38 protein-coding genes (2 of these 38 cut by a window edge) are annotated in these 57671 nt (G+C 67.5%); 24 read left to right on the plus strand and 14 right to left on the minus strand.

Annotation, left to right across the window (positions count from 1 at the left end):
* Positions 1–243: the start of a LuxR C-terminal-related transcriptional regulator gene (locus tag BKY59_RS06235; RefSeq protein ID WP_076069564.1), read on the minus strand. It extends 381 nt beyond the left edge of the window; only the first 243 of its 624 coding nucleotides appear in the window; its start codon is at positions 241–243; its stop codon lies off the left edge, out of view.
* Between the two features lie 721 nt (positions 244–964).
* Between BKY59_RS06235 and BKY59_RS06240 the strand changes: the two genes are divergently transcribed.
* Together BKY59_RS06240 and dld are read left to right on the plus strand one after the other, a co-directional pair.
* Positions 965–1696 (plus strand): FadR/GntR family transcriptional regulator, encoded by a 732-nt coding sequence (locus tag BKY59_RS06240; protein ID WP_076069567.1) that lies wholly within the window; start codon positions 965–967, stop codon positions 1694–1696.
* Positions 1697–1768: 72 nt separating this feature from the next.
* Positions 1769–3466 (plus strand): D-lactate dehydrogenase, encoded by a 1698-nt coding sequence (gene dld, locus BKY59_RS06245; RefSeq protein WP_076069569.1) that lies wholly within the window; start codon positions 1769–1771, stop codon positions 3464–3466.
* A gap of 22 nt (positions 3467–3488) precedes the next feature.
* Here dld and BKY59_RS06250 read toward each other — a convergent pair whose 3' ends face one another.
* On the minus strand, positions 3489–5066 hold the full coding sequence (locus BKY59_RS06250; RefSeq protein ID WP_076069840.1) for a DUF5060 domain-containing protein: 1578 nt from the start codon (positions 5064–5066) through the stop codon (positions 3489–3491).
* Positions 5067–5191: 125 nt separating this feature from the next.
* Between BKY59_RS06250 and BKY59_RS06255 the strand changes: the two genes are divergently transcribed.
* The gene (locus BKY59_RS06255) at positions 5192–6505 is read left to right on the plus strand and encodes an MFS transporter (protein WP_076069572.1); all 1314 of its coding nucleotides are present in this window, start codon (positions 5192–5194) and stop codon (positions 6503–6505) included.
* Positions 6506–6901: 396 nt separating this feature from the next.
* Here BKY59_RS06255 and BKY59_RS06260 read toward each other — a convergent pair whose 3' ends face one another.
* Genes BKY59_RS06260 through BKY59_RS06275 form a run of 4 tightly spaced genes read right to left on the minus strand, consistent with a single transcriptional unit; the run spans position 6902 to position 13337 of the window.
* Complete coding sequence (locus BKY59_RS06260) at positions 6902–10027, minus strand: TonB-dependent receptor domain-containing protein (protein ID WP_083671912.1); 3126 nt, start codon at positions 10025–10027, stop codon at positions 6902–6904.
* 42 nt (positions 10028–10069) lie between these two features.
* Positions 10070–11599 carry an FGGY-family carbohydrate kinase gene (locus tag BKY59_RS06265; RefSeq protein ID WP_076069578.1) on the minus strand — a complete coding sequence of 510 codons (1530 nt, stop codon included), beginning with the start codon at positions 11597–11599 and terminating at the stop codon, positions 10070–10072.
* Positions 11596–12552: a transketolase family protein gene (locus tag BKY59_RS06270; protein ID WP_076069581.1), complete on the minus strand. Its 957-nt coding sequence runs from the start codon at positions 12550–12552 to the stop codon at positions 11596–11598. Before BKY59_RS06270 ends, BKY59_RS06265 begins: the two co-directional genes overlap by 4 nt.
* The gene (locus BKY59_RS06275) at positions 12549–13337 is read right to left on the minus strand and encodes a transketolase (protein ID WP_076069844.1); all 789 of its coding nucleotides are present in this window, start codon (positions 13335–13337) and stop codon (positions 12549–12551) included. The genes BKY59_RS06270 and BKY59_RS06275 overlap by 4 nt, the downstream gene beginning before the upstream one ends.
* A 359-nt stretch (positions 13338–13696) precedes the next feature.
* On the opposite strand from BKY59_RS06275, the gene BKY59_RS06280 reads away from it, so the two are divergent.
* From BKY59_RS06280 to BKY59_RS06305, 6 genes are read left to right on the plus strand one after another with little or no spacing between them, the layout of a single operon-like run.
* Entirely contained in the window at positions 13697–14485 is a 789-nt protein-coding gene (locus BKY59_RS06280) for a DeoR/GlpR family DNA-binding transcription regulator (RefSeq protein WP_076069584.1), read from the plus strand.
* Between the two features lie 59 nt (positions 14486–14544).
* The gene (locus BKY59_RS06285; protein WP_076069588.1) at positions 14545–15525 is read left to right on the plus strand and encodes a sugar phosphate isomerase/epimerase family protein; all 981 of its coding nucleotides are present in this window, start codon (positions 14545–14547) and stop codon (positions 15523–15525) included.
* A 14-nt stretch (positions 15526–15539) separates the two neighbouring features.
* Positions 15540–16958, plus strand: coding sequence for a glycoside hydrolase family 140 protein (locus BKY59_RS06290; protein WP_129586219.1), 1419 nt, complete (start codon positions 15540–15542; stop codon positions 16956–16958).
* Positions 16955–20089 (plus strand): alpha-L-rhamnosidase, encoded by a 3135-nt coding sequence (locus BKY59_RS06295; RefSeq protein ID WP_076069590.1) that lies wholly within the window; start codon positions 16955–16957, stop codon positions 20087–20089. The genes BKY59_RS06290 and BKY59_RS06295 overlap by 4 nt, the downstream gene beginning before the upstream one ends.
* A gap of 14 nt (positions 20090–20103) precedes the next feature.
* Complete coding sequence (locus tag BKY59_RS06300; protein WP_076069592.1) at positions 20104–20781, plus strand: aspartate/glutamate racemase family protein; 678 nt, start codon at positions 20104–20106, stop codon at positions 20779–20781.
* Positions 20778–22040, plus strand: a complete 1263-nt coding sequence (locus BKY59_RS06305; protein ID WP_076069593.1) for an MFS transporter — start codon at positions 20778–20780, stop codon at positions 22038–22040. Before BKY59_RS06300 ends, BKY59_RS06305 begins: the two co-directional genes overlap by 4 nt.
* Before the next feature lie 148 nt (positions 22041–22188).
* Here the strand turns inward: BKY59_RS06305 and BKY59_RS06310 are convergent, their stop codons facing one another.
* The 3 genes from BKY59_RS06310 to BKY59_RS06320 are packed head-to-tail and all read right to left on the minus strand — an operon-like array spanning position 22189 to position 26566.
* Positions 22189–23481, minus strand: coding sequence for a four-carbon acid sugar kinase family protein (locus BKY59_RS06310; protein WP_076069595.1), 1293 nt, complete (start codon positions 23479–23481; stop codon positions 22189–22191).
* Positions 23478–24743, minus strand: coding sequence for a ribulose-bisphosphate carboxylase large subunit family protein (locus BKY59_RS06315; protein WP_076069597.1), 1266 nt, complete (start codon positions 24741–24743; stop codon positions 23478–23480). Before BKY59_RS06315 ends, BKY59_RS06310 begins: the two co-directional genes overlap by 4 nt.
* On the minus strand, positions 24743–26566 hold the full coding sequence (locus BKY59_RS06320; RefSeq protein ID WP_076069599.1) for a beta-L-arabinofuranosidase domain-containing protein: 1824 nt from the start codon (positions 26564–26566) through the stop codon (positions 24743–24745). Before BKY59_RS06320 ends, BKY59_RS06315 begins: the two co-directional genes overlap by 1 nt.
* Before the next feature lie 225 nt (positions 26567–26791).
* Here BKY59_RS06320 and BKY59_RS06325 point away from each other — a divergent pair, with 225 nt between their 5' ends.
* The gene (locus tag BKY59_RS06325) at positions 26792–29506 is read left to right on the plus strand and encodes a TonB-dependent receptor (protein WP_083671914.1); all 2715 of its coding nucleotides are present in this window, start codon (positions 26792–26794) and stop codon (positions 29504–29506) included.
* A gap of 816 nt (positions 29507–30322) precedes the next feature.
* On the opposite strand, the gene BKY59_RS06330 is transcribed toward BKY59_RS06325, so the two are convergent.
* Both BKY59_RS06330 and BKY59_RS06335 read right to left on the minus strand, forming a co-directional pair.
* Positions 30323–31489, minus strand: coding sequence for a CaiB/BaiF CoA transferase family protein (locus tag BKY59_RS06330; protein ID WP_076069600.1), 1167 nt, complete (start codon positions 31487–31489; stop codon positions 30323–30325).
* Entirely contained in the window at positions 31486–32610 is a 1125-nt protein-coding gene (locus BKY59_RS06335) for an ABC transporter substrate-binding protein (RefSeq protein ID WP_076069854.1), read from the minus strand. The genes BKY59_RS06330 and BKY59_RS06335 overlap by 4 nt, the downstream gene beginning before the upstream one ends.
* Positions 32611–32727: 117 nt before the next feature.
* On the opposite strand from BKY59_RS06335, the gene BKY59_RS06340 reads away from it, so the two are divergent.
* Genes BKY59_RS06340 through BKY59_RS06395 form a run of 12 tightly spaced genes read left to right on the plus strand, consistent with a single transcriptional unit; the run spans position 32728 to position 46666 of the window.
* On the plus strand, positions 32728–33897 hold the full coding sequence (locus BKY59_RS06340) for a CaiB/BaiF CoA transferase family protein (protein ID WP_076069602.1): 1170 nt from the start codon (positions 32728–32730) through the stop codon (positions 33895–33897).
* Positions 33894–34349 carry a MaoC family dehydratase gene (locus BKY59_RS06345; RefSeq protein ID WP_076069604.1) on the plus strand — a complete coding sequence of 152 codons (456 nt, stop codon included), beginning with the start codon at positions 33894–33896 and terminating at the stop codon, positions 34347–34349. Before BKY59_RS06340 ends, BKY59_RS06345 begins: the two co-directional genes overlap by 4 nt.
* 1 nt (position 34350) lies before the next feature.
* On the plus strand, positions 34351–35367 hold the full coding sequence (locus tag BKY59_RS06350; RefSeq protein ID WP_076069607.1) for a sugar ABC transporter substrate-binding protein: 1017 nt from the start codon (positions 34351–34353) through the stop codon (positions 35365–35367).
* On the plus strand, positions 35361–36857 hold the full coding sequence (locus BKY59_RS06355; protein ID WP_076069610.1) for a sugar ABC transporter ATP-binding protein: 1497 nt from the start codon (positions 35361–35363) through the stop codon (positions 36855–36857). The genes BKY59_RS06350 and BKY59_RS06355 overlap by 7 nt, the downstream gene beginning before the upstream one ends.
* Positions 36854–38005, plus strand: a complete 1152-nt coding sequence (locus BKY59_RS06360) for an ABC transporter permease (RefSeq protein WP_076069613.1) — start codon at positions 36854–36856, stop codon at positions 38003–38005. Before BKY59_RS06355 ends, BKY59_RS06360 begins: the two co-directional genes overlap by 4 nt.
* Positions 38002–38811: an IclR family transcriptional regulator gene (locus BKY59_RS06365; RefSeq protein WP_076069616.1), complete on the plus strand. Its 810-nt coding sequence runs from the start codon at positions 38002–38004 to the stop codon at positions 38809–38811. The genes BKY59_RS06360 and BKY59_RS06365 overlap by 4 nt, the downstream gene beginning before the upstream one ends.
* Positions 38808–39995 (plus strand): extracellular solute-binding protein, encoded by a 1188-nt coding sequence (locus tag BKY59_RS06370; RefSeq protein ID WP_076069620.1) that lies wholly within the window; start codon positions 38808–38810, stop codon positions 39993–39995. The genes BKY59_RS06365 and BKY59_RS06370 overlap by 4 nt, the downstream gene beginning before the upstream one ends.
* Positions 39989–41053, plus strand: coding sequence for a Gfo/Idh/MocA family protein (locus BKY59_RS06375; RefSeq protein ID WP_076069623.1), 1065 nt, complete (start codon positions 39989–39991; stop codon positions 41051–41053). The genes BKY59_RS06370 and BKY59_RS06375 overlap by 7 nt, the downstream gene beginning before the upstream one ends.
* 1 nt (position 41054) lies before the next feature.
* Positions 41055–41780 (plus strand): SDR family oxidoreductase, encoded by a 726-nt coding sequence (locus BKY59_RS06380; RefSeq protein ID WP_076069626.1) that lies wholly within the window; start codon positions 41055–41057, stop codon positions 41778–41780.
* Complete coding sequence (locus BKY59_RS06385; RefSeq protein WP_240499982.1) at positions 41777–43825, plus strand: beta-galactosidase; 2049 nt, start codon at positions 41777–41779, stop codon at positions 43823–43825. Before BKY59_RS06380 ends, BKY59_RS06385 begins: the two co-directional genes overlap by 4 nt.
* 31 nt (positions 43826–43856) lie before the next feature.
* Complete coding sequence (locus BKY59_RS06390; RefSeq protein WP_240499983.1) at positions 43857–45482, plus strand: alpha-L-fucosidase; 1626 nt, start codon at positions 43857–43859, stop codon at positions 45480–45482.
* Positions 45482–46666: an SGNH/GDSL hydrolase family protein gene (locus BKY59_RS06395; RefSeq protein ID WP_076069632.1), complete on the plus strand. Its 1185-nt coding sequence runs from the start codon at positions 45482–45484 to the stop codon at positions 46664–46666. The genes BKY59_RS06390 and BKY59_RS06395 overlap by 1 nt, the downstream gene beginning before the upstream one ends.
* A gap of 19 nt (positions 46667–46685) precedes the next feature.
* Here BKY59_RS06395 and BKY59_RS06400 read toward each other — a convergent pair whose 3' ends face one another.
* Positions 46686–50120: a glycosyl hydrolase gene (locus tag BKY59_RS06400; protein ID WP_165374801.1), complete on the minus strand. Its 3435-nt coding sequence runs from the start codon at positions 50118–50120 to the stop codon at positions 46686–46688.
* Between the two features lie 84 nt (positions 50121–50204).
* On the opposite strand from BKY59_RS06400, the gene BKY59_RS06405 reads away from it, so the two are divergent.
* A complete protein-coding gene (locus BKY59_RS06405) occupies positions 50205–52310 on the plus strand; it encodes a beta-galactosidase (RefSeq protein WP_240499984.1) in 2106 nt (701 codons plus the stop codon).
* On the opposite strand, the gene BKY59_RS06410 is transcribed toward BKY59_RS06405, so the two are convergent.
* Both BKY59_RS06410 and BKY59_RS06415 read right to left on the minus strand, forming a co-directional pair.
* Positions 52286–55129, minus strand: a complete 2844-nt coding sequence (locus tag BKY59_RS06410) for a family 78 glycoside hydrolase catalytic domain (protein WP_076069638.1) — start codon at positions 55127–55129, stop codon at positions 52286–52288. The genes BKY59_RS06405 and BKY59_RS06410 overlap by 25 nt on opposite strands.
* A gap of 116 nt (positions 55130–55245) precedes the next feature.
* A complete protein-coding gene (locus BKY59_RS06415) occupies positions 55246–56316 on the minus strand; it encodes a glycoside hydrolase family protein (protein ID WP_083671916.1) in 1071 nt (356 codons plus the stop codon).
* Positions 56317–57138: 822 nt separating this feature from the next.
* Here BKY59_RS06415 and BKY59_RS06420 point away from each other — a divergent pair.
* A protein-coding gene (locus BKY59_RS06420) for a DUF3999 family protein (RefSeq protein ID WP_076069642.1) crosses the window boundary here: on the plus strand, positions 57139–57671 show its 5' portion. The gene runs 88 nt beyond the window's last position; 533 of the gene's 621 nt are visible here — the first part of the coding sequence; its start codon is at positions 57139–57141; its stop codon lies beyond the right edge, outside the window.

A 57671-nucleotide genomic window follows, 5' to 3' on the forward strand; every position in this document is an offset into this window, starting at 1 on the left:
CCGCACGCCGCGCCGGATCTCCTCGGTCAGCCAGGGCTCGGTCGCGGGACCTGCCAGGAATCGGCAGTTACGGCCGACGACATCCTCCACCGGATACCCTGTCAGATCGCAGAATGCGTCGTTGCAGGCGACGATCGGATTGTCCGGCAAGCGCGGATCGCTGATGACGGACGGAATCGGACTATCGACGACAAGACGGTAATGGCGATCCCGCACGCTGAGGACTTCGATCTCTGGTGCCATATCAGCTGCGATCCCGGGGCATGTCGGCTTGCATGACGGCGGTGCGCTCATCTGGCACCGGAATATTGGGTGGGCGGTGGACCATTGTTCGTCCGCAGGGATATACATCGAATTGCGTCATGTCAGCAGATCCGATCGAACATTGGATTGGAAACGGTCCTGACCGCCCGGGCGAGTGACTGGGTGCGGTCCTCCGGACAAGTACCACAACACGCACAAGCCTGGGCGCACCAAGGCATCGACTCTCCACAAACCAACCCGCACCCTGCGTGCAGTTGGAAAACGTCTTGGACATGCCAAGAGTAGGGCGCAACCAGCCGCCTTGCCATTGACGTCGGGTCCGCTCCCGAACTGCGGGCGTGGTCGGAAGTCCGCGTGTCGGGTTGAGCCATGACGGGCGATCCACGCCGCTGCCCGGAGTGGCTGGAGGCAAAGTCGCAACTCGGCATGTCTTCCGCTAGGCCTGGATGGATGGATCGGACTTTCGCATGCCTAACGTCGCAATTGTAACGACGGGGTGCTTGTTCTATCAATCGCAGTCGCTAAGTGACGCCCGATTGTCTGACACGGTTCCGCGGTGTGGACTTAGCAACTCTGCGAAAGCGCCTGAAATCCTGTCTGTTTCCAAAGCCTTGATCGCGTTGACGTCGGCCTGTGACCCCGCCTTACCGGCGGCTGCGCGCGGTAGCCCGCGGTCGGCACGCACCCGGAGCACTACCACGTGACCCCGTCAAAGAGCTTCGACACGTTCAGTGAAACGGCACTGTCCAGCCACGATCAGGTGGCACGGACGCTCGGCGTCGAGATCATCGACGGGACCTATCCGCCCGGCTCCAAGATCCCCAACGAAGCCGACATTCTGGCTCGCTTCGCCATTTCGCGCACCGTCCTGCGCGAAGTGCTGAAGACGCTGACCGCCAAAGGACTGATCGTGTCCAAGACGCGGGTCGGTACGAAGGTGCTCGATCCCACCCGCTGGAACCTGTTCGATGCCGATGTGCTGTCGTGGAAGATCTCACAGGGACTGGACGAAGCGTTCCACCGCGACCTGACCGAGATCCGGCTGGCGATCGAACCGCGCGCGGCCGCCCTGTCGGCGCTGCGCCGGACGCCAGAGGCAGTTGCCGAACTGCGCGACGCCGTGGCGGCGATGCGGGTGGCAACAAGCACCCGCCGTCAGTTCGCCGAAGCCGACCTGGCCTTTCATCAGGCGATCGGTGCGGCATCGGGCAACGTGCTGATGCGATCCATCTCCGCGGTCATCGAAACCGCGCTGGTCGCGTCCTTCACGATGAGTTCGCCGATCGACGATCCGGTGCTGCACGATCATAACGTGCGCAGCCACGAACGGATCGTCGATGCGATCGAGGCCGGCGACGAGGATGGCGCGGCGGAAGCGATGCGCGCTGTCATCAAGACCCTCGCCTATTGGCGCGACCTGCGGGATCTCTGAAACCGCCGACCGACAAACGGCAAGCCCGTTATTTTCTCTGGTTTTGTATTTTAATAGTATTATTGCGGCGTAGTGGACGTTGCCGATGAATCATCCAAACTGATCGATGCGCTGCGCGGGATTGCGGGGCGTGGCCATGTGCTGACGACGGCCCGTCGGACGCGGCGTTATTCGCAAGGATACCGGTTCGGCGGTGGGCCGGTCCTGGCCGTCGTCCGCCCGGCCGGCCTCGTCGAAATGTGGCGCGTCGTTCAGGCCTGCGTCACGGCGGACGTGATCGTGATCGTCCAGGCCGCCAACACCGGGCTGACCGGTGGATCGACCCCCGACGGACGCTATGATCGGCCCGTGGTGATCGTCAGCACGACACGGCTGGACCGGTTGCACCTGATCGACGGTGGCCGGCAGGTCATCTGCCTGCCGGGGGCGACGCTTCACCAGCTGGAACGGCGGTTGGCCAGGACGGATCGCGAACCGCATTCGGTGATCGGCTCTTCCTGTTTCGGCGCGTCCGTGGTGGGCGGGGTGTGCAACAATTCCGGCGGCGCGCTGGTGAAGCGCGGGCCGGCATACACCGAATATGCGCTCTACGCCCGGATCGACGTGGGCGGGACGATCGAACTGGTCGATCAGCTCGGGGTCCGGCTGGGCGAGGATGCCGAAACAATCCTCGGCCGGCTGGACCGCGGCGATTTCGGCGATGGCGACGTCGTGCATGATCCGGTCCGCACCGCTTCGGACAAGGGCTATGCCGCGCATGTCCGCGATGTCACCGCCGATACGCCTGCCCGCTTCAACGCGGATGCCCGGCGCCTGTCCGGCGCGTCGGGCAGCGCGGGCCGCGTCATCGTGTTCGCCGTCCGGCTGGACACCTTCGCGCGCGAGCTGGCGACGTCGACATTCTATATCGGCACCAACGATCCGGACGAACTGGCCACGCTGCGCCACCGGCTGCTTGCCCCCGAATGTCCGCTGCCGATCGCGGCGGAATATATCCACCGCGACGCGTTCGACATCGCCGCGCGGTACGGCAAGGACAGTTTCCTGGCGATCAAGCGGCTCGGCACCGACCGCCTGCCGATGCTGTACGCGGTGAAGGCACGGTTCGACACTCTGGCCGCGCGGCTCGGCCTGAAAAGCAGCACGAGCGACCGGCTGATGCAGGCGTTCGGTCGCCTTTTGCCAGATCATCTGCCGCCACGGATGCGTGCGTTTCGCGACAACTACGAACATCATCTGTTGCTGAAGGTGGGGGCCGACGCGCAGGCATCGACCCGCGTGCTGCTGGAGGACGTCTTCCCGTCGGCGGCCGGCGCGATGTTCGAATGTACTGAGACGGAGGCCGCCGACGCGTTCCTGCACAGGTTCGTGACCGCGGGTGCCGCGGTCCGCTACCGCACGATCCATCCCGACGCGGTCGCCGACATCGTCGCGCTGGACATCGCGCTCCCCCGCAACGCCCGCACCTGGTTCGAAACACTGCCGGCGGATCTCGATGCAGCCATCCTGCACAAGCTCTATTACGGGCATTTCCTATGCCACGTCCTGCATCAGGACTATGTCGTGGCGAAGGGCCATGATCCGATCGCGATCGAACACCGGATGTGGGAATTGCTGGACCTGCGCGGCGCGGAATATCCCGCCGAACATAATGTCGGACACCTGTACCCCGCCAAGCCGCCGCTGGCGGACTTCTACCGATCGCTCGATCCCACCAACCGCCTGAACCCCGGGATCGGCGCGACCAGCCGCCGCCGGGACTGGGCCTGATCCGGCCCCGACCCGACATGGCTCAGACGCGCATCAGCCGCACGAGCATATAGGGCCGGCCCGGCAACGCGATGGTCGGTCGGGCCGGATCGTGAACGTCATAGTCGTTGCGTCGCGCCATCGTGAACACGCCCGGCACCGGCGTCACCGTCATCGCCCAGGTGTCGATGATATCCGCCCGATACCGGCACAGCGCCTCCGCCCCGCGACCAGGCAGGACGACCGGCCATTCTGTCGGCCGGGCCGAACCGAAGTACCGCAGATATTGTTCGAACGGCTTTCCGCCGAGATGGTAGTTCCACCATGCCTGGATCGGATCGATCCCTGGACGCGGTGCCTCGCCCAGGATGCGCGCCAGGAAGGCGAGCCGCGGCGGGCTAGTCCCGGACAGCGTACCGCCCTGTCCCAGCCAGGAAAAATCGGCGTTGCGCTCGGCCTGCGTCGTTTCGCTATGGCCGACATAGGCGCCGCCGACGGCCCCCCACCAGAAGCGTTCGACCATCTCCTCGCCCGTCAGGTTGCCCCAGCGCTTGGTCGAATTGCCTTCGTAACAGACCTCGTCGAAAATAACGGGCTTCAAGGCAAATGCACGATGGAGTTCGACCCGTCCGTCGTCCAGGACAGCCGCACCATTCTGCACGCTGGCATGCGTGATCCACGGTTTGCGGTGATCATAATAGACGTTCAGCTGGTGGATCGACCGCAACCGGTCGTGGGGATCGACGGCCTGCAGCACCCCGAACAGATGATCCCAGTCGGCCACCGACTTTGACTTCACCGCATCATATTCGTTGGCCATCGCCCACCAGACGTTGCGGAATGCCCCGAACCGCGCCGCCATATAACGTAGATAGCGTTCGTCGTCGGCGCGGCCCATGTCGGAATAGCCGCGCTTCTCGTCATAGGGCTGGAAGAGGATGATATCCGCCTCGATCCCTAGTTCGCCCAGGCGCCGGATACGATCTTCGAACCGCCGGAAGAACGCAGGGTCGAACCGGGTGGGATCCCAGTCGCGCAGGCCGGGCCCGGTGCGGACGAAGGGATCGGTCGCGACCGAGGGAACATTCGGAAACACGCACATGCGGATCTTGTTGAACGGCGCCGTCCGCAGCGTTTCCAGCGTCTGCGCGCATTTCGCGTCGGATTGCAGCGCCCAGGAATAGCTGGTCGTGCCGATCTGCCGGAACGGCGTGCCATCGGCATAGGCGAAATGATATCCATCGCGCGTCACGCGGACCGGGCCGTGATTGTCCGGGCCGGCCGGCACGCACCGCACCGCACCGGCGCGCCCGTCCAGCGCGTCGACATTGCTTGCGGTGCGCCACGTCCAGCGGCCAAGATCGCCCGGACTGAACCGGATCCGATACACGCCGTCGCCGTCGTAGAAGCCCGGCACCCGCACCTGGCGATCGCCGCAGATGAAGATCGCCGCGACCTGTACGTCGTCGAACGGATTGCCCTGGGCGGGTCCGTCCAGCCTGATTTCGTGGATCGCCCAGCGTTCGACCTGCGGCTCGCGCCCGACGGCCGCGGGCGCTGCCGCCGTTACGGCACCGGCGACGATCGCACCATGCAGAAGCGTGCGGCGTGTCACGGTCATGATCTGATCCTCGCTTTCGGCGCCCGGCCGAACCATTCTCTAGACCATCAATTAATACTATCATATACGCAAGCCATCTGACGACCCGCTTGCGATAGGGTGGGCGTCCAAAGGGAGGCGAGAGAGTGACGAGCAGTGCGGATCCGTCGAAACATGCGGCCGGAACCGGCGCCACCGACTGGAAGAACACCATTCTGGCCGGGCTCGCCAACTATATCGACGCGGGGTCGATCGTCGCGGGTGCGGCGGCGCTGGCATTGTGGATGGAAGCCTACAAGATCAGTCCGGGTCTGGTCGGACTGATCGCCGCACTGGGCCCGAATGCGATCTCCGCTGGGGTCGGCGCGCTGATCGGCGGCCGGTTGTGCGATCTGTTCGGTCGCAAGCGCATCTACCAATACGACATGCTGTTCTACGCGTTCGGCATGTTGTGGCTGGTCTTCGCGGTCAACGTCTGGATGATCGTCGTCGGCTTCTTCCTGGTCGGGCTGGCGGTCGGGGCGGACATTCCCGCATCCTGGTCGCTCATCGCCGAAATGGCGCCGGACCGCGAACGCGGCAAGCACAGCGGCGTGGCGCAATTGCTCTGGTATCTTGGGCCCGTCGTCGTCCTGCTGATGTTTCTGGTGCTCGCGCCGCTCGGCTTGCTCGGCGCGCGAATTGTCTTCGCCCATCTGGCGGTGCTGGCCGTCGCGCTGACTTTTCTCAGGTCCAACATGCACGAATCGGAACGCTGGCTGGAAGCGCAGGCCCAGCCCGACCTTGCGCATGCCGATCCGGCGCACCCCGCGGCCGCGCCGCAGAAGGGACGCTGGCGCGACCTGTTCACCCGCCAGCACATCGGATCGATGGCGTTCCTGGTCGGGATGTACATGTTCTGGAACCTGTGGGCCGGCACCAACGGCTTCTTCTTCCCCTACATATTGCGCACCGTCGGCGATCAGAGCCAGGCGACTGCCGTCGCGGTGCAGACATTGAGCTTCTTCGTCGGCATGCTGTCGATCGGCTTCATCTTCATGCGCATTTCGGATCGCGTGAATCAGCGTCTCTTGTTCCTGGTCTCCGCCGTCATGCAGGTGGTCGGCATGGCGCTGCTGGCGATCTTCCCGCTGACGCTGAACATCGCGATCGTCCATGTCCTGCTGATGGCAGTCGGCCAGGGGTTCGGCGCGCAATGCTTCTTCCAGCTCTGGAGTTCGGAGATGTTCCCGACCTTGCTGCGCAGCACCGCGCAGGGCCTGATGTTCGCGATCGTTCGCATCACGCTGGGCTTCTGGAGCTTCTTCGTCCCCATCCTGACCGCCACCGGTTTCAGCACGCTCGCGTGGATCCTCACCGGCTTCCTGTTCCTCAGCGGCCTGATCGGCTTCATCTGGGCCCCCCGGAACGAGGGCAAGTCGCTGGACGAACTGGAACGCGCGCAACAGGCGGCTGCCTAGACCTCGGCGATCCGCCCGGGTCGCCGAGCCGTAACTCACAGTCGGTTTCGATCAGGACTGACCATCGCGGCCCTGGCGCCGGGATCCAAAGCGGCACACGCAACGTGTGGGACTCTGGGTCCCGGCGCCAGGGCCGCGATAACGCTTGGCTGGGTCTGATCGATCCCGCGGCCGGGGCAGCATAGTTACAGGTTGAACCGCCCGTCGAGCGACGTCGAGCGCAGCGAAGACAGGCAACAGCGCCTCTCGGCTGCGCTCGGGCAGGCTTGCCTCGACTGCGCGCGCATGGGCGTAGTTAGACCTGACGTCGTCAACCGCCAAATCTCAAACGGACAAAAAAAGGGGCGGTGCCGCAGCACCGCCCAAGTTCCCCCGGGGTAAGGGGAAGTCGAAAAATCAGAGCTTCAGGCGGACGCCCGTATAATAGCGGCGGCCGATCGGATCATAGGTTCCGGACGCGGTCTCGGTACCCGTGACGCTGCCGGTCAGGCCCGTGATGACGCGTGGCGGCTGCGTATCGAACAGGTTGTTCGCGCCGGCATAAAGTTCGAACCGCTTGTCGATGTTCCACCGCATCTGGAGGTCGGTGTAGAACTTGGACTTCACCCGGAAATACTTCTTGTCGGGCAAGGACCCATCGGCCAGCAGGAAGCGCGCACGATACTGGTCATCCAGATAGGATGCGCCCAGATACTGACCGTTCAACGTAATGCCGAAGCTGTCATTGTCATACCCGACCACGACCTGTGCGCGATCCCGCGGATTGTTGATCTCTCCCGCCGTGGAGTCGAATGCCGCGCCGGACAGTGGCACCCCGCCCTGCCGGAACAGGTGCGTGTAGCTTGCCGAGAACGTCGCCGAACCGTTGCCCAGACCCAGATCGGCCAGGCTCTGGCGATAGGATAAGGTGGTATCGATCCCCTCCGTCGACAGGCCGCCACTGTTGATCAGCGCGGAGTCGACCTGCTGCACCGAGCCTGCACTATAGGGTCCCGACGCGACCGTCCGGCGCGAGATCAGCGAACAGAAGGTCGGATCGTTGTTCAGATAGCATTGCTGCAGAATGAAATCGCGACTGGTCCGCGCGATCGCGTCCTTCAGCTTGATGTTGTAGTAATCCACGGTGAGCGTGACGTTGCGCAAGGCGTGGATCGACGTCGGATTGATGACGGCGCCCAGCGTCCAGGTCCGCGCCGACTCTTCCTGGATGTTCGGGTTGCTGACGTTCAGGCCGCCGACGCCCTGAAGATCAGACTGGTTCAACGTGAACACGCCGTTCTGCTGAATATTGGCCAGCACGCCCGCGTTGGCGCGGCACACCGCGCCCGTCGTCCCGCCACTGGTCAGCGTGACGCCCGCGCACGGATCGTTGACCGAGCCGATGCTGACCGAAGGTGCTGCGAACAGTTCGCCGATGTTAGGCGCGCGAACGGCCTGTGCATAGACGCCGCGGAACCGGATGTCCGGCACCGGCGACCATTCGACACCCACATTGTAGGCGTAGAAGGTCCCGACCGTCGAATAGTCGGAGACGCGGGCCGCGCCGCGAATGTCGAGCTGGTTGATGAACGGCGTATCGTGGATCAGTGGAACGACGATCTCGCCATACGCTTCCTTCACGTTGAACTGGCCGGACGTGTTCGTCTGCTGGATGTAGGAGTTGCGTGCCGCGTTGGAGAGCGGATCGAAGATCTCGCTGCTCTTCTCCGTGCGATATTCGGCACCCACCGCGATTGCCACGTCACCCGCTGGCAGCGCGAACAGCGTGCCGGAGAGGTTGGCGGCCGCCACCTGCAGCGTCTGTTCGGCGTCGCGCGTCGATATGGCGCGCAGATAATCCAGCGCCGCGGTCGAAACCCTGCCCGCGCCATAGACGTCATAGGGCACGCAGCCCTGCGCGCGCGCCTCGACGCTGGCGCAGATCGCCTCGGTCGTGTTGCCGTTGCGGTTGGCGTCGTACACGTCGGGCACCGCATCCAGCGCCAGCACGGCGCGGTCCTGGTTGATGAGACCGCTCAGGCTGCTCGATGCCTTGGTCTTGCCCCAGTTGTACGATGCTTCCCAGTTCCAGTTCGAACCGATCTTGCCTTCGGCGCCCACCACCATGCGGAGCGTGGTGCGGTCGAACGTGCCGAACCGCTGCCCGAATTCGGCCAGCCGGCGCGAAACCGCGATGTCGCGGAAACCGTCACCATTGGTATCGGTCGCCACATTGTACAGGCCGGTCGGCACCAACGGGTTGATGACCCGCGTCGACTGCAGCGGGTTGCCGGGGTTGGTGACGACCTGTTCGATGTTGTAGCGGCCGTTGCCCTGGCGGAAGAGGCCGAGCGCACCGGTCGGAACCAGCGGCGACGGTTCCAGCAGCGCGCGCGACGTGACGTTGGCATAGGTGCCCTCGCCGAACAGGCTGATGCCGCTGCTGACTTCGTAATTCACGCGGCCCGCGAAGATGCGCCGTTCCAGCGGCACCGAAATGCCCTGAAACGGGGTGCGGTCGAAACCGTCGGTCGCGCCGACGAAGGGGCGCACGGTTCCGCTTGAATCAACGATGAAGTTGCCTGTGCCGGCATTGAACGTGCTGGCCGGAACGACAGTCGATCGATTGGGCTGCGCCAAGAACAAATTCTGCGCGGCGGTCAGGTTCGCATCGGTCCGGGCGTTGCTCCGCTGGAGGGCGCCGATGCTCGTCTGGTCGGTCCGGCTGCGCGCCCGCGCGAAGGAGGGAACATTACCCTGCTTGCTCCAGCCGCCGTACAACAGGATGTTGCCGCGCCGATCGTCGAAATTCTTGCCAACTGTCATGTTGACCGAATATTGGTCGTCGTCGCCTTCTTCCGAAATGCCCGTCTGGGCATTCAGTTCGAGGCCGTCGAAATTCTTCTTGTAGATGAAGTTGACGACGCCCGCGATCGCGTCCGACCCATAGACTGCCGATGCGCCACCGGTCAGCACTTCGACCCGTTCGATGAACGGCGTCGGGATCATGGTGAGATCGACCTGCGCGCTGCCCGGAACACCGGCCACGACGCGACGCCCGTCGATCAGCACGAGCGTCCGGTTCGCGCCCAGGTTGCGCAGGTTGACGGTTGCGATGCCCGCGCTGGTGGCGCCGAAGTTGGACGTGGTGCGCGACTGGCCAGGAACGCCGAATGCCGGGTTCTGCTGCAGCACCTCCTGAATGTCGACGCGGCCGGTGTTCGCGATATCTTCCGCGGTCACGGCCTGCAACGGGGAGGACGCGGTAATCGTGGAGCTACGGATGCGGCTGCCCGTGATAACGATGTCCTGCCCCGGCTCCGCCTGCGTAGAATTCAGTTCGCCGGTTCCGGCCTGCGCGGCGTCCGGCGCCCCGACGACCGACTGCGACGCCGGGCTGTCGACCGGTGTCGCCGGCGGCGCAGTTCCGGCCTGCGCGTAAGCGGTCCCGGACGTCAACAACGTCAATATGCTGACGCTTGTCAGGAATAGTCCGCGCGTCGCGGTCCTGTCGTTGCCCCTGCCCGTTCCAGACATATTCATGGCACTCTCCCTTTTTTTATGACCGTTTTTTAACGTGTTATGTCATTTTTGATGCAGTATCGGCTCCGGCTCGGTTTCGATATCCGCGCCGTCTGCCACCGCCGAGCGGATCGCCGCTGCAACCGCGGCACGCCACCGGACGCGGACCGCGGTCCGGCGGTCCGCGGCGATCGCCGGTTCGAAGCGGTCGGTGTCGGCGGGGCAGCCGGGGACCATCTCCAGCCCCAGCGCATCCGCGGCCAGCCGCGCGACGCCCAGTGCGCTCGCCTCCGTAATCCGCGGCCGAACGATCGTCCGGTCGAGCAGGTCGGCGAGCAACTGCGCCAGCAGCGGGTTCCGCGCCGCACCGCCGTCGATCGACAGTTCGGCGACAGGCGTGCCCAGGTCGGCTTCGATGGCATCGAGCACGTCACCGATCTGGAGCGCGATCGCCTCCAGCGTAGCGCGCGCGACATGCGCGGGCGTAGTCGACAGCGACAGGCCGGAAATCGTGCCGCGCGCACCGGTGCACCAGTGCGGCGCGCCGAGCCCGGCCAGCGCGGGGACGAATACGACACCGCCGCTGTCCGCCACGCTGGACGCCAGCCGGGTCAGTGCCTCCTCGTCCGCCACGCCCAGCAGGGCGGTTGCAAACGCCGCGGCATGGCCGGAAACCGAAATATTGCCTTCCAGCGCGTGCTGGACGGTCCCGCCGCGGCTCCAGGCGATCGTGCCCGACAGGCCATGTGCGGACCGGACCCGGCCTTCGGTTGCCGTCATCAGCGAGCTGCCGGTGCCGATCGTCGCCTTGACCCGACCCGGCCGGTCGACGCCGTGGCCGAACAGCGCCGCATGGCTGTCGCCCAGCATCGCGTGGACGGGCGTCCCGTCGGGTAGCGCGGTGAGGCCCGGCGCAACCGTACCGAACCAGCTGTCGGAGGGCAGGATGCGCGGCAGGATGTTCAGGGGCACGTCGAACAGCCGGGCCAGTTCGGGATCCCAGTCGAGCGTATCGAGATTGAAAAGCTGCGTGCGCGATGCGTTGCTGTGGTCGGTGGCGTGCACCGCGCCGCCGGTCAGGTTCCACAGCAGCCAGCTGTCGATCGTGCCGCACCGCAGTTCGCCGCGCGCCGCACGCGCCCGCCCGTCGGTAACGCTGTCGAGCAGCCAGGCGATCTTGGCGGCGGGGAACAGCGGATCGAGGTCGAGCCCGCTGCGCGCGGCGATCTGCGCCGCGTGACCGGCGGCATGAAGCGCCGCGCACCGGTCCGCTGATCGGCGGCATTGCCAGATCACGGCCGGTGCCACCGCACGGCTTGTGTCCGCATCCCACATCACGACCGTCTCGCGCTGGTTGGCGATGGCCAGCGCCGCGATCTCCACATCCGGCACGGCTTCGACCAGTGCGGCGATCAGCGCGACCACCGCATCGCGGATCTCGCCGGCCGATTGCTCGGCCCAGCCCGGCGCAGGATAGTCCACGCGCATCGCCTGCGAACGCGCGGCCAGCACCGATCCGTCGGCCCCGACCAGCAGCGCCTTGGTGTTGGTCGTTCCCTGGTCGATCGCCAGGATGACCGGCCGCGGCATCATGCCCGCCGTCGCGCGATCAGGTCGCGTGCGGCGGCGGCGATGCCATCGGCGGTGAGGCCGAAATGCTCCATCAGCCACGCGGCCGATCCGGTCGGCAGGAAGCCGGGAAAGCCCAGCATCCGCATTCGCACCGGTGCATGTTCCGCACAATATTCCGCGACCGCACCACCCAGCCCGCCATGTGCCAGCGCCTCTTCGGCCGTCACGATACCGCCCGTCGCCGCCGCATCCGCGATCGCTTGGCAGTCGATCGGCGACACCGTCGCCATGTTCACGACGCGGGCGTCGATCCCCTCGGCGGCCAGCATTTCGGCCGCCGCCAGCGCGCGGTGGACCAGCGTACCGTTCGCGATGATCGCGATGTCGTCGCCTGTGCGCAGCACTTCCGCGCGGCCGATACGGAACGGCGTGTCGCCACGGTCGAGTTCCGGCACCGGCATCCGGCTGATCTTCACATAGACCGGGCCGTTATGCGCCGCCGCCGCGCGGATCGCCTCCGCCGTCTCCCACGGGTCCGCAGGCACGATGACCGTCAACTTGTCGATCGCCCGCAACCATGCGACATCTTCGATGCTATGATGCGTCGCGCCCAGTTCGCCATAGGCGACGCCGCTCGATATGCCGCACAGCTTCACATTTGCCTGGCTGTACCCGCAGTCGACCTTGATCTGTTCCATCGCGCGCGCCGTCAGGAAACAGCCGGCACCGCTGACGAACGGGATCTTGCCACCGTTCGCCAGACCCGCGCCGACACCGACCATATTCTGTTCGGCGATGCCGACGTTGATCAGCCGGCTCGGGAAGCGATCCCGGAACTTGCCCAGCTTGGACGACCCGACCGAATCATTGACGACCGCCACGATGCGATCGTCCGATGCCGCCAGTTGCTCGACGGTCCGGACATAGGCATCGCGGCAATCGTGAAGGTTCACGGCGGGCGCGGGCGCGCTCATCGGGCCATATCCATGTCGAATTCGCCATTCGCCAGCGCGAACTGATCCGCGTTGGGCAGTCCGTGATGCCAGGCGGCCTGATGTTCCATGAAGCTGATGCCCTTGCCCTTGACCGTCTCGGCGATGATGCAGCGCGGCTTGCTGCGTGGCAGTGCGGCGTCGTCGAACGCCGCCAGCAGCGAGGCGTGGTCGTGCCCATCGACACCGACGACCTCCCATCCGAACGCGCGCCACTTGTCGGCCAGCGGTTCGAGCGCGTTCGTATCCTCCGTCCGCGCACCCTGCTGCAGACCGTTGCGATCGACGATGACGGTCAGGTTGCCGAGTCCGCGGTGGCCGGCGAACATCGCGGCTTCCCACATGCTGCCTTCCTGCAACTCCCCGTCACCGGTCAGCGCGAACACACGGAACCCGGCATCGTCAATCTGCCCGGCGACCGCGATCCCGGTTGCGACGGGCAGGCCGTGACCGAGCGGCCCCGTATTGGTTTCCACGCCCGGTAGGTACGTCCGGTTCGGGTGCCCGTTCAGTCGCGATTGCGGCTTCAGATAGGTGTCGAGTTCGGCTTCCGCGAAGAAGCCCGCCCCGGACAGCGCGGTGTAGAGCGCGCCGGTGCAATGCCCCTTGCTCATCACGAAACGGTCGCGCCCGGCCGCGGTCGGGTCTACCGGATCGATCCGAAGAATATCGAAATACAGCGTCGCCACGATGTCCGTCGCCGAAAGGTCGCCGCCAGGATGGCCCTGCCCCGCATCGACGATCATCTTCAACAGTCGGCGGCGCATCCAGCCTGCCCGTTCCCGGACATGCTTGACCCTGGTGTCGTTCGGATATGCGGACGCGGCGGCATCGCGCCGGGGCCCATCAACCTGCTCCATCATCATCCCCTCTTTGTAGTCGTGGTATCGGTCCGGACCCCTGCTGACAACAGATAACTTTCGATTCCCTTCGTTTTTCCACGTGAACAATCCCGTTTGACAGGAAAGCGAAGGCAGTTGATAGGAAAGCGCAGGACCAGAAGAAGTGAATTCCATGGGATCGGGAGGGCGGCGATAATGAAAAGCCTGGATCAGCGCTTGCCAGCAAATCGCGTCTGCGCGGATAGAACCGCATGCAAGATCCCCCGACGCCCCGGAAATCCCGGATGAACGCCCCCCTCCCCGGCTCGCGCAAGCTGGGCGAAACCCGCCGCAACACCATCCTGGAATGGTTGCAGGAAGAAGGGAACGCGCGCGTGCGCGATCTGGCGCAGGCCCTTGGCGTGTCCGAAGTGACGGTGCGGCAGGATCTGGAGAAGCTGGAAGCCGACGGCCACGTCGTCCGCGAACATGGCGGTGCCTATCTGAAGTCGATGCGCCAGCAGGTGCGCGCGATGGCATTGCAACACCTCGACAATATGGACGCGAAGCGGAAGATCGGCCGCGCAGCGGCGGCACTGATCGGCGACGGCGAGACGATCATCCTCGATTCCGGATCGACCACCACCGAAATCGCGGCCAACATCCTGGGTCATCGCGACATGACGGTCATCACCAACGCGCTCAACATCGCGTTGATGCTGGGTGCCGAGCCGGGGTTCGACGTCCACATGACCGGCGGTCATTTCAAGCCACCCACGCTGTCGCTGAGCGGCGAGCGGTCTGCCGACTATTTCAACGGCCTGTTCGTGCAGAAGCTGTTCCTGGCCACGGCGGCGATCGATGTGGAAGTGGGCCTGACCTACCCGACCCTGTCGGATCTCGCGGTGAAACGCGCGATGATCGGTGCCGCCGAACGCGTCATCCTGGCCGCGGACTCAAGCAAGATCGGTGCGCGATCCTTCTCCGCGCTCGGCGGGCTGGACGTGATCCACGTCCTGGTTACCGACGAAGGCATCCGGGACGAGGATCGCGCGGCGATCGCCGCCGCGGGCGTGGAGGTGATCGTCGCCTGACACCGCAACATCAGTACCGGAATCGTACGTAGAACCGATCGGGACGAGGATAGAATATCATGAGCACGCAGAGATACGGCGCCGGCATCTGGCACTTCGCGACCTATGTCGATCGGTACGCGACTGACGGCTACGGCCCGCCGCGCACGTTGATCGAGATGATCGACCTGGCGGGGCAGGTCCGCGACCTGTCGGTCGTCGACATCAACTACCCGTTCGCCGATCCGGATCTGCCGCTGGACGCGGTCGAGGCGGCGCTGGTGCGCAACAAGCTGTCGGTGATCGGCATCACCCCGGAAATCTACACGCGGCAGTTCGCCAAGGGGGCGTTCACCAACCCCGATCCTGGCGTCCGCCGCCTGGCCAACGCGATGGTCAACGATGCGGCAGACGTCGTGCGGCGGTTCGGCGCGGACTATGTGAAGCTGTGGCCCGGCCAGGACGGCTGGGACTATCCGTTCCAGGTCGACCACGGCAAATTGTGGCGGATGAGCATGGACGGCGTCGGCGAGCTGGCGAGCCAGAACCCGGACCTGAAATTCGTCATCGAATATAAGCCGCGCGAGCCGCGCGCGCACATGAGCTACGACAGTGTCGCCCGCACGCTGCTGGGCATCGAAAAGATCGGGCTGCCCAATATCGGCATCCTGCTGGACTTCGGCCATTCGCTGTACGGCGGGGAGTCGCCGGCCGACGCGGCACAATTGGCGATCGACCACGGCCGCCTGTTCGGCATGGACGTGAACGACAATTTCCGCGGCTGGGACGACGATCTGATCGCCGGGTCCGTCCATCCGATCGAGCTGTTCGAATTCTTCTACACGCTGCGCAAGAACAAGTGGGAAGGCGTGTGGCAGCTGGACCAGTTCCCGTTCCGCGAGGATAGCGTCGCGGCCGCCGACTGCGCGATCGATTTTCTGAAGGTGATCGAGCGCGCGCTCGACAAGTTGGATTTCGACGCGATGCAGGCCGCACAGGACCGGCAGGATGCGGTGAGCGCGCTGAAGCTGGCGCGCGAAGCCCTGTTCACCTCCTACTGAAACGGGGCCGGCACATGATGATCGTCCGTGCGGCACTCGGGCTGCTGGGAATGCTGTCGGCGTCGGCGGTTGCGGTCGATGCGGCCGCGGCACAGGCGACGCCGCTGCGCGTATCGGCGGACGGGCATTATCTCGAGGCCGGCGGCAAGCCGTTCTTCTGGATGGGCGATACCGCCTGGCTGCTGCTCGGTCGCTTGGATCGGGCGGAGACCGAACGTTACCTGACGCAGCGCAAGCAGCAGGGTTTCAACGTCGTCCAGGTGATGATCCTGCATACCGCCGCCATGACGAACCGCTATGCCGCGCCGGCGTTGCACGACGGGGATCCCGGTCGCCCGCGCGTCACCCCCGGCCGCAATCCGGCGCGGCCCGGCGAATATGACTATTGGGATCATCTCGACTGGGTCGTGGCGCGCGCCGCGGCGCTGGGCATCCAGGTTGCGCTGGTGCCCGCCTGGGGGTCGCTGGCCGACAGCGGGGCGTTGACCGAACGCAATGCCGCCGGCTACGCCCGTTTCCTCGCCGAACGCTACCGGACGCACCCCAATATCGTCTGGCTGAACGGTGGGGACACGAAGGCAGACGAACATACCGCCATGTGGCAGCTGCTCGGATCGACGCTAAAGCGCCACGATCCCGGCCATCTCGTCACCTTTCACCCGTTCGGGCGGACGGACTCGGCGTGGCATTTTCACGATGTGAAATGGCTGGATTTCAACATGTTCCAGTCAGGCCACCGGAGTTACGCGCAGGAACCGGCTGGTGCCCGCAGCGAGGATAATTGGCGTTTCGTCACCGAGGACCGGCAACGCCGGCCGATCAAGCCGACCATCGACGGCGAACCGTCCTACGAGAATATTCCATACGGCCTGCACGATGTGACCGGGCCACGCTGGGGCGCCGCCGATGCGCGCCGCTATGCATGGTGGGCGGTGATGGCGGGCGCGTTCGGCCACAGCTACGGCGAAAACAGCGTGATGCAGATGCTGGTGCCGGGCCGCGACAAGCCCAGTTTCGGGGCGAACCAGCGGTGGGACGTCGCGATGGCGGCCCCCGGCGCGGGGCAGATGCGCCATCTGCGCACGCTGATCGAGTCGCGCCCGATGGCGTCGCGCGTGCCCGACATGGCGCTGATCGTCGACAACGGCACACGATATGAACGCGTCCTCGCGACCCGCGGGCCGGGCTATGTCTTCGCCTACACCTATACCGGGCGGTCGTTCACGATGCGGCTGGGTGCGCTACCGGCCAGACGCCTGACCGCCGCCTGGTATTCGCCCCGCGACGGCGGCACCCGGCGGATCGGCACGTTCGCCAATCGCGGCACGCGCCGCTTCGATCCACCGGGCGACGCCTCCCCGGGAAATGACTGGGTCCTCGTCCTCGACGATGCCGACCTCGCCCGACCCCGCAAATCTCAGGAGGCCATATGAGCCTGCACGTCACCGACCTGCGCGCCGAATATACGACCGACCTGATCGGCACCGAAGTCGCGCATCCGTACCTGTCCTGGCGGATCGAGGCGGAAGAGCGCGGCGTGATGCAGACCCGCTACCGGGTCCGCGTCGCGCAAAGCGTTGCGGCGTTGCACGCCGGCGACGCCCTGGTCTGGGACAGCGGACCGACGACGTCGGATGCGTGCTTCGATATCCGCTACGGCGGCCCCCCGCTCCGCCCGATGCAGCGGCTGTGGTGGTCCGTGGAGATCACCGACGATCGGGGCCGCACCGCACACTCGGCTCCGGCATGGTTCGAGGCGGGACTGTCCAGCCCGCAGGACTGGCACGGCGACTGGATAGAGGCGGAGGATGCAGTGGCCGCCGCCGATCGCGCCGCGGGACTGGCCTGGATCTGGACCGACACGCCGCTGGACAACCGGCCACATGCCTTCCGGATCGATTTCGACGCGCCCGAGGATCTCGTCCGCGCCGAAATCCTGATCGCGGGCAAGGACCATCTTCGCGGCGTCTGGATCAACGGGGTCGCCGCCGCGCTGCCGCGCCCGTTCGGCTGGGATACGATGCTGCCCTTCTGGGGTACGCTGGATGCCTATGACGGCGACATCCGCCCCGGCCGCAACAGCGTCTGCGCGCTGGTCGAAGCGGACGTGACTGGTTTCTTCCCCGTCGACGGCGGCGCATTCGCCAGCTTGATCCGGCTGCACCGCAGGGACGGTAGCGTCGTGCGGCTGGTCAGCGGCCCGGACTGGCGCGTCCTGCCCGATCCGCCCGAGGGATGGACCGACGCCGGTTACCGAGGGCAGGACTGGTCCACGCCGGTCCGCAGCGGCGCGGAGGTGCATAACGATCCGCGCCCGCCCGAACCCGCGCTGCTGCTACGCACTACCTTCACCCCGCGCGCGCCGGTCGTGGCGGCGCGGCTCTATGCGACCGCGCTGGGGGCCTATGTCGCGAGCATCAACGGCGCGCGCGTGTCCGATGCCGTGCTGGCGCCGGAGATCAGCGTTGCGCAGGACCACATCTTCTACCAGACGCAGGACGTCACCGCGCTGATCCGACCGGGCGAGAATGCGCTGGGCGCGATCGTCGCCGACGGCTTCTATGCCAGCGCGTTCGGCTGGCGGATCGAACGCTACGGCTTCGGCCCGGCCCCGCGCCGCTTCCGCGCGCAACTGCGGCTCGATTATGCCGATGGCGGCAGCGACTGGATCGCGACCGGTCCCGACTGGCGCATCGCACCGTCGGCCATTCTGACGTCGGAAATCTACGACGGCGAAACCCGTGATGCCAGGCGCGATCGGCCGGGCTGGGACGGGCCGGATCACGACGCGGCGGACTGGTCGGCCGTCCGGATCGGCACCACGCCGCCCGCCCGGCTGATCGCGCAGACGTCTCCCGCGATCGAACCGACGGCCAAGCGCCAGGCAGTGCGCATCACCGAACCGTTGCCCGGTCGTTACGTGTGCGATTTCGGGCAGAATTTCTCCGGGTGGGTCCGCATCCGGGCCACCGGCCCCGCCGGGACGACGATCACCGCCCGCTTTGCCGAACTGCTGAACCCAGACGGCACCGCCGACCTTGCCAATCTGCGGCTGGCGCATGCGACCGACACCTTCATCCTGGCGGGCACCGGCGCGCCGGAGATCTTCGAACCCTGCTTCACCTATCACGGCTTCCGCCATGTCGAGATCGCCGGCTTCCCGGGCGTGCCGACAGCGGAAGACATTGAGGGCGTGGTCGTGAACAGCGCGTGCCGCGAAACCGGCACCATGCGGTTCGCCGATGCGCCGCTGCTCCAGAGTATCTGGGAAAACGGTCTGTGGAGCCAGCGGTCGAACTTTTTCGCGGTGCCCACCGATTGCCCGCAGCGCGACGAGCGCATGGGATGGATGGGCGACATCCAGGTGTTCGCGGATGCCGCCGCGTTCAATATGGAAGTCGGCCCGTTCCTCCGCAGGTTCCTGGTCGAGGCGCGCGCCGCGCAACGCGCGGACGGGGCCTATCCGATCGTCGTGCCTCAGCCATTGTCCTTTCCCGACGTCGTCACCGCCGGGTGGAGCGAGGCGGGTATCATCCTGCCGTGGCAGTTGTGGCAACGCTACGGCGACACCGCGGTGATCGACGAGAATTGGGCCGCGATGCAGGCGTGGATGGCCTTTGTCGCGGCCGGCAATCCAGACCATGTGTGGCGGAACGATCGCGGGCTGGACCTGGGCGACTGGCTGTCGGTCGACGCGGTCAAGCCGGATGACGAGACGACACCGCGGGGGCTTTGTGCCACCGCCTACTGGGCCTGGTCGGCCGAGCTGATGGCGGACATGGCCGAGGCCACCGGACGTACCGACGATGCCCGACGGTATCGTGTTCTGCGCGAGGCGATCGGTACGGCGTTCGTCGCCGAGTATGACGCGGGCGACGGCACGGTTGGCAACGGCAGCCAGACCAGCCAGGTACTGGCGCTGTTCATGGATCTGGTGCCGGTTGACCACCGCGCGGCGGCCGCCGAAGTGCTGGCGGACGATATACGCCGGCGTGGGCTGACCCTGTCGACCGGGTTCCTGGGGACGCCCTACCTGCTCGACGTGCTGGCGGATGCGGGGCAGTGGGACGTGGTGTCCGGGCTGCTGCTCCAGACGGCCTATCCCAGCTGGGGCTACATGCCCGCCACCGGGGCCACCACCATGTGGGAACGCTGGAACGGCGACGTCGGCGATCTGTCGATGAACAGCTACAACCATTATGCGTTCGGCGCGGTCATCGGCTTCTTCTACCGCCGGCTGGCGGGCATCGCCCCTGCCGCACCGGGTTTTCGCCGGATCGCCGTGCGGCCGGTCTGGCTGCCGCAGGTCGGGCGGGTCGCGGCCCGGTACGACTCCTGTATCGGGACAATCGCGACCGAGACCGAGGGCGACGCGGACGGCCTGACCGGGCTGTCGCTGGTCGTCCCCGCCAATGCCGTGGCCGATATCGAACTGCCCGATCGCGGCGCGTGGCGGGAGGGCGGACGGCCGGTCGATGGCCACCCGGATGTCCGCGGCCTGCACCGCGACGGCACGGTCGTCCGCCTCACGGTCGGCTCGGGCCACTATCACTTCACGCTCTGATCGAGGATCCACCCATGCAGACGCTCGCCCTGGTCCACACGTCGCCGACGCTCAGCCCGATGTTCAACGAACTGACCGCACGGCTCACGCCCGGGGTGCGCATCCTGCATTTCGTCGACGAAAGCCTCATCAAGAACACGATCGCGGCGGGCCGGCTGGGAAAACCCACGATGCGCCGGCTGATCGATCTGGTCGGGTCCACGTTCGACGCCGGGGCCGACGTGGCGCTCGTCACCTGTTCATCGATCGGCGCGGCGGTCGATATTGCGGCGCGGCTGCACGATCGCCCGGTCCTGCGCGTGGATCGGCCGATGGCGGAACGCGCGGTCGCGACGGGGATGCGGATTGGCGTGCTGGCGACGCTGTCGACCACGCTGACCCCCACCGCCGACCTGGTCCGCGCGGTCGCGGCGGAACAGGGCAAGGCGATCGAGATCGTCGAACATCTCTGCGAAGGCGCGTTCGAGGCGGTAATGGCGGGCGACGGCGCGACGCATGACCGCATCGTCGCCCACGGCCTGACCGAAGCGATGAAGGGCGTGGACGCGATCGTGCTGGCGCAGGCGTCGATGGCGCGCGTGCTGGCGACGCTGCCCGCCGGTGCCCTGCCCGCCCCCGTTTTCTCCAGCCCCGAACTGGGTGTCGCGCGGGCGCGCGACGTGCTGGCGGGCCTGGCGGGCGTCGCGTCGTGAAGAAACGCCATGCCGTCGTCGGACTGCTGGCCACGCTTTCGGTCATCACCTTTCTCGATCGCATGGCGATCGCGGTCGCCGGCCCGGCGATCCAGCGCGACCTGAACATCACGCCCGACCAGTGGGGTTGGGTCCTTGGCGCCTATGTCATCGCCTATGCGGTGTTCGAGATTCCATCTGGGGCGATGGGGGACAGTCACGGGTATCGCAAGGAACTGACCCGGATCACGATCTGGTGGTCGATCTTCACCGCTGCGACCGCGCTGTGCCGTAATTTCTGGCAGCTGACCGGGGCGCGGTTCCTGTTCGGGCTTGGCGCGGCCGGGGCCTATCCGAACATTTCGGGCGTGCTGTATCGCTGGCTGCCGGCGCGGGAACGGGCCCGCGGCCAGGGCGTCATCTGGGCGGCCAGTCGGTTCGGCGGTGCGCTGGCCCCGTTGCTGCTGGTGCCGTTACAGGCGCAGTTCGGCTGGCGTTCGGTGTTCGTCGTGCTGGGCGCGATCGGTTTCGTCTGGGCGCTCGTCTGGCGAAGCTGGTATCGCGATCGACCGGCCGACCAGCCCGGCATCACGCCGCAGGAAGTCGTGGAGATCGGCAGCGACGAAGCGGGCGGCCATCTCGGCACGCCGTGGCGGCGGCTGCTTGCATTGCCCCAGCTCTGGTTGATCGCGCTGGCCTATGGCTGCTACGCATTCGGCAGCTGGTTCTTCTTCAACTGGTTCCCGACGTGGATGGTCAAGGGCGCGGGTTTCTCCGTCGCCGAAATGGGTCTGTACGGATCGCTGCCGTTCCTGCTGGGCGTGGTCGGCAACCTTGCCGGCGGCGTGTTGTCCGATCGTCTGGCGCAGCGCATCGGCATCCGCCGGGCCTACAGCCTGATCGCCAGCCTCTGCCTGACCGCCACCGCCGGGCTGATCCTGGCGATGAGCCTGGCCACCGGCAAAGTCGCGATCGTGCTGTTGGCCAGTGCCGCCTTTGCGGTGATGGACCTGATGCTGCCGGCGGCCTGGGCTATGTGCATGGCGATCGGCGGACGCTATGGCGGCACCGCAAGCGGGGTCATGAACACCGCGGGCAATCTCGGCGGGTTCATCTGCACCGTCGCGATCGGTTATGCGGTCAGCGCCACCGGCGATTACCGCCTGCCGATCCAGGGGGTCGCCGCGATGGTCCTGATCGCCGCCGGACTGTTCGCGATCATCGATTGCACCAAGGGGCTGGACCACAAGGCAACGCCGGACCTCGTTCCGGCCGGCTGACCGAGCAGGCAGAAGGCGCTGGCAATCCCAAACCGGCGTCGTGCCGCCGGTCCCGTTTGGTCCGAGCTTGTCGAGAACCCTGCACAAAGTTCTTGGCAGGCTTGAACCAAAAAAACCTGATCGTGCTCCTACCTCTTGCGATCCCGCCTTAACCCGCAGCCGTACCGCGCCGGACCGTCTCGAAGAAATCGTCGCCGCCGATCTGCCCGCCTTTGAGGACCAGTTCGAGACCCTCTATCGCCGGATCGGCGGCATGGGCGCGGACCAGCGGCGCGCCGCGTTCGATCGGCGCGGCCAGCGTCAGCGCGTCGATGCCCAGTTCGGCGACCCCGTGGCTCGACGTATCGCCGCCCGCGAACAGGACACGGCGCAACCCCAGCCGGCGGATCGCCTGCCCCGCGACGCGGCCGAGCGCGGCGCCCAGCCGTTCTCCGGCGGCGGCGGCATCGCCGGTTAAAGGCCCTTCGGCGGAATGGACGATGCTGCGCCCGGCCGCGTCGATCGCCGCCACGCTCTCCATGACCAGCCGGTCCTCTTCCGCCGTCTCACCGCGCAGCAACGCGGCGACGTCGGCGCGGACGGGGTGATAACCGTCGGCGATGCCGCGCGTGATCTGTCGTGCGGTCGCCGGCGAGCAACTGCCGCTGACGACCAGCAACCGGTCGACCGCCCCCGCGTCTGCGCGTGGGCCGCCCGTGTCGCCGGTGACCAGCCCGGTTTCCCGCCACGCCAGCACCAGCGCCCGCGTGACGCCGGAACTGCCCACGGCGAAACGCACCGCGCGGGCCAGCAGCACGCGTCCCGTCTCCGCCAGATCGTCCAACGCCATGCCGTCGAACAGCACCGCATCGGCCGCCCCGCTGACGGCATCGTAGGTGGCGAGCGCTTCCCCGGCCTGGATCCGATCGATCGGCACCAGGGCGATCCGCGCGGTCGTCTGTGCGGCCAGATGGCGGATCAGGTCCGCCTCGTGCATCGGCGTGACCGGGTGATGCGCCATCGTGGGATGCCGGTCGATCCGGAACACCGCCGCCCCCGCCGCCGCGAACAGATTGCCGAACGCGACATAGCGCCGCAGATGCGGTGCGCCGACCACGATCGCGGCCGGCCCGCCGAACAGGCGCACACCGATGTCGATGGCGCGTCCGATCGAACCGGTCGCGGGGCTGCTGTCGAACGTCGAACAGGTCTTGTAATGGACGATCGCCGCGCCGCCAAGGACGTCGTATATGGCCGGCAGCTCTGCTTCCATCCAGTCGGGCGAGCGGCTGCGGCCGTCACCGGCGATCCCGAAGGCGCGAACGTCGGGAAAGCGGGCGCGCAACGCCGCGTCGGGCGGACGGAGGAACAGCACGGCCGGCACCCCGCCTTCGGCAAGCTGTTCCAGCACGTCGGTCGATCCGGTGAAATCGTCCCCGTAGAAGGCGTAGAGCGGCGTCACCCGGCGAACGCCCCCAACGCAGCCTCCAGTTCCGGCGCGTCGCGCGCCGCCTGATCGACCGGAACGCCGGCCACCGCCGCGTCCCACGCCTGGCGCAGCGCGCGCACACCGGCGGCGGGCCCGCCCGGATGCGCCATGATGCCGCCGCCGGCCGCGAACATCAGGTCGGTCGTGCTCAGCGCGGCATAGGTGGGTGCCGCCTGCCGGGCAGACTGTCCGGACGAAAAGACGGGCATGACCTCGCAACCCGGGTGCGGTGCCGGGAACATCGGCGTCAGGCATTCGCGGGCCGACGCGATCACGCTATCGTTGCTCTCGCAGAACTTGTTGTCGATTCCGTTGACGTGCGTATGGTCGATGCCGGCCAGTCGCCACAGTTTCTGGTAGGCGACGAAGCTCATGCCGATCGCGGGGGACCTGCCGAACATGCCCCAACCGTTGCGGTGGCCGTGGATCGGCAGTTGCGCATGCGCGCGTAGCACCTTCATCGCCGGCAGACCGATCGAGTTCATGCTGGCCATCACGCACGTTCCCCCTTCCGCCAGCACATGATCGTGGCGCGCCAGCATTTCATCGATTTCGCCGGTCAGGTTCGCGGCGAACATCACGCGTTTGCCGGTGCGGTCGGCATGGTCGCGAATGACGCGCAGCACCGCCGTGATCCGTTCGTTGAACGGACAATGCGGCCCGTCCGCCTGCAGTTCGTCGTCCTTGATGAAGTCGACGCCCGCCTCCACCAGCACGCGGACCTGTTCGGCGGTGGCATCCGGCGACAGACCGACGCTGGGCTTGATGATCGATCCGATGATCGGTCGGTCGTACACGCCGGCCAGCCGCCGCGTCCCCGCGACGCCGAACTGCGGCCCCTGATACCGATCGAGGAACGCCGGCGGCAACGTGATGTCGAGCAACTTCAGACCGGAAAAGGCCTTCAGCTCGGACAGGTTCCCCGCGATCGCGGCGAGCAGGTTGGGCAGCGACGGCCCGAAATTGACCAGCGGCCAGGACAGGACGACACGTCCGGCCCGCCGGGTCCCGCCCCCCTTGGGCAGGCCCGATCCCGGCAGCGACGGCGCATCGACTGCGCCCAGGTCCGTCACGGATTCGACGCGCGCGGCATGCGCCACGCGCAGCGCATCCGTTTCACCCGGCACCCGGACGAACGTACCGGTCGACTGTTCGCCCGCCATCGTTGCCGCCGCCTGATCGAGCGGGAACGCGGTTTCGATCCAGTAGGTCGCGACGACGCGTTGCCCGGTCATCACGCGACCTTGAAATAGGTGTTGTAGCGTTCGGTCTGGACGTTGAAATACGGCACGAACACCAGGTTACGCCCCCCCACCTCCGTGCGATAGGCCTGCCCGTCACCCGGCATCGGCTCCAGCGCGCCGGGCAGCGCGATCGCGCGGTCCTCGATCCCGTCCCACGGGTTCAGGCCGACATACATGACCGGACCGCGCAGCACGGCGGCCAGGTTCGGGTTGCGGTCGTCGATCGACTGGGTGCGCAGCGTCTGGGGCAGGATGAGGTCGACGGTGTCGCCGGCCTTCCACGTCCGGTTCAGCACGGCCAGCTCGCCGGCCTTCGCGGGCTGCGCCCGGCCATTGACCGCGACGGTGGCGCCGTTCGCCCAGGCCGGTATCCGCAGCTTCATCGCGAAACGGCCGTTGCCCGGCTGCTGCACGGTCAGCCGGACGCTGTCCGCCGCCGGATATTCGGTTTCCTGCGTCACCAGCACCGCGCCGCCCGGACGATCCCAGGTCACTTCCGACGGGGCGTACATGTTCACCATCAGCGCATCGTCGTCGTGGAAATACAGGTTCAGCACATAGTCCGCGACGCCCTGCACCAGCGTACCGGAACAACATGGCCATTTCTGCTGATAATAGAGCTTGTCGGCATCGGGGCCGTAGTTGGAGTAATAGGGGTAGCCGCCGTTGCTGTCGGGCAGGCGCGTCGCCAGGATCGTGTTGTAGATCGTCCGTTCCAGGCCGTCGCCATAGACCGGTTTGCCGGTGAAGCGGATCAGGTAGCGCGCCAGCTTCATGTCGGCGAAGCTGCCGCACGGCGTTTCGAAATGCGCGGTCGAGGTCTTCAGGCTGTCGGCAAGCTTGCCCTTGTGCAGCTCGACGAACTGCTCCTCCGGCCCCCAGCCGCCGCTTGCGAAACGCTGCGGCTCCATGAACGTCCAGGCATTTTCCAGCGCACGGCGATATTTGGGATCGCCGACGTGCAGATAGGCCTGGCCGCCCGAACTCAGCGCGATCGTGTGGCTGTAGGCATGCTTCAGCGGCAGCACGTCTTGGCCCGCGGCCAGCGGATCGAACCATTCGCGGTCGAGCATATAATGGACTGCCATGCGGCGATACTTGTCGTTGCCGGTCACGTCCGCGACATGGAACAGGTTTTCCGGCAGCACATAGGTTTCGTCATAAGGCGGTTCGGTCTTGCCGATCCGGTCGCGCGAGACGGGAGAGATATAGGGCATGCACTTGTCGATGACGATCGGCAGCAGCGTCTTCGCCTGTTCCACACCGCTCAGCCGGTACGCGTCCAGCAGGCCGACGACATATTTGTCCATGACATAGGCAGCCCACTGTGCCTGCGCCTTCGGACCGGCATAGGGGTTCTTCGCCTTGACGATCGCCTTGCCGAACCCGTCGACCAGCGTCGCGACCTTGGCATGCGCGGCCTTGTCGCCGGTGGCGGCACCGATCCGTGCCAGACCCGACACATATTGCCCGAACGCCAGGCCGGGCACGAAACCGTCGGCATCGTACCACCCGCCCATGTCCGGCCCGGGCGCGGGCAGGCCGGCGTTCTGGCGGAAGACCTTCAGCAGCCGATCATTGTCCAGCGCCAGATAATGCGCATGGACATGGTCATAATGCTGCTTGATGACCCCACCGGTCAGCTTGACGGCGCCATAGGGGAATTCGTGCACGGCCTCCTTCCCGCCGCGCAGCGAAGCGACGTCTGCCGCCCAGCCTGCCGATCCGGTACTCAGCGCGCCGGCCGCAGCGGCGCAGGCGCTGCACTGGATGAGCGCACGTCGCGAAAGTCCCGTGTCCGTCGAGCGGTTCATAAACGATCCTCGTCCTGGCCGTTCGCATTCATGGCGCGGCCTCGCCCATCACTCTATACGCATATCATAATACAAATCAATCGATGCGCGGCGGCGGCAAATTTATGCTTCGGGATGGCGCGGATCATGCGCCGACACCCCACGAAGCCTCTTGCGAAGCCCCGCCGATCGCGTCATCATGTTCGCATATAAAATAATACTAAATGAACAAACGGGAGAGGGTTGATGAAGCTTCGGAGATTCCTGGGTGGCGTGTGCGCTTCGGCGCTGCTGACCGGCATGGCGCAGGCGCAGGCCACGAATGCCGCACCGGCAGGCGCGCAGGCGGCGCCATCGGCCGCGGGCCAGCCGTCCGCCCCGCCGATGGCGGACGAAGCGGTCGGCGGTCAGGAAATCGTCGTCACCGGCATCAGGGCGAGTCTGAGCTCCGCCGCGTCGATCAAGCGGAACGCCGATACCATCGTCGATTCGATCGTCGCGGACGATATCGGCAAGCTGCCCGACATCAACGTGACCGAAGCGTTGCAGCGGATCACCGGCATCCAGGTATCGCGCGACGTCGGCGAAGGCGGGTCGATCGCGATTCGCGGGCTTCCGCAGATCGAAACGACCATCAACGGGCGCGATGCCTTTACCGGCACCAGCCGCACGTTCAACTTGCAGGACGTGCCCGCCGAACTGCTTTCGCGACTCGATGTGTACAAGTCGCCGACGGCGAATCTGGTCGAGGGCGGCATTGGCGGCACGGTGGATATCCGCACCCGCCGGCCATTCGACTTCCCGGACGCGGTCATCAGCGGCAGCGCACGCGCACGCTATAACGACCTCAGAAAAAAGGCTGACCCGCTCGTCTCGCTGTTGCTGAGCGACCGGTACGACACGCCGATCGGCGAGATCGGCGTGCTGGTCAGCGGCGCATACCAGCAGCGCACCTACCGCCAGGATTTCAACATCACGGGCGCGCCGCTGCCGCGCACGGACCTTATCGCCGGGCAGAGCGTGAACGCGCCCAACGGCAGCTACAAGGTGCAGGTGCTCGGCAAGCGCCGTCGCGTCGGCCTCAGCGGCACGATCCAGTGGCAGCCGACCCCCGAACTCATGCTCTACGGCGAAGGGCAGTATTCGCGTTTCAAGACGCGGCAGGACCAGAACGGCCTGTTGATCCAGTCCAACCGTGTCGCCGCGCAACCGACGCAACGCACGCCGATAGCGGGCACTTTCACGACCTTCGATGGTACTGGCGATCTCGCCACCGGCTCCTATGCGAACCAGCCGTTCACGCTGCTCGGCGTCTCGCGTGATCTGCTCGACGAAAACCGCACCCTGGCATTCGGCGGCGAATGGAACCGCGACCGGCTCAAGATCAGCTTCGATGTCAGCCACGACAAATCCAAGAGCGATCTCGACTATCGCGAGTTGGACCTGCTCGGCGTCGCGCCACGCTTCAATCAGGATCTGACAACGACGATTCCGTCCTTCTCGCTCGATGGCGTCAACCTCACCAGCCCGAGCAGCTTCACGGTCGGGCCGCTGACGCAGAACGTCAACCGTTCCGACGGCAAGCAGAAGGCGGGTCGGCTCGACGTCACCTATGATTTCGACGGCGGCTTCCTCTCGCAGATCTCGGTGGGCACGCGCTATGCCGATCGCAGCGCGGTTTTTCTGCCGATCCGCTTCTTCCAGACCCCGGCAGCGACCGGGATCGGGCCGGTGTCGCAGTTCATCACGCCCAACCCGATCGACAACTTTTTCAGCAAGGGCGGCGGCAACTCCAGCTTTCCGCAGAACTTCCTGATCGCCTCGCCCGATGCGCTGCGCGGCAATTTCGATACGATCCGCACCGCACTCGGCATCGCGGCGGTGCCCGCGGTGACGCCGCTCGGCATCTTCGACATCAGCGAGAAGACGCTGGCGGGCTATGCGATGGCGAAATATCGTTTCGACGTCGGCATCCCGATCGACGGCAATATCGGCGTGCGCGTGATCCGGTTCCGCGGCAACCTGACCGGCAACACCCCCACGTTCGAGACGGTGACGGTGAACGGCATCGTCACCCGCCGCCAGACCGGCTTCGCCCCGATCAGCAGCGAACCCGCCAGCACCAATGTCCTGCCCAGCTTCAACCTGCGCGCACGTTTCACCGACAGGCTGCAACTCCGGCTCGCCGCGTCGAAGGTGCTGTCCCGGCCCGGCTTCAGCTCCCTGACGCCGTCGCTGACACTGGTGCCGGCACAGGGCGCCGGATCGGGCGGCAACCCGTTCCTCCAGCCGTTCACCGCCAAGCAGCTTGATGCGTCGCTCGAATATTATTACTCGCCGACCGCATCGATCTACGCCGCCGGTTTCTACAAGCGGGTCAACGCGTTCCTGACCACCACGATCGAAAGCAATGTCGACGTTGGCGGCATCCTCTACAATATCAGCCGGCCCGACAATGGCGGCAAGGGCACGATCAAGGGCTTCGAGGTCGGCACACAGGCATTCTTCGACTTCCTGCCCGAGGGGCTGGACGGGTTTGGCGTGCAGGCCAACTATACGCTGGTCGACTCGAAGGCGCCGTCGCCGATCCCGACCCTGACCGTCGGGCTGCCGTCGCTGTCCAAGCACAGCTACAACCTGTCGGCGCTGTACGAGAAATACGGGCTGTCGGCGCGCGTCGCTTACAACTGGCGTTCCAGCTTCTACGAATCGCTGTTCGCCGGCGCTTCGTCGAGCGCTGCGGGGTCGACCCCAATCCCGGCCGGACCCGTGATTCGCAAGGCCTATGGCTGGCTCGACGCGTCGATCAACTACGATGTCACGCCGCAGGTCACGATCTCGCTGGAAGGGAGCAACCTGCTGCGGACCCGGCGCGAAAGCTACTATACTGTCGCGACCCGGTTCAATGACCAGACCGTCGACGATCGCCAGTTCCTGGCCGGCGTCCGCTTCAAATTCTGAACGGGCACCCGTCGCAGTTTCGGCGCCCGGCCTGCCGCCGGGCCCGAAGCTGCGCGCGGGACCGAATCCTACCACAAAGGCTCAGGACGCTGCTCTTGCTGTCGCGCCCTCGAGACCTGCCGACCCGACCCGGGATCGCGCGTGTTACCATGGTGCGCGGACTTGCTCTGGTCGCGGTGGTGACGTCCCCCGTTGTGCCTGACGGTCCGGCACTCGGCCAGCCGCTAACGCTGGACGACCTTCCTCGCCCGTCGGTGCCGGTCGTCAATGCACACCGGATGGACCTGATCGTCGAGCCTGCTACGCACGCTGTTGAAATCCCGCCGGCCGGGGAAACCCGTCGCGCCAACTCTCCACGTTGGACCCGCGTCGATCCCGACGGCCTGTGCCGCTACCGAAATCGGAACCGCGCCTTGCCCGCCGCAGGCCGCGCAGCGTGATGTTCCCGGGCGACCCGATCACCGAAGCGTTGAAACCGGCGGTCCCGTCGCCTTTCGAAAAGGACGTTCTGGACCGCGGTGTGTCGGGCCAGACTACGGGTCAGATGCTGGCCCGTAGTCTGGGTGGACGTGATCGATCTCCATCCAGCGGTCGGGCACATCACGGGCTGACTATGCGGCAGCGAAGAGGCCGGGGTATCTCGATTACCACGCGGAACTGAAGAGTGTGGACCAGGGGATCCGGGATGGCCTCTCGAACGAAGCCGTCCATCCCAACCGCCGCGAATACCCACTGATCACCCCGCTGGCGACCGCAGCGATCAACCGCGTTCTGGCCGGACGGCGGCGACCGACCTACCGAATAACCTGTGTTGCCTCAGTGCGCCGCACGCTCGGGGAGCCCGAGCTCGGCCCGGATGGCGGCAGTATGTTGGCCGACCGATGGGGCGGCCGCAGAGGACGGGGCGCGTTCCCCGGCGATACGCAGCGGACGGCGCGTCGTCAGGATCCGGCTAGGGCCACGGGCCATTTCCTGCAGCATGTCGAGCCGCCCGAACGCCTCGCTCGCCAGCAGGCGCGGCCAGTCGAGCACCGGCGCGCACCACACATCCTCGCTCCGCAGCAGCGTGATCCAGTCGGCCGTCGGGCGGGTGCGCAGTCGTTCGGCGATCAGTCGCTTGATCTCGTCGCGGCGCGTGAAACCGGCATTGGGTTCTCCGGCGAGGTCGACGAGGGTCGGCATGGTCAGCAACCGGCCGAGCGTGTCGAGCGGCGTCATCGCCAGCGCAAGATGGCCATCCTGCGTTGCGTAGACGCCGTAGGGGGCGGCCAGATAGGCGTGCGCATTGTTGAACGCCGATCGCATCGGCAGCTTGCCGTCGTCGTTCAGATGCGTCGTCAGCACCTCGAACTGCAGGTCGACGATCGCCTCCAGCAGGCTCGTCTGGATATGGGCACCCTCCCCCGTGATGCCGCGCCGTACCAGCGCGGCCAGCACACCTTCGACCACCAGATGCCCGGCCAGCATGTCGGCGATCGACAGGCCGAGTGGGACCGGCCCGTCGCCCTCGCTGCCGCTCAGCCACATCGCACCAGAAACCGCCTGCGCCAGCAGGTCCTGGCCGGGCAGGTCGGCCCACGGCCCGTCCTCGCCATAGCCCGAAATGCCGGCATAGACGATGCGCGGGTTGATCGCGCGCACCGCGTCATAACCCAGGCCAAGCCGTTCGATGACGCCGGGACGGAAGTTCTGGATCAGCACGTCGGCCCGCGCGATCAGCGCGCGAACGGCGGTCAGGTCGGCCACGTCCTTCAGGTCCGCGGCAAAACTTTCCTTGTTGCGGTTGATCGCGTGGAACAGCGTCGAATCGCCCGCGATGTCGGTATCGGTCAGGTACAGCGTCCGGCAGATGTCACCCGTCCCTGGCCGTTCGATCTTGATGACCCGTGCGCCCAGATCGCCCAATCGCAACGCCGCCGACGGGCCTGACAGGAACTGCGCCAGATCGAGAACGAGCAGGCCTTCGAGGGGAGACGATATCATGCCGGCAGGCTCTCCGCGAACAGGTGGTTGAGCGCCGCGATCAGCGGCGCGCCTTGCTCGTCCAGCCGCAACGCACGATCCAGCCGGGCGGACGCAGCCGCCTGGAACGCCATCGCGCCGTCATGCCGCGGCCGCAACCATGCGCCGTCCAGCGTCCGCCGCGTGGCGCGATAGAAATCGGCCGTCGCGCGATTGACGCTGTCGTCCTCCCACGCGGCGACATGGGCCGGTTGCCCCCCGGCGGCGGCATAGAGCGTCTTCTGGCAATCGCCGCCTGCGACGAACATGGCGAACGCGGCCGCCGTCGCCGGATCCTGTCCGAACCGCGAGACCGCAATGCCGGTGCCCCCCAGTGCCGATCCGCCATGCCGGCCGTCGCCATCGCCCGGCAGATCGCTGAACCGGATCGGCGATGCCCGGAACCCGGCCGCCGCATAATTCACATAGCCGTAGATCAGCGGGGCAAGGTCGATCGTCGCACCGGGTGCGGCCATCGCCTCCAGCACGGCGATCGGATCCATGTCGAAACAGGCGGGGTCGACGATGCGCGCCAGCCGGCGCAACCGGTCATAGGCCTCGGCCGCCGGCCCGGGCGCGAACAGCATCGGGCCTTCCGCGGCCGGCGCGTGACCGGCAAGACCGCACAGGGTGTACAGGCTCATCAGCGCATGCGGACTGCGCAACGGGCACAGCACCCGCCCGGCCCGCGCCAGGGCCATGACGCCGCCCCAGTCCTCCGGCGCGGCGGACAGGCCGTCGGCACGATAGGCCTGCACCTGCGTCGCGGCATCGATCGGCAACGCCCATTGCCGCCCGGCCCAGCGGTAGCTTTCGAACGATCGCCCGACGAAGTCGCCCGGTCCGCCTGTCCCGCCGAACGGGACCAGGCAATCCTCGGCGACGATCTGACCGACGTGCGGGTGATCGATCACGATCATGTCGTAGGTTTCGGCCAGCGACCGGACCGGGAACGTCTCGAAATCCTGTAACGACCGCCGGTCCCACTGGATCGGTCGGCCGCCTTGCCGCCGCCATGCGTCGGTTGCCGCGACCAACGGGTCGTAGCCCCGCGGATGATCCCACGTCATGCCCCGAAGCGGCCCACGCGCGTCGCTGCCCATCGTCATCCCCTTCTCTGGTTGACTTCATTTACCGACAAACATATCGTCTGCATATAAACAATAAATACGGGAGAGTAGCGTGGCTCATCGCAACAGGCAGCCTGTGCCGGCGTCGGCGTGACACCGCCTCTCTCTCTGCCGCTGGATGGCGTCGTCGTTCTGGATTTTAGTCAGTTTCTCGCCGGGCCGTCCTGTGCGCTGCGCCTGGCCGATCTGGGCGCACGGGTCATCAAGGTCGAACGGCCCGACGGCGGCGACGGTGCCCGTTCGCTTAGCATGGCCGACCAGCATTTCGATCGCGACACCGCGCTGTTCCACACGATCAACCGCAACAAGGAAAGCTACGCGGCGGACCTGAAGGACCCTGCCGACGCGGCGCGCGTCCGGGCGCTGATCGGCCGCGCCGACGTGCTGATCCACAATTTCCGGCCGGGCATCATGGACCGCCTCGGTCTCGGCTTCGACGCGGTGACCGCGCTCAACCCGCGCATCGTCTATGCCGGCATCTCGGGCTACGGCCATGCCGGGCCGTGGCGCAATACGCCGGGGCAGGACCTGCTCGTGCAGGCGCGCACCGGGTTCGCCTGGCTGTCGGGCGATGCCGCGGATGGGCCGGTGCCGACCGGGCTGGCCGTGGCCGACATGGCGGCCGGCGCACAGCTGGTGCAGGCCATCCTTGCGCTGCTCGTCCGACGCGGCGTCACCGGTCGCGGCGGTCGCGTCGATGTCAGCCTGATGGAAGCCGCGATCGATCTGCAGTTTGAACCACTGACCGTGTTCCTGAACGGCAGCGGGGACGCGCCACGCCGTTCGGCGGTCAACAACGCCAATATCTACCTCATGGCGCCCTACGGCATCTATGCCACCGCCGACGGCCATGTGGCACTGGCGATGATGCCGGTCGATAGGCTGGGCGTGCTGATCGGCTGTTCCGCGCTGGCCGCTTTCCCGGCCGACCGCTGGTACGCCGATCGTGACACGATCAAGCAGGCCATCGCCGATCATCTCGTCACCCGGCCGTCGCGCCACTGGCTGGACATTTTGGAACCCGCCGGACTGTGGGCAGCCGAGACGCTCGACTGGCCCGCCCTGGTGGCGCACGATGCGTTCGCCGCGATCGATCCGGTTCAGCCGATCGTCGCGGCGGACGGTGCCACGATGCAGGTCACCCGCTGCCCGATCCGGGTCGATGGCCGCATCCTGCGCTCGCCCCGTCCCGCCCCGCGGCTGGGCGCCGACACCGCGTCAATTGCCACGGAATTTCAGCTGGACGAGGAAGCCGCATGATCGTCGAATCCTACTTCGAGGATATCGCCGTCGGATCGCGCCGAACGAGCTTCGGCCGGACGATCACCGAAACCGATTTCGTCGTCCATGCCGGGCACAGCGGCGATTTCTTCCCGCATCACATGGACGCCGCCTGGTGCGCGACGCAGTCGATCGGTCAGCGCATCGCGCATGGCACGCTGGTCTTCACGGTCGGCATCGGCCTGACCGCCAGCGTCATCAACCCGCACGCCATGTCGACCGGCTATGACCGGCTGCGCTTCGTGCGGCCCGTGCATATCGGCGACACGATCACGACGCACACCCATATCGCCGACAAGCGTGATCACCCCAAGCATGCGACGCACGGCGTGGTGGTGGAGGCGGTCGATATCCGTAACCAGCACGACCAGACGGTGCTCGCCTGCGAACATCTCTATCTCGTCCTGCGCCGCATGCCGGCCGCCGCCTGACATGCGCGTGCGCCATCCGGTGCGGCTCGTCCTGGCTGGTGCAGTCGCGCTGGTCGCGGCCGCGTCGGTGACGGGGATGGCGACCCGCGTGCGTGCGACGACGCCTTTCTTCGCGGCGCCGACGACCGGTACGGAACGGCCGCGCTACGGCCTGTCCAGCGTCGGGCTGAGCTATCCCTTCGCCGCTGCGGTGGCCAAGGGGTTCAGCGACGCGGCCCACGCCGCCGGGGCGGAGGCGGTAGTGCTGGACGCGCGCGGCGACGTGCAGAAACAGGCGAACGATATCGAGGATCTGATGGTCCAGCGGGTCCACGGTATCGCGCTGATGCCGCTCGACTCGGTCGTCGCGCAGACCTGGGTCGATCGGGCGGCGCGCGCCGGCATGCCGATCGCCGCCGTCGCGGCGCAGGTCGGCGATCCGCGCCGCCGCGCGATCCGCAATGTATATCCGGGCCTGTCCGCGCTCGCCACGCAGGACGAGGTCGAGGCCGGACGCGCGGCCGGCCGGCTGGCGGCGACCCTGCTGCCCGCCGACCGCCCGGCGGCGATCGCGATCATTGAGGGCGCGGCCGGTTTCCCCGAAGTCGAACAGCGCGCGCGCGGCTTCCGCCAGGGTCTGGACGAAAGCGGCGCACGCTATGCGATCGTTGCGTCGCAACCGGGCAACTGGACGTCCGAGAAGGGCGAGGCCGCGTGCCAGAACATTCTGACCGCCCGTCCCGGCATCGACCTGTTCTTCAACGAGGCGGACGACATGCTGGTCGGCTGTGCACGCGCGGTCCGCGCGGCACAGTCCCCGGCGAAGCTCATCGGCGTCGGCGGATCGAAGCTGGCGATCGCATCGATCAAGGCGGGCGCCGCGCAGGGCACCGTCTGCTTCAAGCCTGAAGCATTGGGCGCGCTCGCCTTCCACGCGCTGGCCGATGCGCGCGGCGGTCCGCCGGCCCGGCGCTTCCTCACCTACCCGCTGCCCGCCGTCACGCGCGCGACGATCGACCGGTGCGTCGGACAATGGTGACCCCGCTGCTGCTGGCGCAGGGCGTCGCCAAGACGTTTCCCAACGGTACGATCGCGCTGCACGGCGTCGATCTCGCCTTGCGGGCCGGGCGGGTCCACGGCCTGCTCGGCGCGAACGGCGCGGGCAAGTCGACGCTGGTGAAGATCCTGAGCGGCGCTCTGCCGGCCAGCGGCGGGACGGTCACGTGGCGCGGTGCGTCGGCACGATGGACCGGCCCCGCCCGCGCCCGCGCCGCCGGGATCGCCACGATCTACCAGCATGTACCGCTGGTGCCGACGCTGTCCGTGCTCGAGAATATTCTGCTCGATCGCGGTGGCTGGCGACGCGACCGGCGCGACCAGCGGGCCGAGGTGGCCGCCCTGCTGGCGCGCGTCGGCCATGAACTCGACCTCGACGCGCTGGTCGGCGACCTGCCGATCGGCGCACGCCAGATGGTGGCGATCGTCCAGGCGCTGGCCAGCGGGGCGGACCTGATCGTCATGGACGAACCGACCGCATCGCTGGCCGGGCACGAGCGCGAGACAGTCTACCGCATCGTCCGGATGCTGGCGCATGCCGAACAGCGCGCCATCCTGTTCATCTCGCACTTCCTGGACGAAATCGTCAGCCTGACTGACGAGGTTACCGTGCTGCGGGACGGGCGCGTGGCGCTGAACGCGGAGACGGCGACGTTGGACGAGGCCGCCATTGCCGCCGCCATCGCCGGACGCAGCGTGACCGCCCTGTCGCGCACGGCAGACCGCTGGATCGGCGCGCCGGCGCTGGTCGCGACGGGTCTCTCCGTCCCCGGCCGGCTCGGCGCCACCGACATCACCGTCGCCGCGGGCGAGATCGTCGGCATCGCCGGGCTGCTCGGCTCGGGACGCAGCGAATTGCTGCACGCCATCTTCGGCGCGCATCCGGTCCAGACGGGCAACGTCCAGCTGCACGGCCAACCGGTCGGGCCGTCACCGGAGGAAGCGGTGGCGGCCGGGATCGCGCTGGTGCCGGAGGATCGCGCCGCACAAGGCTATATCCCGCAGTTCGAGATCTGGAAGAATATCGGCCTGCCGCACGTCGGCGCAGGCAGCTGGCTGCTCGATCCCGCCGCCGAACGCGGCGCGGCCGACGCGGCGATCGCCCGGCTGGCGATCCGTACGCCGGATGCCGACACGATCGTCACCGACCTGTCCGGCGGCAACGCGCAGAAGGTGGTCATCGCCAAATGGCTGGGTGAACGGACCCGCCTGCTGCTGCTGGACGAACCGACCGCCGGGATCGACATTGGCGCACGTACCGACATCCTGCAGCTGATCCAGTCGTTCGCGGACGACGGGCTGCCCGTGCTCCTAGTCTCGTCGGAATTTTCCGAACTGATCGCGATCTGCGACCGCATCCTGGTGATGCGCGACGGCCGGATCGTGGCGGAACGGCGCGCAGGCGACATCGACGAACAGGGGCTGATCCTCCTTGCCGGGGGCACATTGCCGACAGTGGAGCAGGCCGCATGACGATATGGACCAAGCCGGCGAGCCCAACCTGGCGGACGGGCCTCGGCCTGCGCGATGCGGGCGTCTATTATGCGCTGCTGCTGCTGCTGATCGTACTGGCGCTCGTCGCGAACGCCGCGGGCCGGCCCGGCTACCTGTCGCCCGCCAATCTAGGGAACATCCTGTACCAGGCGTCGCTGGTCGGCATCATGGGCGTCGCGATGACGGTCGTGCTGATCACCGGCGCGTTCGACCTGAGCGTGGGCTCCGTCGCGGCGCTGGCTGCCGCGATCCTGGTCGGACTGGCGGACGGCATCGGCTTCGTGCCCGCCGCCGGTGCCGCGCTGGCGACCGCGGCGGCGGTCGGGCTGCTCAACGGCGCGATCGTCAACTTCCTGGGCATCAATGCCTTCATCGTGACGCTCGGCACGCTCACCGCAGTCCGCGGGCTCGTGCTGGTGCTGACCGACGGTCGGTCGCTGATGGTCGAGAATGGCGACACGCTCGCCCGCATGCTGGCCTTCGAGAGCAGCCGCATTCCGCTGTTCGGCGCACTGCTGGTCGTCGCGGCGCTGCTGGCGGTCCGGGCCTGCCTCGCCTTCATCCGGGCGCGTCGCGTCGGTCCGGCCATCGCCGCGCTGGCCGTGCTGCTGCTCGCGCTGTTTCTGGGGCGCGACTTCACCGTCGCGCCGCCCGTCCTGTACCTCGCGATCGTCACGACCGCGGCCTGGTTCGTACTTGCCCGCACGGTCACCGGTCGGCGGCTCTACGCGGTCGGCGGCAATGCGGAGGCGGCGCGCCTGTCGGGCATCGACGTGCGCGCCTACAAGATCGGCGCGTTCGTGGTGTCGGGGCTGGCCGCGGGGTTTGCCGGCGTGCTGTTCGGCTGCCGGCTGGGCGCGGTCAACCCGACCGCGCTGCAGGGATCCGAACTGACCGTCATCGCGGCGGCGATCCTCGGCGGCACGTCGCTGTTCGGCGGGGCGGGCAGCGTGGTCAAGACGGTGACGGGCGCGCTCATCCTGTTCACGCTGACCAACGGTTTCAACATCCTCAATCTCGGCGCGAACTATCAGGGGATGATCGAGGGAATCGTCGTGATCGCGGCGGCCGCGATCTACACGGTGGGCGGGCGCGGCCCCCGCCGTGCTGCTGGAGCAGCCCTATGATCGCAGACGTCACCCCCGAAACCGAGGAGAAGCGGCTGCGCTACTCCGTCCCCGCGCTCGAAAAGGGGCTCGATATCCTCGAATATCTCGCCGAACAGGCGGTGCCGGTCACGCAGGCGCACGTCGCGCGCGCCCTGAACCGGCAACCGGGCGAGCTGTTCCGGATGCTGACCTGCCTCGAAGGGCGCGGTTATCTGCACCGTGATGCCGGATCGAACGGCTATGTGCTGTCGCTGCGGCTGTTCGAACTGTCGCGCATCCACTCCCCGCATGAGGCGCTGTTGCGCGCCGCGCGTCCGCTGATGCGTGCGCTGGCGGACGAGGTGCGCGAAAGCTGCCACCTGAGCGTGCTGCACCGCGGATCGGTGCTGGTGCTGTCGCAGGAGGAAAGCCCACGCGCCTTCCGCCTGTCGGTCGAGGTCGGGTCGCAGCATCCGCCGATGCGCACGACGTCCGGCCGCCTGCTGCTGGCCGGGCTCGAACCCGAGGCGCTGGCCGACACGCTTGCCGACCAGGCCGACTGGGCGAATGCGGACGAAACCCGCCGCTCCGGTTTCGTGCAGCAGCTGGACATGATCCGCCGTACGGGGTTCCATCACAGCACCGGCGAACGCTTCGTCGGCGGGGCCGATATCGGCGTGCTGGTCGGCGGGCACGGGTCGGCGGTCAACGCCGCGCTGACGATCGCGCGGTTGATCGAAACCGACATGCCGTCCGATATCGAATCGTTCACTCGCCCGCTCGCCACCTGCGCCGCCGCGATCGCGCACCGCGCCGGGCTGATCGCACGGACACCGCCGGCATGACCACAACCCTGCGCATCGCGGTCCGCCGCTTCGATCCGTTCGTCCGGGCGATCACCCGCCAGTTCGCGGACTTCGTCACGGCGACCGGCGCGGACGCCGTAATCGATGCGCAGCCGCTGGACCTCAACCCGCTGCATCATGCGCTGTTCACGGCCGGTGGCCTCTGCGACGGATCGTTCGACATCGCGTTCCTGGCGACCGACTGGCTGGCGGAGGCGCAGGCGGGCGGGCTGGTCGAAAATCTCGATCCCTGGCTCGATCGCGCCCCCGTCCCGGATTTCCCTGACGGCTGGAGCGCGTCGCTGACCGGCCTCCAGTGCTTTGCCGGCGGCTATTGGGGCATGCCCTACCATGACGGGCCGGAATGCCTGATCTACCGCCGCGACCTGCTGGACGCCGCCGGGATCGCCGTGCCGCGAACGTGGGACGCGTTCCATGCCGCCGCGCGTGCGATCCATGCCCCGGACCGCGGCATTGCGGGGACCACGCTGGCGCTGTTCCCGGACGGGCACAACAGCTTCTACGATTTCTGCATCCAGATCTGGACCCGCGGCGGCGAACCGTTCGACGCGGCAGGGCGCCCCTGCTTCACGGGGCCGCACGCCACGGCCGGACTGGACTTCATCCGCACGCTGGCGCGGGATGGCGGTGCGGTGGACCCGGACTGCGCCGCGCTGGACAGCGTCGCGACGGGGCTGCGGTTCTGCGCGGGCAAGGTCGCGTTGATGGCGAACTGGTTCGGTTTCGCCGCACTGGGCGAGGCGGACGACAGCCCGGTCCGCGGCCTGATCGACGTCGCGCCGCTGCCGGCCGGGCCGGGCGGGTCGAGCGTTTCGCTTAACGTCTTCTGGGTGCTGGCGATCGCGGCCGGATCCCGCAACAAGGCGCTGGCCTGGGATTTCCTGCGTCACTGCGCCCGCGCGGACATGGACCGCATCACCACGCTGGAAGGTGCCATCGGCTGTCGCCGGTCGACCTGGGCCGATGCGGAGGTCAACCGCCGCGTGCCCTATGCGCACCGGCTCGACTGGCTGCACGACCATGCCCGCGCGATGCCCCATCATCCGCGACTGGCGGAGATCAGCCACATCGTCGACGACCTCGTCACCGCGGCCACCACCGGCGACGTCGCGACCGAAACGCTCTTGACGGACGCACAGGCGCGGGCGGAACGGCTATGCTGAGCCCGCTCCGCCAGACCTGGCCGCTGCCGACGTCGCCGAAACCGATCGTCGTCGTCGGAACCGGCGGCATCGTTGCCGACGCGCATCTGCCGGCCTATGCGCGCGCCGGACTGCCGGTCGCGGGACTCTACGACCGAGATCCGGCCCGCGCGGCGGCGCTAGCCCGAACCTGGTCGATCCCGCGCGTGTTCGGCTCGCTCGCGGAGGCCGCCGAACAGGACGCCGTGTTCGACGTGGCCGCCCCGCCGCACGCGCACCGTGCGATCCTGTCCGCGCTGCCGCCGGGGGCCACCGTCCTGTTGCAGAAGCCGATGGGGCTGGACCTGACCGACGCGACAGCGATTCTCCATCTGTGTCGCGCGCGCGGGCTGACCGCGGCGGTCAACTTCCAGCTGCGCTATTCCGCGATGATGCTGGCGATCGCCGATGCCGTCGCACGCGGGCGGCTGGGTCGGTTGACCGAGATCGTGATCGACGTGAACCTGGTTACGCCGTGGGGCCTGTTCCCGCACCTGAAACCCAATCCGCGTGTCGAGATCGTCTCGCACTCCATCCATTATCTCGATGCGATCCGCGCGATCGCCGGCGAACCGCGCGGCGTGTTCGCGCGCACGATGGGCCATCCGTCCAGTGACCTCGCCCAGACCCGCACGTCCGCGATCCTCGATTACGGCCCCGAACTACGCGTGCTGCTGTCGATCAACCATCATCATGATTTCGGACGCCGGTTCCAGCAGGCCAGCTTCCGGGTCGAAGGCGACGCCGGCGCCGCCGTGGCGAAGCTCGGCGTGCTGCTCGACTATCCGCAGGGCGAACCCGACGAACTGTGGCTCGCCCCCCGCGGCGGTCCGTTCGCGCGGGTGCCGCTGTCCGGCGCGTGGTTCCCGGATGCGTTCATCGGCCCGATGGCGAACCTGCAACGCTTCGCCGCAGGCGAGGACGACGTGCTCGCCACCGGGGTCGAGGACGGCTGGCGCACGATGGCGCTGGTCGAGGCCTGTTACCGCGCCGCCGACCGACCGGGCGAACCGATCCCTTCCCTACCGACTGGAGACTGACATGACGGACCTGACCGGCCGTACCGTCCTCATCACCGCCGCCGGGCAAGGCATCGGCCGGGCCGCCGCGATTGCCTTCGCCGCGACGGGCGCACGCGTGATCGCCACCGATATCGCGGAGGACAAGCTCGCCACGCTGGCCGGCATGGCGGGCATCACCACGGCGCGGCTGAACGTGCTGGACGATGCCGCGGTCGAACGGCTGGTCGATGCGGAGCCGCAGATCGATATCCTGTTCAACTGCGCGGGCGTCGTCCACGACGGTACGCTGCTGAACAGCGACGATGATCAGCTCGACTTTGCCTGGGAACTGAACGTCAAGGCGATGGTGCGGATAGCACGCGCGGTGCTGCCGGGCATGATCGAGCGGCGTGACGGGGCGATCGTCAACATGTCGTCGGTCGCCTCCAGCATGAAGGGCGTCCCCAATCGTTTCGCCTATACCGTCACCAAGGCAGCAGTCCTGGGCCTCACAAAGTCGATCGCTGCCGATTATGTGACGCACAACGTCCGCTGCAACGCGATATGTCCCGGCACTGTGGACACGCCGTCCCTGCAGGACCGCCTGACGGAGGGCGGGGAAGACCGGCGCGCCGCGTTCCTTGCGCGCCAGCCGATCGGCCGGCTCGGCACGGCGGAGGAGATCGCGGACCTTGCCGTCTATCTGGCGGGTGCCACCTACACTACCGGACAGGCGCATGTGATCGACGGCGGGTGGACGCTGTGAGGATCACGCTCCTCGCCACCTGCGCGCTCCTGCTCGGCGCACCCGCCGCCGCCGCGCCGTCCGCGCCCGCCGCCGCGCACCAGGTCCAGTCCGACAAATTATGGTTCGGATCGGCCTGGTATCCCGAACAATGGCCGGAAGAGCGCTGGCCGCGCGATCTCGCCCTGATGAAGGCGCAGGGCGCCAACGTCGTGCGCATCGGCGAATTCGCCTGGAGCCGGATGGAGCCGGCGGAGGGGCAATATGACCTCGACTGGCTCGTCCGCGCGGTCCGGCTGGCGGCGCGGTACGATATCAAGGTCGTGATCGGGACGCCGACCGACACGCCCCCGGCCTGGCTGACGACGCGCTACCCCGACACGCTGCGCGTCGACAGCGACGGCAAGCCGGCGATCCACGGCGGCCGTCGGCAATTCTCGATTTCCAGCCCGCGCTACCGCGACCTGTCGCGCCGCGTCGTCGCCGCGATGGCTGCGAAGCTCGGCCGCGAACCGAACGTCGTTGGCTGGCAGATCGGCAACGAATATACCGACGAAAGCTACGATCCGGCCGCCCGAGCCGCGTGGCATCGCTGGCTCGCGGCCAAGTACAAGACGCTGGACGCGCTCAACGACGCGTGGACGACATCCTACTGGTCGCAGACCTATTCCGCCTGGGATCAGGTCCCGTACAGCAGTGTCGCGGGCAACCCCGGCTGGATGATCGACCAGAAACGGTTCATCACCGACACCTGGGTCGATTTCCAGAAGGTGCAGGTCGATGCCCTGCGCGCGGGCGTTGCACCGCACATGTTCATCACCACCAATCTGGGCGGGCTCGGCTGGGCCAACCGGTTCGATCGTTATGCCATCAACCGCGATCTGGATCTCGCGTCGTGGGACAATTATGTCGGTACCGGCCATCTGGAACCCTATCGCAACGGGGCCACGCACGATCTGGCGCGCGGGTGGAAACGCCGTAATTTCTGGGTGATGGAGGCGCAGCCCGGCTTCGTGAACTGGGCCGGCGTGTCGAACATGCTCGACCGCGGTGAATCGCGCGCCATGGCGTGGCACATGGTCGGCCACGGTGCGGATGCGCTGTTGTACTGGCAATGGCGCAGCGCCCCCAACGGGCAGGAACAATATCATGGCGCGCTGGTCGGCGCCGATGGCGAACCGATCCCCTTCTATACCGAGGCGCAGGAAATCGGCCGCGATTTCGCGAAGGCGTCCGCGGCGCTGGCCGGCACGGAACCGGTTTCACAGGTCGCGATCCTGCAGGATTACGACAGCCGCTGGGCGATCGATTTCCAGCTGCACAACAGGGAATACGACCAGATCAAGGTGCTGCTCGACACCTATCGCCCGCTCAAGGACCGGCTGGGCGCGGTGGACATTGTGTCGGCCGCCGGTCCACTCGACCGCTACCGGCTGGTGTTCGCGCCAAGCCTCAACATGATCCCGGCGGCGCTCGGCCGGCATCTGGCGGCCTATGTCCGCGCCGGCGGTCACTTGGTGCTGGGGCCGCGCAGCGGCATGAAGGACGAATATAACCGGCTCGATCCGCACCGCCAGCCGGGTCCGCTCACCGAAATGCTGGGCGGCCGGGTCGAGCAATTCTACGCGCTGGACGAAACCGTACCGGTCGGCGGCGGCACCGCATCGATCTGGGCGGAACAGCTGGCCACCCGGGCGCCCGACGCCACCGTCCCGTTGCGCTACGGCAAGGCGAACGGCTGGATCGACGGACAGCCCGCGGCGGTCAGCCGGCCTTATGGCAAGGGGCGGATCACCTATCTGGGTGCGCTGCTCGATCCGGCGTCGATGGACCGCTTCGTCGCGGCGCGGATGGCGGAGGCGGCGGTGACGCCCGACTTTGCCGTCCCGGCCGGCGTCGAACGGATGATCCGCACGGGCAAGGGCCGCACCGTCACCATCCTGGTCAATCATGGCCGGACGCCGCAACCCGTTACCTTGCCGATGGCGATGCGCGACGTGCTGAACGGTGGCAGCGTTTCGGCGCTGACCCTGCCCGCGCGCGGCGTCGCCGTGCTCGACCGCTGACCGACGAACAACACGAAAAGGGGAGAGAGCCATGAAGGCCACCATCATGCTGACCGTCCTGCTGGGCAGCGCTGCGCCGATCGCGGCGCAGACATCGACTGCACCGCCGATCACGCCATTGCCCGCCCTGCCCGCGACTTATGACGGCGGCTACCGTCCGGACGCGGTCGCCCGCCAACTCGCGACAGTCGAAGCCGGAACGAAGCGCGGGCCCTTCAAGCCGGACTGGAAATCGCTGGCCGCGTTTACTGTGCCGGAATGGTTCCGCGATGCGAAGTTCGGAATTTTCATCCACTGGGGCCCCTACTCAGTGCCCGGTTTTGCCAGCGAATGGTATTCGCGCAACATGTACGACAAGCGCAGCCCGGCGTTCACCTATCACCGCAACGTGTTCGGCGCGCAGGACAAGTTCGGGTACAAGGACTTCATTCCGCAATTCAAGGCCGAACGGTTCGATCCCGCACAATGGATCGCACTGTTCCAGCAGGCCGGGGCGCGCTACGTCGTGCCCGTCGGCGAACATTGCGACGGCTTCGCGATGTACGCCTCGAAGATGACGCCGTGGAATGCCGCCGAGATGGGTCCGAAGCGCGACGTTGCGGGTGAACTCATGACCGCCGCGCGGGCGAAGGGCATGCATTTCGGCCTGTCGTCGCACCGCGCGGAACATTGGTGGTGGTATAATGAAGGCCGCGCGACCGGCGACGTGGGCGACCCGCGCTACGCCGCGCTCTATGGTCCGGCGGCCCCGCGCACCCTGCCCGCGGACAATCCGGCAAGCGAGCCCGATCCGGCCCATCTCGAAAACTGGTTCCCACCCGACAAGCCGTTCCTCGACGACTGGCTCGCCCGCACGACGGAGATGGTCGACAAATATCAGCCCGAGATGATCTACCTCGACTGGTGGACTAGCGCGCCCGCGTTCGAACCCTATCTGCGCCGCCTGTCCGCTTATTATTACAATGAGGCCAAGCGGCGTGGCCAGGGGCCGGCGATCGCGTACAAGGGCGAAAATTTCCCGGCCGGTGCCGCGCTGTTCGATGTCGAACGCGGCAAGCTGGACGCGCTCCGCCTGCTGCCGTGGCAGACCGACACGTCGGTCAGCATCAAGAGCTGGGGCTATGCGCAGGACGACAATTACCGCACGCCGAAGTCGCTGATCGCCGACATGATCGACGTCGTGTCGAAGAACGGCAACCTGTTGCTGAACGTCGGGCCGAAGGCGGACGGGACGATCCCGGACGAAATCCAGACCGTGCTGCGCGGCATGGGCGCATGGCTCGGCACCAATGGCGAGGCCATCTACGGCACCCGCCCGTGGAAATATTTCGGCGAAGGCCCGTCCGTCACGGTGACCGGCGAGAAGAAGGAGAATCCGAACAGGACCTGGTCGACCGCGGACATCCGTTTCACGACGAAGGGCGACACGCTCTACGCGCTGGGGCTGGAACGGCCGGCCGACGGCCGGGTCCTCGTCAAGACGCTGTACACCGGCACCCCCTATCTCGCCCGTCCGATCGCCGCGGTGACGCTGCTCGGCACGGCAGCCCCCGTCCGCTGGGAACAGACGGCCCGGGGCCTGGCCGTGACGCTGCCGTCCGATCCCGGCGGGACCATGCCCTATGCGTTGAAACTGACCTTCGCAGGGGGCCGCTGATGCGCCGGCTCGGGTTCCATCTGACGCTGGGCGCGATGCTCAGCCTTTCGACCCCGGCTGCGGCGGCGTGGCGCACGGCCTGGATGGCCGCCCCCTTCCCGACGACCCCGGTCCTGGTGCCCGACGACCTGCGCGTGTTCGAACGCCAGACGGTGCGCCAGACGATCCGCGTCGCGACGGGCGGCACGCGACTGCGGTTGCGGCTCAGCAACGAACTCGGCGGCACGGCGGTGCGGTTCGCGGCCGTCCATGTGGCGAAGCTCGATGCGGACGGCCGAACGATCGCGGGCAGCGACCGCGCGGTGACCTTCGCTACGGCGGCCGGGGCCGACATCCCGGCTGGCGCCCCGCTCGTCAGCGATGCGTTTGCCTTGCCGGTGGCACCGCTCGATCGGCTGGCGATATCGGTCGTCTACCGCGATCGCGCAACACCCGTCGCGCATCTGCTACGCGTCGCCGTGGGGCCGGGCGATCAGGGCAGCGCCGCGACGCTGGCGAACGCGGTCACGGCCCGCGCACCCGCCATCGTGGCGGCGCTCGAGTTGAATCAGGCCACCGATGGCCCGCTGATCGTCGCGATCGGTGATTCCATCACCGAAGGGGCCGGTTCGACGCCCGGCACGTTCCGCGGCTGGCCCGACCGGCTGGCGGAACGGTTTGCCGCGCGCCCCGCGAAACACCGTCCGGTCATCGTCAACGCCGGGATCAGCGGCAATCGCGTCCTGCGCGACGGGGCAGGCCCCAACCTGCTTGCCCGGTTCGACCGCGACGTGCTGGCGGTGCCCGGCGCGACGCACGTCATCCTGATGGAGGGCATCAACGACATCGGCAATGGTGAGAAGACCGGCGCCCCCGTATCGGCGGCCGAACTGATCGCCGCCTACGGCCAGGCGATCGCACGGGCGCATGCCGCCGGCCTGCGGATCATCGGCGCGACGCTGACCCCCTATCGCGGCGCCGCCTACTTCACCCCGGCGGGCGAAGTGACGCGGCAGGCGGTCAACCGCTGGATCCGCACCGGCGGCGCGTTCGACGGCGTGATCGATTTCGACCGCGTCGTTGTCGATCCGGCCGACCCCAGCCGCATCCGCGCCGCGTTTCATCCCGGCGATCATCTGCACCCCAACGATGCCGGCTATGCCGCGATGGCCGCCGCGATCGATCCGGCGCTGTTCACGCGCTGATCGATCGCCGCGGATCGCATCACAGCAGGACGGTGCGTTCGGTCAGGATCCGCACCGGGCCGAGCAGCCCGGCCGGATCGGGGGTTTCGCCCGCCGCGCCAGGCAACCATTCCTGCCCCTTGCGCAGCATCGGCACGACGAAGCTCTGCCGTTCGGCCGGCGGCTTGCCATGGTCCCCGATCAGGCGGTTGCGCCAGGTGTTGGCGACGCGGATCTCCAGCCGCACCCGTCGCCCGATGCCATCGGGCAGGGCCACGACGAACGGCGGCTTCCACGCCGTCGCGATCTCCCGTCCGTCGATCAGGACGGTGGCGAGGCTGGCGACATCCCCCAGATCGATCAGCAGCCGGTCGCCCGGCCCCGTCGTCGGCAGGACGATGCGCGTCGTATAGACGGCGACCCCCGAATAGAAACGGATGTCGGGATCGGGATGGTCGCTCCATGACGCGAGACGGTACAACCGGATCGTCTTCGGCGTCGCGATATGTTCGGCGAACCGGACGGTCCACGGACCGGGAACGACCTGCGCCGGCGGCAAGGTGACCGCGATCGGGCTGCTCGCATCGCCGCGGCGGGCGGTCCAGCGCCCGCTCGTCCGCACGACCGCGGCGACGCCGCCTGCCTGCCGCACGAAGCGCGGCGCGTCCGTCGTGGGCGTGACGGCAACCACCGGCCGCGCGTCCCGCGCAGGCGCGAACAGCAGGAACAGCGACCCGCGCGGATCGAGCGTCAGCGGCACGTCGATCCGCCCGTCCTGTGCCACCCAGCGGCCAAGCGGGACGATCGCGCCGCAGTCCGGATACCATGCCTCGGGCGCCAACCCCTTGCCGCGCAGCCCGACGACGATGTCCGCCGCCGCATCGCGCTGGTTGCTCAGGAACAGCATTTCCCAGCCGGGACCGCGCCGGTGGACCCACTCGATCCCCGCGGCCCCCGCCCCCATGATCATCACCGCGGGCGTCAGCCCGATCCGCGCCAGCAACGGCCCCAGGTCGCCGGGCGTGGACCAGCCTGCCGCCGATCGGCGGACCGCCGCATCGGCCGCGCTGCCGCCGGTCAGGCTCGGCGAGGCATCCGGTCGCCGGCCGTGAACGGTCGCCCCGGCGCGTACCAGTTCGGCCACCTTCGCCGTCAGTTCCGGCGTCATCCGCGCGTCGCCCGGCAAGAGCAGCATGCGGTACCGCGCGCCACCCGGCAGCACGATGGTGCCGTCCTCGACCCGCGCCAGCCGCAGCAGGGCATCGCGATTGATCGAATCATAGGCATGACCCGCCGGCAGTTCCGGGTGGACCCGACCGGGCAAAAGTGCCCGCGTCGGAATATCCTCGCCGATGAAGCAAGCGATATCGGCGGCGCGCACGCCCTGCTGCAAAAGCGTCTGGCAGCGGATCAGATAGTCGAACCACGCCCGCCCCGGCGTCCACCAGCTCTGCTGCGCGGCGAAATGCGATCCGATACCGTTCAACGTCATGCCCGGCGCGCGATCGGGCCAGGGCTGCTGCGACCAGACGTGCAGCATCAGCCGGTTCACCCCCTCGCAAAACACATGGTCGCCCAGCGCCTTCCAGACATAGGGATGTTCGCGCCACGTCATCCGGCCCTGCGTGAAGCTTTCCGCGCCCACCACCCGCTTGCCGTAGATCGCGGCGCCCGACACCGCATCGCGGATGTCGTTCGGCTTGTCGTTGCGCGGGGTATCGACCCAGAATTCGCCCATCGGCATGTCGACGTCGCGCGCATAGTCCAGCCCGTCCGCCAGGAATGTCGGGCTCGGCGGCTCCCCGCTGAACGTGCAGCCGCGGGCATGCGCGGCGTCGCGCACCACCGCGTAGAAATGCGCACCGGTCAGGTCGGCCACCGTCCGGCGCACGTCGAACAGGAAGCGTTCCGTCATGTCGGCGCTATCGACCGGCACGCCCGCCATCGCCGCGATCCAGCGCAGCGGATCATAGCCGCGCCGTTCGCGGAAGCCCGCGGCAAGAGTCGGCCCCCAATTCTGCGTCCCCGCCTCCCAGCTGTCGACATGCACCGTCTTCAGGATCCGGCCGGCGCGCGGACCGATCCGGTCGAGCGTCCGGCCGAACCAGCTGTCGAACTGGAGTTTAGCGGCAACCGGATTGAACCGGTCGCATTCCAGTCCTTCGCCCAGCCCCGCGGCGGCATTGGTCTTGCCGGTGGTTGTCATGCCGATCCGCAGGATGCGCCAGCGCCCGCGCGGGGCTTGCCAGCGCAGCCGGCCGTCCTGGTCCATCGCGGCGGCGACATCGACGATGGCGATCGCGGGCACGCACGCAGCCGCCGGCAGATCGGCCGCATCCATCCGGCGGCTCCGTCCCCACGCCGCGCCGGACTTGACCGGCAGATGGTGGACCTGCGGCGCCGCGGACAGGACGACGCTCGACAGCCGCAACGTCGTATCCTGCCCGAAATCGCTGTCCTCGGCATAGGTGAACGGCCCCTCCGGCCGGTGGACCAGCCGGAAGATCCGCGCGCGCGTTTCCGGCACGGCATGGGTCAGCGTGGTCAGGTCGGTCTGCCAGCCATGATCGGGGTAATCGAGCCGCCCGACCGGTCGGAACGTCGCCCCGTCGTCGCTCGCCTCGACCCACAGGCTGTTCGCCGCGCGATTGACGCCGGGGGCATAGCCGGTCGGCGACTTCGGCGTGCGGATCGTCACGCTGCGCAGCGTGAAGGGCCGATCGAACGTCATCGTGATCGTGACCGCGGTATCCGTCTCGATCGTCGCGCCGTCATGGTCGGGATCGAGCAGGCGGGCGGCATCGACCGGCGCACCGCTGACCTTGGCGGTTGCCCGGCGCGTGACGCTCGTCTCGTCCCACGCGGCCGGCCATGGCACGGCCAGCACCGCCACGTCGCGGTGATAGTCGCGCTTCACCGGGCCGCGGGGCAGCAGGATATCGGTCGTCCGCCCGCCATCGACGCGCACCTCGCCCCAGATCAGGTGCTGCATCGACAGGTCGGGCGTGATCCACGGCCCGCTCGCCGTCGCCCATCCGTCGCACATGTTCATCGCCAGCGTCATGCCGATCCGGTCGGCCTCCGCCGCGGCATGTTCCACCATCGCCCACCAGGTGTCGGTCAGCGCGTTGGCCGGCGGCACGACGAGCGGGGTCTTGCCGCTCTTGCCGATGCTGAACATCACCGCCGTGGAAATGCCGGCGTCCTTCATGGCCGTCAGGTCGGCCGTGATCCCGGCCTTCGTGACACTGCCGCCCATCCAGTACCAGTACACGCCGGGGCGCGCCTCGACCGGCGGGTCCGCAAGCGCGCGCGCCAAATCCGTCAACGTCGTCGCACCGGTCATGGCGGTGCGGGACGCGGCACCCGGCGGCCGCGCCGCGGCAAGCCCCCAATAGCCGCTTGCCGCCGGCACCAATGCCGCCCCGCCCCCGATCGCCGTCAAAAGCTCGCGTCGATCGATCTCGTGCGCCACGCGGGTCATCCTCTGTCTTTGCGTCTTGTTGCGCATGCTCTAACAAGACCATAAGACATATCATAATATAATTGGGAGAGAGCCGTGAAACTGTTGATTGCAACGGCCATGTCGGCATCGATCGCGCTCGGGACCGTCCCGGCGACCACCGCCGCGACCACCGCCGCGCCCGTTGCCCCGACTGTGGCCACGACGGCACAGGTCGGCCCCGGTTTCGCGTTCGGAACGGCATGGTATCCCGAACAATGGCCGGAGGCGCGCTGGGACGTCGACCTTGCTCTGATGAAGGCGGCCGGGTTCAATACCGTGCGCATCGCCGAATTCGCCTGGAGCCGGATGGAGCCGGCGGAAGGACAGTTCGATTTCGCGTGGCTAGACCGCGCGATCGCCGCGGCGACGAAGGCCGGCATGGTCGTCGTGCTCGGCACCCCGACCGCCGCGCCGCCGGCCTGGATGAGTCAGCGCTACCCCGACATCCTGCGCGTCGACGAGGAAGGCCGTCGCGCCGAACATGGCGGCCGCCGGCACTTCTCGTTCGCCAGCGCCCGGTATCGCGGTTTCGCAACACGCATCGCCACCGAAATGGCGCGGCGGTACGGCCGCGATCCGCGCGTGATCGGGTGGCAGATCGACAACGAGGTCGGACCGCCCTCCTTCGATAATGAGGCAAAAGTCCGCTGGGCCGCGTTCCTGCAACGCCGCTACGGGACGATCGCGGTGCTGAACGATCGCTGGTCCACGCAATATTGGAGCCAGCATTACGATACGTTCGATCAGGTGCCGCTCCGCCAGACGGGCCAGCAGAATCCGGGCCTGCTGCTGGATTTCAAGCATTTCCAGACGGACACCTGGGTCGACTACGTCCAGGCGCAAGCGGGGGCGATCCGCGCGGTGGCCGACAAACGTCAGTTCGTCACGACCAACACGATGTTCTGGAATGCCGGTTTCGATCATTTCGCCATGCACCGCGATCTCGATCTGGCCGCGTGGGACAACTATATCCCGGACGGCCGGCCCGACTGGGTGGCGAACGGTGCCAATCACGATCTCGTCCGCGGCTACAAGCAGCGCAATTTCTGGCTGATGGAAACGCAGCCGGCCCGCGTGGACTGGGTGCCGCTCAACCGTTCGCTCGACGCGGGCCAGACACGCGAACTGGCCTGGCAGGCGATCGGCCACGGGGCGGACGCCGTCCTGTACTGGGCCTGGCGCAGCGCGCTGAACGGTCAGGAACAATATCATGGCGCGCTGCTCGGCCCCGATGGCCAACCCTTCCCGATCTATGACGAGGTTCGGCGGTTGGGCGCGGACCTGTCCGCCGCCGCGCCTGCGCTGACCGGCACCGCGCCGGTGGCGAAGGTGGCGATGATCTATTCCTACGACAGCCGCTGGGCGATCGACCTCCAGCGCCACAGCCGTGATTTCGATCCGATCAAGCAGTTCGTCGCCTGGTATCGGCCGCTGCGGATCGCATCGCAGGGGGTGCATGTCCTGCCCGTCGATGCCGATCTCGCCGTCTATCCGCTCGTCGTGGCACCTGCGCTGAACGTGCTGACCCGGCCCGAGGCGGACCGGCTGACGGCCTATGTGCGCGGCGGCGGGCATCTGGTGCTCGGCCCGCGGTCGGGGATGAAGGACGATGCCAACGCGCTTTGGCCGCAACGCCAGCCGGGGCCGCTCGCCGGGTTGCTGGGCGCGACCGTCGATCAATATTATGCGCTGGACGCCGCCGTGCCGATCAATGGTACCTACGGCGATGCGACGGCGACGATCTGGGCCGAAACGCTGAAGCCGACCGCTCCGGACGTCGCGGTGATCGCCCGCTACGGCCCGTCCAACGGTTGGTTGGACGGGCGACCCGCGGCCGTGACCCGGCGGGTCGGCAAGGGCCGCATCACCTATGTCGGCGCCTGGCTCGATCCGGCGGCGATGACGCGGCTGGCCGACGGGCTGCTGAGGCAGGCGGCGGTCGCGCCCATTCTTCCCGGCGTCGGGCCGGATGTCGAGGTCGCGGAACGCCGCGGTGCCGGCCGGCGCCTGCTGGTGGTCATCAATCACGGCGTAGTGCCCGCCACCCTGCCGCTGCCCGTCGGCGCGCGTGCCATCGCCGGCGATCTGGCCGGTACGACGCTACCCGCGCACGGCATTGCCGTCGTCGCGCTGGATCAGGCGGGCGCGACGAAGCGGTAGCGACCCGGCGCGACGACCAGTTCCAGCCCGTCCGCCACCGTGCGGGCGGTCCGCACCCCGGCAGCGCGCGGCGCGGCGGATCGCCCTTCCATGACGCGGTCGGGCCGCGGCGTCGGCACCCGCACCACCCCGCCCGGCCCGGACGGAATCGTCACGTCGAGCCGCAGCACGCCGCCGGTGCGCCGCCAGGACGAAGCGACCGGGCCCAGGACGGAACGATAGGCGACCGCGACCGAGCGTACGTCGCCGACCGGTTCGGGCGCGACCCGGATCGCCTGCGCACCGTCCGCCGCGAAATCGATCCGCACCCCGCCCAGCCAGCCGTAGAGCCAGCCCTCGCCATGCCCGAGCATGAAATGGTTCAGTGACTTGGTCGGATTGGCATCCCACGCCTCCGCCAGCGCCGTCGCGCCCCGCGCGATCTGATAGCCGTAGCTCGGCCGGTCGGTCACCGACATCATGTCGAACAGCACGTCGTTCCGACCGTTTTCGGCCAGCGCCCGCACCACATAGTGGAAACCCACGTCGCCCGCGGTCACCGCATTGCCCGTCGCCCGCACCGCGGCGACCAGCGCGTCCAGCACGGCCGCCCGCCGCGCCGCCGGCACCAGCCCGATCGCCAGCGGCATCGCGCAGGCGGTCTGGCTGCCCGTATCGTAACGCTGCCGCCCGGCATCCCAAAAACGGCGGTCGAACGCAGCCGCCACCGCCGCTGCACGCCGCCGGTACAGCGCGACGTCCGACGCCGGCCGGCCGATCGTCGCGGCGATCCGCGCCATCGCGACCAATCCTTCATGGTAGACCGCGGTGCCGGTCAGCGCGCGACTGGTCAGCTGCGACGGTCCCGGATCCTTCGGGCCGATATCGTACCAGTCGCCCATGCCGAAATCGACGATCTCCCCCTGCGCACGCGTCGCGAGATAGTCGAGATACCGCACCGCCGCCGGGTATCCCGCATGCAGGATCGTCGCGTCGCCATAGGCGCGGAAGATCGCCCATGGGCTGAGGACCGCGGCGATCCCCCATTCGGGCGAGTTGCGCCAGATCGCGTCCGACCCGTCGCCATTGAGAAAGGCGACATATTCCGGCGCGATGCCCGGCACCATGCCGTCCGCCGCCTGCGCATCGGCGATATCGCGCGTCATCTTCTCGTACAGCGTTACCGCGTCGCGATTATACAGGATCGTCACGGCGTTCAGATATGTCTGTTCCAGCCAGCCCAGCTTTTCGCGGTGCGGGCAATCGGTCAGCACGCTGAACGCATTGCTGCGGACCGCTTGGTCGATCAGTTTGTGGGTTGCGACGAACAACCGGTCGCTGCTGTCGAAATCGCCGACCCGGTCCAGCCCGGCATGGATGAACTGTGCCGCCATCGCCGTCATGACCGGCAGCGTCCCGTCGTCGGCCGCGGTGCGATCGACCTGCACGTACCGCATCCCCTGATAGCTGAAGCGCGGGCAGAACCGCTCCGTGCCGCGCCCGGCCAGGATATAGTCGAAGAACACCGCGTTGCCCGGCTTCGCATTGTAGCTGCGCTGGCTTACCATACCATCGGCACCGAGGGTCTCGCCGGGCGAGAGGCGCACGCGCGCACCGGCGGCACCGCGTATCGCCACGTCTGCGCGCGCGGACATGTTGCGGCCGAAATCATAGACGTACACGCCCGGCTTCGGCTCGGTGACCGTGACCGGCGCGATCGTCTCCGCAACCCCGATCCCCGGCACCCCCTGCGCCTTCAGCACGCCCCCCGGCGATCCGACGACCAGCGCCGGGCGCCAGCCCGCACCGCCCGCGCCGGGCCGGTCCCAGCCGGGCTGTTCGCGCCGGCCATCGACATCCTCGCCGCCATAGATGGACGAGAAGAGGATCGGGCCGGGCGCGGTATCCCACGCGGCATCGCTCACGATCCGCTGCGCCGTGCCGTCCGCCGCCACGATGTCCAACCGCAGGAGCAATTTGGGTTGGCCGTAACTGTCGACGAACTTCGTGTAGCGGCCGACCCCGCGTTCGACATTGTACATGCCGTTGCCCAGCATCACGCCCAGCCGGTTGACGCCATCCCCCATCAGGTCGGTCACGTCGTGCGTCGTATAGAGGATGGTCCTGGCGTAGTCGGTCCAGCCGGGATCGAGCAGCGTCCGCGCGACCGGCGCGCCGTTGATGGTCAGCAGATGCTGCCCCAGCCCCACGATCGACACGATCGCGCGACGCGGACGGCCGCGCAGCGCGACGTCCCGGCGGAAGATCGGCAGTACCGCGGCATCGCCCGTCACCGCCGGCGACCGATCGAACCCGCGGACATGCGCGCCCCGCGCCCGGTCGGCACGCGCCGCGATCCATTCCGCGCCCCACGGGTCGTCCGGCAGCATCGCGGTGACGAAGCGTACGGGCGGCGATGCGGGACGGTCCACGCCGTTCTGGTCGCGCACCATCACCGTCCACCAGTAGGGCATGTGCGATCGCAGCGGCAACGCCCGGTCCGGCTGCATCGCCGGTCGCGACCCGGCCTGCCAGCCGCTGTCCCACACATCGCCTTCGCCGCGCGCCGCGCGTTCGGGGTTCGACGCCAGCCGGACGCGGGATGCCGTCTGGCACGCCCCGCGCATCGTGTCCGGCCCTTCGACCTGCCAGGTGAAACGTGGCCGTGCCGTATCGATCCCGGTCGGTGCGTCGCGCCACTCGGTCCGCAATCGCGTTGCGCGCACCCCGGAAGGGGCGGCGCTGACCGCATCGTCGAGCGGCAGCACGGCAACGCCTGCGACGCCGCCGATCGCCGCCATCGCGCCCCGCCTGCTGACCGCGCCATAGTCCCGCATCATACTCTCCCGCCCGGACCGACCCGGGCGGCAGAACCTGCCTCCGCCTCGACGGTTAGTCTATAATATTATTATTGACCCGATGTTGGGGCACTGGCCTCGGGCGCAGTTATCAGACGTCAGCTTCTCCAGGGCCGCGACCGCGCAAGGGCGATACCCCGCGTCTCGTTCGGATATTTGCCCGCAACCGCACAGTAGAAATGGTACAGCGCACCGTCGTGATAGATGACCGTGGGCTTGTGGGCATAGGTATCGTCCACGCTGCCCGGCCGGCCCGTATCGACCAGGATCTCCGGCACCTTGTCGAACTCCAGCGGGGTCGGCCCGATCGCCAGCAAGTCGCGCGCCTTGCGGTCGCTCGACAGGCCGAAATAGAACATCGCCCAGCGGCCGTCATGCTCGACCACCACCGGATCGCTGGCGAACCGATCGTCCCAACTGCCGGCCGGCCCGTTCTTCAGGATCGGGTTGCCCGGATGACGCGTCCAGTTCTTCAGGTCGCGCGATATCGCCACGCCGGTCTGTTCGTGCCAAGGGGTGCCCGTCGTCTTCGCGTTATAGTACATCAGGTACGTATCGCCGTGCTTGACGAGATACGGCTTGTACAGGCCGCCGCGTTCCCATGCTGCGCCGTCGGCCGGGTACAGGCAGGGGTCTTCGCGCCGCCAGTGGATCAGGTCGTCGCTCCACGCCAGGCCGATGACGGCGGGCCCTTCCTCATAGCCCGCACTTGGATAGGCATGCCAGGCGCAGACATAACGGCCATCGACCTTTATCAGCCGCCCGGGCGAAGTCAGTCCATTCTCGCGCAGGATCGAAGCCGATGCGATGTTGAAACGCGTCACCGGCGACGCCGGATCGCGCGGCAGGATCAGCGCGGTCCGCGTCCAGTTCAGCAGATCACGCGATTCCGCGAGGCCGGTCTGGTAGCCGGTGCCGTCCCATCCGACATAGCTCATGTAGAAACGCCCGTTCGCGCTGAAGACGAAGGGACAATCGACGGATCGTTCGTCGAACCGGCCTTTCGTGCCCGATGCGGCCAGCACCAGCCTGGGATATTTATACGGTGTGCGGAACGGCGCGACCGGGTCCCCCCGGCCAAACGCCGGCGCGGGCCCGGCCAGCGCCACGGCACCGGCGCACGCGCCAATGCCAAGAATCATATGGCGGCGGTCCATGCCGATCATCATGAGGATCCTCTCCCGTTAAAAAAAGCGGCCCCGGTGCCAGCACGCCGGCCCGGTATGCCCGCGCTCGGAAAGACTTCACCGGAACCTCGCGGACGATCCTGTCGATGCCGGTAGCGCCGGTCAACGCCGTGCCACGCGTATTTCTGGCCCAGCCAGTCACAGCATGGGATCACCCCCCTCTCCACGTCGGCGACACGTGACTGCCCCGCCCCGCTCGCCAGACGGCGCAAGACGTTCGCGGTCGACTGCCGCAAACCGCTTTACGAATGAGGATGCAAATGTAGGGCGAAAATTTCGCAACGAACCAGCAGGCCCTTGGCGGAGATGTCGTTTCGCTGCGGACGCGTCTCGCCAAGCGACGCGATTGCGGTTTGGTTCTGCGGTCTCGTTCAGACGGGTGCGTCAGTGAGCAAGACCTGCAACACGCCGTGACCTCGGAGCGTCGATCGCAAAAATGCGATGAGCGATTTGCGGGCGTGTCATGACGTGACCCCCGCTTCCTCCAGTTGGAGCTACGGTCTGGCGCCGAACATGGGGTTCTCGGTTTCTAATCCGGCCAAAGGGTGCATATCCGGAGCTCATGCCGCGGCGATATGACCGCTGCGGTCGCATACTCGACTGGCGTCACCTAGCTAAGCGATTGTGCGAGGACGGCTCTGGTTATCGAGCCTGATTAGATCACCTGTCGACCATCTATTCGGCGTGCTGCATGAACATCGAATTGGTGCGGCAGAACTGGGGAGCGTTGATGGTCTTAGGAATAGGCCAGCCTGTCCTGCCGCTCGGCAATGCGACGCTGCGCAGCCACTATCTGCGTGTCACATGGCGCGGGGCATCTCGGCTCCTTTCACCCGTTACAATCCGGGGCGCGACGCTTGTCACACGGGACGAAAGCACGACTATGGGTGTCGTGATCGGGGCGGCGGCACCGGCGCCGACCGACGCCCGCATCCTCGAATTCGCGCCGCCGTTCGCGGTCCCCCGTCCACCATCCGTGTCGTCCCGACGGGCGGGGAAAGGATCGTTCCGGTCCGGATCCTCGGCCGCACCGATCGCGAGCAGCCCTGGACAGTGCTGGCCGCAGGTACCGCGGCCCGCCGGGCCGTCGGACGTGCCACCGGCGACATCCCGCTCGGCGACCGGCCCTACCCCATGCTGCGGATCGAAGCCGACCCGCGCTCCACCGGTTTCTCGGCCGCCCCCGCGATCATATTCGGTCTGGCCCGGCGGGAGATCGTGTTCCTGGCGGTCGGCACGCCGCCGTACGTGTTGGCTGCCGGGCGGGCGGCCACAAGCCCCGCCTACCTGCCACTCGCCAGTCTGATGACGCAGGCCGAAGACGGCACGCTGGCCGT

It is taken from the genome of Sphingomonas montana (assembly GCF_001956315.1).
GTDB lineage: Bacteria > Pseudomonadota > Alphaproteobacteria > Sphingomonadales > Sphingomonadaceae > Sphingomonas_R > Sphingomonas_R montana.

Coding starts and splice junctions, on each gene's coding strand:
- BKY59_RS06390 (WP_240499983.1), top strand. CDS start 43,857: ATGAAGGCCACCATCATGCTGACCGTCCTGCTGGGCAGCGCTGCGCCG.
- BKY59_RS06250 (WP_076069840.1), bottom strand. CDS start 5,066: ATGACCGTGACACGCCGCACGCTTCTGCATGGTGCGATCGTCGCCGGT.
- BKY59_RS06280 (WP_076069584.1), top strand. CDS start 13,697: ATGAACGCCCCCCTCCCCGGCTCGCGCAAGCTGGGCGAAACCCGCCGC.
- BKY59_RS06285 (WP_076069588.1), top strand. CDS start 14,545: ATGAGCACGCAGAGATACGGCGCCGGCATCTGGCACTTCGCGACCTAT.
- BKY59_RS06300 (WP_076069592.1), top strand. CDS start 20,104: ATGCAGACGCTCGCCCTGGTCCACACGTCGCCGACGCTCAGCCCGATG.
- BKY59_RS06380 (WP_076069626.1), top strand. CDS start 41,055: ATGACGGACCTGACCGGCCGTACCGTCCTCATCACCGCCGCCGGGCAA.
- BKY59_RS06275 (WP_076069844.1), bottom strand. CDS start 13,337: ATGCGCCGCCGACTGTTGAAGATGATCGTCGATGCGGGGCAGGGCCAT.
- BKY59_RS06295 (WP_076069590.1), top strand. CDS start 16,955: ATGAGCCTGCACGTCACCGACCTGCGCGCCGAATATACGACCGACCTG.
- BKY59_RS06360 (WP_076069613.1), top strand. CDS start 36,854: ATGACGATATGGACCAAGCCGGCGAGCCCAACCTGGCGGACGGGCCTC.
- BKY59_RS06325 (WP_083671914.1), top strand. CDS start 26,792: ATGAAGCTTCGGAGATTCCTGGGTGGCGTGTGCGCTTCGGCGCTGCTG.
- BKY59_RS06335 (WP_076069854.1), bottom strand. CDS start 32,610: ATGGGCAGCGACGCGCGTGGGCCGCTTCGGGGCATGACGTGGGATCAT.
- BKY59_RS06415 (WP_083671916.1), bottom strand. CDS start 56,316: ATGATGATCGGCATGGACCGCCGCCATATGATTCTTGGCATTGGCGCG.
- BKY59_RS06345 (WP_076069604.1), top strand. CDS start 33,894: ATGATCGTCGAATCCTACTTCGAGGATATCGCCGTCGGATCGCGCCGA.
- BKY59_RS06350 (WP_076069607.1), top strand. CDS start 34,351: ATGCGCGTGCGCCATCCGGTGCGGCTCGTCCTGGCTGGTGCAGTCGCG.
- BKY59_RS06260 (WP_083671912.1), bottom strand. CDS start 10,027: ATGAATATGTCTGGAACGGGCAGGGGCAACGACAGGACCGCGACGCGC.
- BKY59_RS06330 (WP_076069600.1), bottom strand. CDS start 31,489: ATGATATCGTCTCCCCTCGAAGGCCTGCTCGTTCTCGATCTGGCGCAG.
- BKY59_RS06355 (WP_076069610.1), top strand. CDS start 35,361: ATGGTGACCCCGCTGCTGCTGGCGCAGGGCGTCGCCAAGACGTTTCCC.
- BKY59_RS06395 (WP_076069632.1), top strand. CDS start 45,482: ATGCGCCGGCTCGGGTTCCATCTGACGCTGGGCGCGATGCTCAGCCTT.
- BKY59_RS06290 (WP_129586219.1), top strand. CDS start 15,540: ATGATGATCGTCCGTGCGGCACTCGGGCTGCTGGGAATGCTGTCGGCG.
- BKY59_RS06315 (WP_076069597.1), bottom strand. CDS start 24,743: ATGACCGGGCAACGCGTCGTCGCGACCTACTGGATCGAAACCGCGTTC.
- BKY59_RS06270 (WP_076069581.1), bottom strand. CDS start 12,552: ATGAGCGCGCCCGCGCCCGCCGTGAACCTTCACGATTGCCGCGATGCC.
- BKY59_RS06375 (WP_076069623.1), top strand. CDS start 39,989: ATGCTGAGCCCGCTCCGCCAGACCTGGCCGCTGCCGACGTCGCCGAAA.
- BKY59_RS06410 (WP_076069638.1), bottom strand. CDS start 55,129: ATGATGCGGGACTATGGCGCGGTCAGCAGGCGGGGCGCGATGGCGGCG.
- BKY59_RS06365 (WP_076069616.1), top strand. CDS start 38,002: ATGATCGCAGACGTCACCCCCGAAACCGAGGAGAAGCGGCTGCGCTAC.
- BKY59_RS06370 (WP_076069620.1), top strand. CDS start 38,808: ATGACCACAACCCTGCGCATCGCGGTCCGCCGCTTCGATCCGTTCGTC.
- BKY59_RS06320 (WP_076069599.1), bottom strand. CDS start 26,566: ATGAACCGCTCGACGGACACGGGACTTTCGCGACGTGCGCTCATCCAG.
- BKY59_RS06265 (WP_076069578.1), bottom strand. CDS start 11,599: ATGATGCCGCGGCCGGTCATCCTGGCGATCGACCAGGGAACGACCAAC.